This window comes from Vibrio salilacus, from assembly GCF_002811245.1.
GTDB lineage: Bacteria > Pseudomonadota > Gammaproteobacteria > Enterobacterales > Vibrionaceae > Vibrio > Vibrio salilacus.
Map to the genome: position 1 here is coordinate 1 of NZ_NIVQ01000021.1, position 46,166 is coordinate 46,166.

Annotated in this window: 40 protein-coding genes and 3 pseudogenes; 19 read left to right on the forward strand and 24 right to left on the reverse strand. The window is 43.6% G+C overall.

Annotation, left to right across the window (positions count from 1 at the left end):
* Window positions 1–470: 470 nt before the first annotated feature.
* The 5 genes from CDZ87_RS13240 to CDZ87_RS13260 form a co-directional block, all read right to left on the reverse strand.
* Complete coding sequence (locus CDZ87_RS13240) at window positions 471–722, reverse strand: hypothetical protein (protein WP_100753973.1); 252 nt, start codon at window positions 720–722, stop codon at window positions 471–473.
* Between the two features lie 8 nt (window positions 723–730).
* A complete protein-coding gene (locus CDZ87_RS13245) occupies window positions 731–2,431 on the reverse strand; it encodes an SgrR family transcriptional regulator (RefSeq protein WP_100753974.1) in 1,701 nt (566 codons plus the stop codon).
* A gap of 77 nt (window positions 2,432–2,508) precedes the next feature.
* Entirely contained in the window at window positions 2,509–2,742 is a 234-nt protein-coding gene (locus tag CDZ87_RS13250) for a DUF3389 family protein (protein WP_100753975.1), read from the reverse strand.
* Entirely contained in the window at window positions 2,739–3,191 is a 453-nt protein-coding gene (locus CDZ87_RS13255) for a hotdog fold thioesterase (RefSeq protein WP_100753976.1), read from the reverse strand. Before CDZ87_RS13255 ends, CDZ87_RS13250 begins: the two co-directional genes overlap by 4 nt.
* Before the next feature lie 104 nt (window positions 3,192–3,295).
* Window positions 3,296–4,378, reverse strand: coding sequence for a site-2 protease family protein (locus CDZ87_RS13260; protein WP_100753977.1), 1,083 nt, complete (start codon window positions 4,376–4,378; stop codon window positions 3,296–3,298).
* A 263-nt stretch (window positions 4,379–4,641) separates the two neighbouring features.
* On the opposite strand from CDZ87_RS13260, the gene CDZ87_RS13265 reads away from it, so the two are divergent.
* Window positions 4,642–5,199 (forward strand): PhnA domain-containing protein, encoded by a 558-nt coding sequence (locus tag CDZ87_RS13265; RefSeq protein WP_100753978.1) that lies wholly within the window; start codon window positions 4,642–4,644, stop codon window positions 5,197–5,199.
* Between the two features lie 153 nt (window positions 5,200–5,352).
* Here the strand turns inward: CDZ87_RS13265 and CDZ87_RS13270 are convergent, their stop codons facing one another.
* Window positions 5,353–5,544 carry a hypothetical protein gene (locus CDZ87_RS13270; RefSeq protein ID WP_038176577.1) on the reverse strand — a complete coding sequence of 64 codons (192 nt, stop codon included), beginning with the start codon at window positions 5,542–5,544 and terminating at the stop codon, window positions 5,353–5,355.
* A 291-nt stretch (window positions 5,545–5,835) separates the two neighbouring features.
* Complete coding sequence (locus tag CDZ87_RS13275; RefSeq protein WP_100753979.1) at window positions 5,836–6,792, reverse strand: TerC/Alx family metal homeostasis membrane protein; 957 nt, start codon at window positions 6,790–6,792, stop codon at window positions 5,836–5,838.
* 27 nt (window positions 6,793–6,819) lie between these two features.
* Here CDZ87_RS13275 and CDZ87_RS17045 point away from each other — a divergent pair, with 27 nt between their 5' ends.
* Window positions 6,820–6,990: a hypothetical protein gene (locus CDZ87_RS17045; protein WP_157806474.1), complete on the forward strand. Its 171-nt coding sequence runs from the start codon at window positions 6,820–6,822 to the stop codon at window positions 6,988–6,990.
* A 259-nt stretch (window positions 6,991–7,249) separates the two neighbouring features.
* On the opposite strand, the gene CDZ87_RS13280 is transcribed toward CDZ87_RS17045, so the two are convergent.
* Window positions 7,250–9,001: a bifunctional metallophosphatase/5'-nucleotidase gene (locus CDZ87_RS13280; RefSeq protein WP_100753980.1), complete on the reverse strand. Its 1,752-nt coding sequence runs from the start codon at window positions 8,999–9,001 to the stop codon at window positions 7,250–7,252.
* A gap of 230 nt (window positions 9,002–9,231) precedes the next feature.
* Between CDZ87_RS13280 and CDZ87_RS13285 the strand changes: the two genes are divergently transcribed.
* A complete protein-coding gene (locus CDZ87_RS13285; protein ID WP_100753981.1) occupies window positions 9,232–10,863 on the forward strand; it encodes an ATP-dependent endonuclease in 1,632 nt (543 codons plus the stop codon).
* Between the two features lie 101 nt (window positions 10,864–10,964).
* On the opposite strand, the gene CDZ87_RS13290 is transcribed toward CDZ87_RS13285, so the two are convergent.
* Together CDZ87_RS13290 and CDZ87_RS13295 are read right to left on the reverse strand one after the other, a co-directional pair.
* On the reverse strand, window positions 10,965–11,450 hold the full coding sequence (locus tag CDZ87_RS13290; protein WP_038176581.1) for a DUF1097 domain-containing protein: 486 nt from the start codon (window positions 11,448–11,450) through the stop codon (window positions 10,965–10,967).
* 174 nt (window positions 11,451–11,624) lie between these two features.
* Window positions 11,625–12,530: a LysR substrate-binding domain-containing protein gene (locus CDZ87_RS13295; RefSeq protein WP_100753982.1), complete on the reverse strand. Its 906-nt coding sequence runs from the start codon at window positions 12,528–12,530 to the stop codon at window positions 11,625–11,627.
* 250 nt (window positions 12,531–12,780) lie between these two features.
* On the opposite strand from CDZ87_RS13295, the gene focA reads away from it, so the two are divergent.
* Complete coding sequence (focA, locus tag CDZ87_RS13300; RefSeq protein WP_100753983.1) at window positions 12,781–14,229, forward strand: formate transporter FocA; 1,449 nt, start codon at window positions 12,781–12,783, stop codon at window positions 14,227–14,229.
* A 102-nt stretch (window positions 14,230–14,331) separates the two neighbouring features.
* Here the strand turns inward: focA and CDZ87_RS13305 are convergent, their stop codons facing one another.
* The 3 genes and pseudogenes from CDZ87_RS13305 to CDZ87_RS13315 all read right to left on the reverse strand — a co-directional run bounded on the left by CDZ87_RS13305 (window position 14,332) and on the right by CDZ87_RS13315 (window position 15,820).
* Window positions 14,332–14,901, reverse strand: coding sequence for a YceI family protein (locus CDZ87_RS13305; RefSeq protein ID WP_100753984.1), 570 nt, complete (start codon window positions 14,899–14,901; stop codon window positions 14,332–14,334).
* The gene (locus CDZ87_RS13310; protein WP_100753985.1) at window positions 14,898–15,437 is read right to left on the reverse strand and encodes a cytochrome b; all 540 of its coding nucleotides are present in this window, start codon (window positions 15,435–15,437) and stop codon (window positions 14,898–14,900) included. Before CDZ87_RS13310 ends, CDZ87_RS13305 begins: the two co-directional genes overlap by 4 nt.
* A gap of 134 nt (window positions 15,438–15,571) precedes the next feature.
* Window positions 15,572–15,820 (reverse strand): annotated as a pseudogene (locus CDZ87_RS13315) (DUF2164 domain-containing protein).
* A gap of 102 nt (window positions 15,821–15,922) precedes the next feature.
* On the opposite strand from CDZ87_RS13315, the gene CDZ87_RS13320 reads away from it, so the two are divergent.
* From CDZ87_RS13320 to dcuC, 3 genes are all read left to right on the forward strand, one after another.
* On the forward strand, window positions 15,923–16,558 hold the full coding sequence (locus tag CDZ87_RS13320) for a hypothetical protein (protein WP_100753986.1): 636 nt from the start codon (window positions 15,923–15,925) through the stop codon (window positions 16,556–16,558).
* Window positions 16,559–16,879: 321 nt separating this feature from the next.
* On the forward strand, window positions 16,880–17,713 hold the full coding sequence (locus tag CDZ87_RS13325) for an EAL domain-containing protein (protein WP_100753987.1): 834 nt from the start codon (window positions 16,880–16,882) through the stop codon (window positions 17,711–17,713).
* 283 nt (window positions 17,714–17,996) lie between these two features.
* Entirely contained in the window at window positions 17,997–19,364 is a 1,368-nt protein-coding gene (dcuC, locus tag CDZ87_RS13330) for an anaerobic C4-dicarboxylate transporter DcuC (protein WP_100753988.1), read from the forward strand.
* 32 nt (window positions 19,365–19,396) lie between these two features.
* Here dcuC and CDZ87_RS13335 read toward each other — a convergent pair.
* Window positions 19,397–19,561: pseudogene (locus CDZ87_RS13335) on the reverse strand (DNA-binding response regulator); the annotation flags it as partial.
* A gap of 80 nt (window positions 19,562–19,641) precedes the next feature.
* Entirely contained in the window at window positions 19,642–20,658 is a 1,017-nt protein-coding gene (gene galE / locus CDZ87_RS13340) for a UDP-glucose 4-epimerase GalE (protein WP_100753989.1), read from the reverse strand.
* A gap of 242 nt (window positions 20,659–20,900) precedes the next feature.
* On the opposite strand from galE, the gene CDZ87_RS13345 reads away from it, so the two are divergent.
* The 3 genes from CDZ87_RS13345 to CDZ87_RS13355 are packed head-to-tail and all read left to right on the forward strand — an operon-like array spanning window position 20,901 to window position 23,295.
* Entirely contained in the window at window positions 20,901–21,656 is a 756-nt protein-coding gene (locus CDZ87_RS13345; RefSeq protein WP_100753990.1) for a 5-oxoprolinase subunit PxpA, read from the forward strand.
* The gene (locus CDZ87_RS13350; RefSeq protein ID WP_100753991.1) at window positions 21,653–22,366 is read left to right on the forward strand and encodes a 5-oxoprolinase subunit B family protein; all 714 of its coding nucleotides are present in this window, start codon (window positions 21,653–21,655) and stop codon (window positions 22,364–22,366) included. The genes CDZ87_RS13345 and CDZ87_RS13350 overlap by 4 nt, the downstream gene beginning before the upstream one ends.
* Window positions 22,363–23,295: a 5-oxoprolinase subunit C family protein gene (locus tag CDZ87_RS13355; protein WP_100753992.1), complete on the forward strand. Its 933-nt coding sequence runs from the start codon at window positions 22,363–22,365 to the stop codon at window positions 23,293–23,295. Before CDZ87_RS13350 ends, CDZ87_RS13355 begins: the two co-directional genes overlap by 4 nt.
* Window positions 23,296–23,365: 70 nt before the next feature.
* Here the strand turns inward: CDZ87_RS13355 and CDZ87_RS13360 are convergent, their stop codons facing one another.
* From CDZ87_RS13360 to CDZ87_RS13370, 3 genes are all read right to left on the reverse strand, one after another.
* Window positions 23,366–24,805: an FAD-dependent oxidoreductase gene (locus CDZ87_RS13360; protein WP_100754009.1), complete on the reverse strand. Its 1,440-nt coding sequence runs from the start codon at window positions 24,803–24,805 to the stop codon at window positions 23,366–23,368.
* Between the two features lie 288 nt (window positions 24,806–25,093).
* Window positions 25,094–27,535 (reverse strand): ABC transporter permease, encoded by a 2,442-nt coding sequence (locus CDZ87_RS13365; protein WP_100753993.1) that lies wholly within the window; start codon window positions 27,533–27,535, stop codon window positions 25,094–25,096.
* Complete coding sequence (locus CDZ87_RS13370) at window positions 27,535–28,209, reverse strand: ABC transporter ATP-binding protein (protein ID WP_100753994.1); 675 nt, start codon at window positions 28,207–28,209, stop codon at window positions 27,535–27,537. Before CDZ87_RS13370 ends, CDZ87_RS13365 begins: the two co-directional genes overlap by 1 nt.
* Between CDZ87_RS13370 and tesA the strand changes: the two genes are divergently transcribed.
* From tesA to CDZ87_RS13390, 4 genes are all read left to right on the forward strand, one after another.
* The gene (gene tesA / locus CDZ87_RS13375) at window positions 28,208–28,807 is read left to right on the forward strand and encodes a multifunctional acyl-CoA thioesterase I/protease I/lysophospholipase L1 (RefSeq protein ID WP_100753995.1); all 600 of its coding nucleotides are present in this window, start codon (window positions 28,208–28,210) and stop codon (window positions 28,805–28,807) included. The genes CDZ87_RS13370 and tesA overlap by 2 nt on opposite strands.
* Before the next feature lie 76 nt (window positions 28,808–28,883).
* A complete protein-coding gene (gene fabV / locus CDZ87_RS13380; protein WP_100753996.1) occupies window positions 28,884–30,074 on the forward strand; it encodes an enoyl-ACP reductase FabV in 1,191 nt (396 codons plus the stop codon).
* 228 nt (window positions 30,075–30,302) lie between these two features.
* Entirely contained in the window at window positions 30,303–32,213 is a 1,911-nt protein-coding gene (locus CDZ87_RS13385) for a sensor domain-containing phosphodiesterase (protein WP_100753997.1), read from the forward strand.
* A 79-nt stretch (window positions 32,214–32,292) separates the two neighbouring features.
* Window positions 32,293–33,948, forward strand: coding sequence for an ABC-ATPase domain-containing protein (locus CDZ87_RS13390; protein WP_100753998.1), 1,656 nt, complete (start codon window positions 32,293–32,295; stop codon window positions 33,946–33,948).
* Window positions 33,949–34,006: 58 nt separating this feature from the next.
* On the opposite strand, the gene CDZ87_RS13395 is transcribed toward CDZ87_RS13390, so the two are convergent.
* Together CDZ87_RS13395 and CDZ87_RS13400 are read right to left on the reverse strand one after the other, a co-directional pair.
* Entirely contained in the window at window positions 34,007–34,621 is a 615-nt protein-coding gene (locus tag CDZ87_RS13395) for a DNA-J related domain-containing protein (protein ID WP_100753999.1), read from the reverse strand.
* A 115-nt stretch (window positions 34,622–34,736) separates the two neighbouring features.
* A pseudogene (locus CDZ87_RS13400) lies at window positions 34,737–34,823 on the reverse strand (isopenicillin N synthase family oxygenase); the annotation flags it as partial.
* 160 nt (window positions 34,824–34,983) lie between these two features.
* Between CDZ87_RS13400 and CDZ87_RS13405 the strand changes: the two are divergent.
* Window positions 34,984–35,589, forward strand: a complete 606-nt coding sequence (locus CDZ87_RS13405; protein ID WP_100754000.1) for a DUF2238 domain-containing protein — start codon at window positions 34,984–34,986, stop codon at window positions 35,587–35,589.
* On the opposite strand, the gene cutA is transcribed toward CDZ87_RS13405, so the two are convergent.
* Both cutA and helD read right to left on the reverse strand, forming a co-directional pair.
* Window positions 35,553–35,873 carry a divalent-cation tolerance protein CutA gene (cutA, locus tag CDZ87_RS13410; protein ID WP_100754001.1) on the reverse strand — a complete coding sequence of 107 codons (321 nt, stop codon included), beginning with the start codon at window positions 35,871–35,873 and terminating at the stop codon, window positions 35,553–35,555. The two genes, CDZ87_RS13405 and cutA, sit on opposite strands and share 37 nt — an antisense overlap.
* Window positions 35,874–35,884: 11 nt before the next feature.
* Window positions 35,885–37,948: a DNA helicase IV gene (gene helD / locus CDZ87_RS13415; protein WP_100754002.1), complete on the reverse strand. Its 2,064-nt coding sequence runs from the start codon at window positions 37,946–37,948 to the stop codon at window positions 35,885–35,887.
* Window positions 37,949–38,195: 247 nt separating this feature from the next.
* Between helD and yccS the strand changes: the two genes are divergently transcribed.
* The 4 genes from yccS to CDZ87_RS13435 all read left to right on the forward strand — a co-directional run bounded on the left by yccS (window position 38,196) and on the right by CDZ87_RS13435 (window position 42,402).
* Window positions 38,196–40,370 (forward strand): YccS family putative transporter, encoded by a 2,175-nt coding sequence (gene yccS / locus CDZ87_RS13420; protein ID WP_100754003.1) that lies wholly within the window; start codon window positions 38,196–38,198, stop codon window positions 40,368–40,370.
* A 118-nt stretch (window positions 40,371–40,488) separates the two neighbouring features.
* Entirely contained in the window at window positions 40,489–40,713 is a 225-nt protein-coding gene (locus CDZ87_RS13425) for a hypothetical protein (protein WP_100754004.1), read from the forward strand.
* A gap of 54 nt (window positions 40,714–40,767) precedes the next feature.
* Window positions 40,768–41,052: a hypothetical protein gene (locus CDZ87_RS13430; RefSeq protein WP_100754005.1), complete on the forward strand. Its 285-nt coding sequence runs from the start codon at window positions 40,768–40,770 to the stop codon at window positions 41,050–41,052.
* 90 nt (window positions 41,053–41,142) lie between these two features.
* Window positions 41,143–42,402 (forward strand): hydroxymethylglutaryl-CoA reductase, encoded by a 1,260-nt coding sequence (locus CDZ87_RS13435; RefSeq protein WP_100754006.1) that lies wholly within the window; start codon window positions 41,143–41,145, stop codon window positions 42,400–42,402.
* A 13-nt stretch (window positions 42,403–42,415) separates the two neighbouring features.
* Here the strand turns inward: CDZ87_RS13435 and luxQ are convergent, their stop codons facing one another.
* Both luxQ and CDZ87_RS13445 read right to left on the reverse strand, forming a co-directional pair.
* Window positions 42,416–44,962: a quorum-sensing autoinducer 2 sensor kinase/phosphatase LuxQ gene (gene luxQ / locus CDZ87_RS13440; protein WP_100754007.1), complete on the reverse strand. Its 2,547-nt coding sequence runs from the start codon at window positions 44,960–44,962 to the stop codon at window positions 42,416–42,418.
* A gap of 9 nt (window positions 44,963–44,971) precedes the next feature.
* The gene (locus CDZ87_RS13445) at window positions 44,972–46,069 is read right to left on the reverse strand and encodes an autoinducer 2-binding periplasmic protein LuxP (RefSeq protein WP_100754008.1); all 1,098 of its coding nucleotides are present in this window, start codon (window positions 46,067–46,069) and stop codon (window positions 44,972–44,974) included.
* Window positions 46,070–46,166: the final 97 nt, after the last annotated feature.

The following is a 46,166-nucleotide window of genomic DNA, read 5'->3' on the forward strand; positions in this document are numbered from 1 at the left end:
ATAAGTTCAAAAAAAATCCCTGAGCATAGCTCAGGGATTTTTGTATGAGAGACAGGCACTAACGCTGGCTTTTCTAACTCTGTTTTTAAAATGTTTTCCAGGTGGTTAAATACAAAAAACTCCAGTTAAGGAGTTTTTTCAAGCACGAATTCATCAAAAAGATTAACAAAAATGGAATGAATAAGTGGATTATTTAGCTGATGCCATCTCTTTCTTTACCATTACAGCTGCTGCAACGATGAAAGTGATGATTAGACCTAGCTCCATTATAAAACCCTTCACGTAAAGTTGGAAAAACCGAAAAGAAACTGCGGATATTCTAGCAGTTAAAAAAAACAATGATAGCCTTTAACGAGATTTTTACGTTTTTTATCGGCTCAAACCAAATGTCACCATCACTTATCCATTTTCAACAATTTCTGCTCCTATATCCTTAAAGAAGCTGGTGAGAGTTTTATGCTAAAAATACGTTATTTCACTGTCACTTTACCGCCAATAATTTTGTAGGCTGGCGCTGCGCGAATCAAGGTGTCGCGTGCAAACTCAATCCCACAGTTAGGGCAAAAACAAGCGATTTCTGTGTAGTCTTCGACAATGCGTTGTTTAAAACATTTTACTAACGCCCCTTTACCGCCTTTACGGTATTTAAACAGCTTGGATTTACATTTTGCGCAGTAAATTCCAACAGTTTCAGTCGGTTGTTTTTTATTCGGCTTAGCCAAAGTCGCTCCTATAATGCCGGTTCTGTTGGCTCTGGTTTTACCCAAACCTTGCCAAAGTCGAACCAGCCTAGCGCATTGCATTTGGCGTTTTGTAATGAACCACAATGATCTTTACTTACCCCTAACCAACAATGGAACATTGGGATAAGTTGTTTTTTCTCTACTAGTGATTGACCCAACAATTTGGCTGGAAATGGCGCATTTTCTGTTGCTTGCCACTGTTGCACGACTTGAGCCCAATAATTAAAATCTTGTTCACGGCTTGACGCTTCGATGTCACTGTAATTCAATAGCCACCCGGCCAGTGCGTCGTCTCGATTGGTGGCAATCCCCATCGGTTTAATCCAAATATCAACCTCTTCAGTGTTCTCTACTGTCAGATCATATTTAATTAACTGCACTGTTAATCCGTCTTGTTTCAATAGAGAATCGATCCCCTTGACTAAAGTTGGAAACATAGGATGTTGAGCATGATAAGCCACTGTCACTGTGCGATAAGCAGGTGGTGTCGCAACTCCTTTGCGGATATGGTGATACCAGCCCGGCTTCAGTCCAAGTGCAGGCAATACGCCGAGCTCAACGATTTTGTCTTGCGGGAGTTGCTGGTACAGGTTTAGGGAGTTTAATCGCTGACTAAAATAGTTGGCCCAATCATCTGATGCCGCCAATCCATTTTTTCTGTTCAGCAGCAATAGGGTACTGCCAGGATCAAGCGCTACCTCGTCGCTGTAATTAACAACTTCAGGTTTGATAGGTTTTGTTAAGCTTGGAAAAACCATCGATGAATAGGCTTCATCGATAACCCAAACTTCAACTCGGTCAAGTAGAGGCCTAAAGCCAAAGTAGCCGTCAAATGCTTGCAAAACCAAGCGTTTTTCGTCGTTTTGTACGACTCTATATGGTCCGGTCCCGACAGGTGATAAATCAAAGTTCTCTGCCCTACGATCTTCAGGTAGAACGATTTTGGCGCACGACTCTGCCAATAAAAGCGGTAATTTATAATCATCTAGGTTGAGATGAACATCAACAATCAAATGACCGGGAGTGTCGACTCGCTCAATATGGGAAAATAGTCGCTTATGTTTCAATTTACTAAAACAATCAACAATCATCTCTGTTGTAAGCAAGTCTCCATTATGAAAACGGACACTTGGACGAATGTAGAAACGCCACTGACGCGGATTCAACATTTCCCAGGTATGGGCCAGATCAGGTTGCAGCATTTCGCGCTCATCAAGCTGGGTTAATCCACTAAAGATCTGTTGGGCAATGTGCAGTTCAGAACGACGCATCTGAATACTTGGGTTGAGGTTAGTTAGCGGTCGATAATAGGGTAACCGCACTACCTGCTGCCCTTCTTGATGAACCACGCCAAGATAACTTTCAACCACTTGCGCTAACTTGGCGCTGTCATTATCAAGTACTTTTAGCGCTTGACCAATTTTACCCTCTTCGAGATAACGACGAGCCAGCGCCTCACTCACATCTGAGCGACTACGCTTAAAAATCAATTGAGAGAGTTTGCCGCGACCTGGCGCTGGGCGCCACTCCAGCCAACCTTCTTCTTCCATTTTATTGAGAACAATGCGTGCGTTACGACGAGTACAAAATAAAATGCCGGTGATCTCTTCTAGTTGCACACCACTGTCTTGGCCTTTGTAGTGTTCAAATAGGGTTTCAAATTGGACGCGTAAACGGGGGCTGCTCATAAAGAGGAAATCTCAATTGATATACTATGAGTTTAATTTTCCCCGTTTAGATGATGTTGATCAAGTGCTGTCGTAGATTATTGTATCTTGAGCCCAATTTGAGTGGCGAGTTCGTTTAATTGCTGTTCACTATCAAGTTTGATCGACCAAGTGGTTTCACTGCCATGGGCAGCAATGACATTGGCGCCACGTCCAATGAGAGATAATGCATCGATTTGAGCTTGCAAAGACACCATGTGTGCACCGCCAAGCTTGATAACGACCTCATGCGCAGAGGCTATCACCTTGCCACCGCTAAATGGAATAATCATACCGCCGCCGCCATTATAGATGCCGATTTTTTGTGTTTTTTGATAGCGATGGTTAGTCGACTGGTGCAGACAAGTCGTCCACGTTCATCTGTGATGTTGATTTGCCACACTTGTGTGGACACGCCTAGATGAATAGGTTTGGCAGTTCCAATTACTTTACCACTGCGCATCGAGCGGACATGGTTGGCATTGATATCAAGTCCTACGCAATAGCTGTCTTTATCGACACAGAAGTTGGCAGCTAAAGACCCCAGTGTTTCGGCCAGTACAACCGATGCTCCACCATGTAACATACCTAAAGGTTGGTGAGTAAACGAACAGACGGGCATGGTGGCCGAAATATAATCGTCACCAACGTCACTGTAGATGATGTCTAGGTGTTCAATAAGGGTATTTTTAGAGGTCTGATTGAGCGCGTCTAAGTTAATCGGTCGTTTCCAAATAGTCATCGTGTTTCTCGTTGCTCTCTTCAGTTAACAAAGATTGTAACCTAATGTTATCATTGACCCGTTGTCAAATTGCTATTAAAACGGAAAATTCAATTTTGCATTAATTAAGTGCCAAGAATTAACAGAGGTAAGCGCAAAAGTTCATCGCCAGTAGAAGCAAAGTACCAAATAATACTAATTAAGCCAGCCACAAGACCGACGTACCAGATTGCGGAAATAATTTGACCATATCTGTCTAAAGGTAATAGGTGGCTGTGGTGGCGTCCTCTCCATTCAATGACGACTTCTAACATCCCCATAATCAACAAAAAGCCAAACAGTGTTAAGCCCAATGAATAGCTCAGCACAACGCCGCCTGCCGCCGCTGCGGTGCACAAAGCAATACCAGCAATGCTGTTCATTGAGAAACTAATGCTCTTTAAAATATGACCCCCATCAAGTGGTAGGATTGGCAATAGATTAAACAGATTGAGAAAGGCATTAAATACCGCAAGACCGGCAAAGAACATCTCACCAGTGACTAAATAAGCCACCAGCAAAAGGATCGATAAGATCAAACCAAACATCGGGCCCATAATCGAAATTACTACGTCTTGCCAGCGGGTATTTATTTTCTCATCGCTCAGAGCCAATCCGCCCAGAAATGGTACTAAGTAAATTCCTTTCGTTTTCATACCAAAGTATTTCATCGCTCGCACGTGGCCATATTCGTGAAACACCAAACAAGCAATCAATGCTAAGGCAAATTGAAACGAGAATAGCCATGAATATGCCGCCAAACTGGCAGAAGCAAGTACCACTTTGATCAGTTTGGCACTTTTAAGCGCTTTCATACCCAGCGAAACCAAACCAATTAGACTGAATTTTCGCTCAGGCATTGGTGGGTTAAATGGTACTTGTTGCTCGATATCTTTACTGTTTCGCTGCCCAGATAGAATGGTTTCGCCGTTGACGGTTGCGACAAATTCTAGTGAGAACGGTTGCCATACTAAGCGCGTCTCTAAACGACAGTTCAGTTCTTTATCACCGCTTAACAATGAAAACTGATGCTCACTTTGCGCTTGGCGATCTGAATCGGCGTCAAGCTGAGAAACCAATTGGTTATCCCAATAGAGTTGTTGCCAGCCGGCAAGCGAGCCTTCTAAGCGTAATGGTTTGCCGAACAAATCGATGGAGAGTAATTGCAACTTATTGACCTACTAATTTGATATAACAACGCTGCAGATTATGCCTACCAAGTCTAAGCAGGTAAAGTAAATGGTTATATTATGACCCTGTCACCTTTGTTAACTCTATGAATCGTATTATTTTGTTTGCTTTTTAATCGACGGGTGAATAATAGGCTCTTTTATGCTGTTAATGTGTTGCAAATGAGTAAAGCCCTTTATTTTCGGAAGATAAAGTGCATAATAACCGCCGTTATTCATACCTTAAGAAATGTGAGTCCATTATGTCTTCTGAAGCAACTATGCTAGAACGCTGCCAATCAAAATGTGAACTATGTGCTGCCCAAGCACCATTAACGGCATTTGCTGTTCCTCCGCACAGCCATGTGACAGTAGATTACGCGATTATGGTTTGTGATAAATGTTTGGGCGAGATTGAAGATCCGCAAGACATTAACCATTGGCGCTGCCTTAACGATAGCATGTGGAGCCAAGTACCTGCGGTACAGGTCACGGCTTGGCGCCAACTGACTCGCTTAAACAGTGAAACTTGGGCGCAAGACGCGCTAGACATGATGTACATGGAAGAAGATCAAATGAACTGGGCAATGACGGGGATGTCTGCTGACGACAAACCATTCGATTGCAACGGCGTTGAACTTAAAAAAGGTGACGACGTAACGGTAATCAAAGACCTGCCAGTGAAAGGCACTAACCAAGTTATCAAGCAAGGTACGGTTATCCGTGGTATCAGCATCGGTAATGATCCTAAGTTGGTTTCAGGTAAAGCCAATGGCGGTCAGTCTATGTACGTGATTGCTGAGTTTACTCGTAAGAAGTAACTTCTTGCTGAGCTAAATCGAGAATTAAAAAAAGCGCTCAATTAATGGTAATGCCGTTCACTTAAGAGTGAACGGCATTTTTGTTTGCCCGGCTAAGCAGGCAAACAAAAAAGCCAGCAACAAGGCTGGCTTTCTAAAATCGTCTATTTGAATTTAACGATACAATCCAATATCTCTTTGCATATGTCCAGATAAATCGGTTGCATAATGTGCACGTGGTTCACTGTTATCAACAAATAGAATATCTAATAAGTGTGCAATCAATCCTTTGAAAGAAACCGAGTAGGTTTTTTTATCCATAGAGATAGGAGCATTGATGCTACCCATTTGCATTGCTTGTGCCATGATTGCCTCTCTATAAACTGTCGTAGTTCGTTTTGATGGGCTAATGATAGGCAATAATTTACTGGTCAAAAAATGACAAATTTTCTTTTTTTAAATTAGAAAAACTAATGCAACAACTCATTAACAGGCGTAAGTGCGCTCTATCTAGTAAATCTGCATATTCTTTCATTATCAGTCATTATTAATGAATAATAATTTTCAAATCACATGCCTTGCGTTGATTTTTTACACATTTTTTACAAGTTAATGTGTCTTGATACGCAAGGCATGATACTAAGACAATACAATTACTTATTCAGCATTAGTCGCGATTTCAGGTGTTTGCTTGCGCTGCTTGATCATCGAAGCAACAATCGCAATGGTCATTGTCGCTAATAACACCATTAAAGACCACAAGGTTGGGATCTCCCAGTCAGTACCGACCAACATCATTTTGATACCAATAAATACCATAATGAATGACAGTGCTGGCTTAAGGTAAATAAACTTATCCATCATACCTTGTAAAACAAAGTACAAGGAACGCAAGCCGAGTAGCGCGAATACGTTCGCAGCCAAAACCAGAAACGGCTCGCGTGTAACAGCAAAGATCGCAGGGATGGAATCTAAAGCAAACATCACATCCATAAACGCAATCACTGCAATCACGATGAACATAGGTGTTGCAACACGTCGCCCTTGCTCAATAACAGTGAGCGCATTACCTGAAAATGTCTCACTGACAGGGATCCAACGGCGAATTAACCGCTCCGGTAGCGGGTTTACCGACTCTTCACCTTTGTCACGCGCTAGCTGAATACCCGTCCAGATCAAAAATAGTGCGAATAGATACAGCACCCAGTGGTATTGCGCCAGCAATTGCGCGCCGACCGCAATCATGACTGCACGCAATAACAGCGCGCCAATCACCCCCCATAACAGAGCTCGCGGACGTAAATGCTCTGGCACGAGGTATTGGTGAAAGATGATCGCAAACACAAACAGGTTATCGACGCTGAGTGATTTCTCAAGCAGATAGCCTGTGGTAAAAGCAATGCTAGCATTATGTGCGCTATATTCACTGCCTGGTGCATATACATCCCAAAAAAGATAAATGCTTGCAGCAAATAAAAACGCCAATGCAAACCAGATGAGGCTCCAGATTGCCGCTTTTTTGATCGTTACTTTGCCACCACGCGTTTGCCAAATATCCAGGCTAACCAGTATTAGGGTCAGAAGTGCAAAGCTGATGTAAGTTATTGGGGTCATATGTCCTCCTAAAACGGAGGGATCGCATTGAAAAAGATGACGTGTAACGATCCCTACCGCAAACAAAAGCTCTACACAGCAAGTAAAGCCGTGCAGTATTTGAATACGTTGGTCTCGTCGAAACACACTGATAGCGCCTATCAGTGGTGTTTATACTTACCGGATAGAAGCAACGACTATCGAGATGACGATAAGTAAACCATTGGCGACTACTCCCCAAACAGCGCGGATTTTATGCCTCAATTTGGCGTTCGTCTATAATAAAAATCAAAAAAGAGCAAAAAAATGCTCTTTTTTAGTTGCTAATCAATAGTCAAATTCCGCCAAACGGTACAAAATACACTAAGGCAGTCCAGATCCCTATCCAACTAGCAATCACAGCGATGTCTATCCAATCTTTACTACACATAACTCCCCCTTGAGTGCGATATCACGCAAGCTTGGACTCATAGAAGTATTAGCAACCTTTATGCCAGCGCTGATTAATGTTAGTTATGTTAGCTCGATTGAGCGCCTCTGGCTGGTCAGTCAAAAGGTCGATTAAGCAATCTGCCATCGAGACAGTGGTCACGACCCCCTCGCCCTGCATGTACGTTATTGCTTCATAGCCTTCTTTGCCTTTCATGGTATAGGCAGATGAAGTTCCGCAATAAACTTTACTTTCTTCAACAGGTTGCCAAGTTCCGTCACGTTCTAAAAGCATCAGGTTCTTAACACGCTCACCCATTGGGGCATCACATAAATAGTCAAAGCTTAACTGATGGGTATACGGATATGAGCCATCTCCAGTACCAACGACACCATTGTTGAGTGCATTGTTAATTGCCCCTTCTAATATTTGGGCAATATAGCGTCCTTCGATATGGTAGATACCAATAGGCACGGCAAAGGGCAATAATTTTCCTGCTATATCAGCAATGGAGATGCTACCCGCACTGAGTGAGTTGCGCACCCCACCGGCATTATGAATGGCAAAATCAACTTGATGACCGAGTTTACTCATCTTATACATAAAGGACTCTGCCACTAAAGGCGCAATTTCGCTCGGCCCCTGTTCATCAGGAATACGGACATGACGCAATTTACGCTCGCAAACGGCAATAACTTGCTTTTGCAACTGTCGAACTTGGCTGGTGTATTTCTCTTCAAGCAGTGCTTGCAGATCGCGATCTTTTTTACATACCACGACATTGGGGTGATTATCGATGTAGGATCGCGCGACCTGATAAGGGGAATCATTGTGAGTTTCGCTCATATTGGCATCAATAAACAGCCGACGACCAAGCAGTAATTCATTCTTACCGTTAAAGCTAAGTAGTGTCCCATTGGCGGCAAATTCAAGATCGCAGTGACCTAGGCTCAACGCATGTAATCCCGCTTGAACGACGTACGTTTGCTTCACTTTAACGCCATAATCGTCATCTTTAACTAAACCTAGACCGCTAAAATCACCTTGCAGCCGGTGACTGTGACCGCCGACCACAACGCTAATGCCATCGACATGATTCGCCAGATCAAGGTCGGCCTCATAGCCCATATGGCTAAGAAGAATAACCTTATCGATGCCACTGGCCTGTATCGCTGCTACGGTGTTTTTCGCCGTTTCAATAGCATTGACGAATGGCGTATCCCAGTCGGGATTCGAGATGTCGGCCATTTTGTCCAGTGCCAATGAAAAAATCGCCAGCTTTTCACCATCGATAGATTTCTCTATCCATTGGGCACGATTTTTTTGCGCCTCGAAACTGACAACTTTGCTGTTGTTACCAAGCTTGATTGGTTTTGCGGCCAATTCATTTGACAGATCCCAGTTACCGGCAAGTAACGGAAATTGAATTCTATTGGCAAAATGTGCCACGGGTTCGTTGCCCATGTCCAATTCGTGATTGCCCAGTGCCATTGCATCAATATTGAGCGCATTTAACATGGTGGCATTGGCTTCGCCTTTAAAGAGCGAAAAATACAGCGTGCCTTGGAAGCAATCCCCGGCATGCAAAAAAATAAAGCCTTGCTGGTTTTGCTCTGCTTGTTGTTTTAGCTGTTTGACGCGAGTCGCGATACGGGCGAAGCCCCCCGCGCTTACAAACGGGGCAAGTTCGACACCATCGACCGTAATGGCTAGTTGAAGTGACGTAGGTTCAAAGTACGAATGTGTATCGTTAATGTGCGCTAGACGTAGTTTCGTTGTTTTATTATTTTTATCTGTCATATACCTTCTCTCTATTCCATTACATCGTACCGCATTCAATATGACAGATTCATTATATTTCACATTAATTGTGAAAACCAAATTCATACGACATTAAAAACTTTGATCTATTAGCGCTAAAGCGATTTAATCTTGATTACGACTCATATGTCATATTGTGAGCTAAATGTCTGCTATAACAAGGATTTTCTATTATGCTTAAGTGAATAACAGCGTAATGGAGCCACTCTATGAAGCTAGAACGCATTGAAATTTCCGGTTTTCGCGGCATTAAGCGCCTATCAATTGCATTCGATGAGCTCACCACATTAATTGGTGAAAACACATGGGGCAAATCTTCGTTACTCGACGCTTTATGTGTCGCCCTTCCACCTGAAGGTGTGCCCTATCAATTTGAAATGACAGACTTTCATGTTGATTATTCTATTGCCCACCCACAGTCTCAGCATCTACAAATTGTGCTCAGTTTGGTCTCGACTGAAAAACAAGAAATCCACGCTGGGCGCTATCGTAGAATTAAGCCGATTTGGGTTGATGACCCACATAATGGTTATCGAATTATTTATCGTTTGAGTGCTTCACGTGACGGGCACAATATCACTACCCGTTATAGTTTTCTTGATGCTGATGGCAATCCACTTGCTCTTCATCATTCAGAAAAGCTGGCGCAAGAACTAATGTCATTGCATCCGGTCATTCGTCTTAAGGATTCACGTCGCTTTGAGCGGCCTATTGTAAACCACAAAGATGTAAATACTCGGATTGAAAAACGTATCGATAATACCTATCGACGTTTAATGGCGATCCCAGGACACGTAAATAAAGGCGAAATGCGCAGTAGCATTAGTTCAATGAACGCATTAGTTGAGCACTATTTCTCGTTTAAGCCGAGTAGCCGAAAGAATATACGTAAACAGCGCGATGGTATTTTTTATAATGCGGCCCCCGGGTCTAAAAGTCTCGCCCAAGTTGTGGAAGAAACAAAAGATAAGCAAACCCGACTGCTTTTGATGGGGTTGCTCAATGCCTTTCTCCAAGCGAAGGGGCCGAATACCCTCCGTCGCTGCGCCCGACCTTTATTGATCGTTGAAGATCCTGAGGGCCGATTGCACCCAACCCATCTAGCTCGGGCTTGGGGGTTATTACAATTATTACCGATGCAAAAAATCCTTACGACGAATAGTGGTGATCTATTGCGCCAAGTACCTTTATCTAGTATCCGTCGTTTAGTCAGACAGTCTGACCGAACGATTACGACCTATTTATCTGACAAAAAACTCGGTCATGACGAGTTACGCCGCATTGGTTTTCATATTCGTTTTCATCGCTCAGGAGCCCTGTTCGCTCGCTGCTGGCTACTGGTGGAAGGAGAAACCGAAGTTTGGTTGTTCAACGAACTTGCCAATCAATGTGGGTATAATTTGGCAGCAGAAGGTGTTCAAATTATTGAATTTGCACAGTCTGGTCTTAAATCTTTGATTAAAGTTGCTAAGGCTTTTGGCATTGATTGGCACGTGGTGACTGATGGTGATCCAGCAGGTAAAAAATACGCGGCCACAGTCAAAAGTCAGCTCGGACATGATCAAGAAAGGCATCGCTTAACGGAGTTACCTGATCGTGATATTGAACACTTCCTTTACAACAACGGTTTTGAAGCGTTCTTTAAGCACATGCTTAAGATTCCGCTCGATCACCCAATACCAGCAAAAAAAGTCGTCGTTCGTGTCCTAAAGAAATACGCGAAACCCGATCTCGCATTGGCGATAGTTTCTCATTGCGAAGAAAAAGGGATTGAAGGTATTCCTATCTTACTGCGTTGGACTTTAAAGCGTGTAGTGACAATGGCGAATGGCAACACATAAAAAAGCGGCACCAATCTAGGTGCCGCGTATCAAAACGGTTGATACAAATTAATCGGGGGTATTCCTAACAAATGGAGCCATGTTAAGGAATGCATCACAGACTAAGGGCGAGCTTGTAAACCACCATTTGCCTGAGATTGAGTTGACCGTTGATGTAACCACACTCCGCTTGTTTTCATTAGATAACCAAAAATGCCACCTAGAATCAGCGAAGGAACCACCAGTTTCCAATTACCCTCTGCCGCAAAGGTTGCACAACAACCGATAAAGGTGCCGGGAATGTAACCGAGCCAGGATTTCTTTGCTTGAATACACATAACGAACGCAACCACTGCTGTAATCACATAACCTGCAATTTCTAATGAAGCGAATTGCGAAGCGTGGATGATCACCATCGCCCAAAAAACGCCGCTAATATTGGTCATCAAACTGATTGATAGCCCTTTTAGGCCATCATTGGGTGAGGCAAAAAAACTGGTGCATCCGAGAAAGCCAGCCCAAGAAAGTAACCCCAGTGATACCGCGATCCAACCCCATAATCCAGAAAGAATGCCAGTAGTAAGTGATATTGCAACGAGAGTGCTCATAACGTCTTGCCTTGTGTGGTTTAACACATCAAATGTACAAGGCTCTATGGTAAGGAAAATATCGCCCAACAAATAACGGTTCGATCACATTATCAAAGTAACATGAGTGTATGAATTTCACTAAATTGTGATGCAATCGATATTTCAACAGATATAGGAAATATCAGGTTAGCTCTACAACACGCTTGGTTTGCCTTTCATCATCCTAGCGCCCTCGCGTTTAATGCATTCGACCAATGGATTTTCAAGCATATCAGCACGCCAGATAAACGAGAGTGTTCTTTCCATATTAAGGTCAGGCACATTCAAAGCGATAAGCTTGCCACTATCAATAAAACGTTCAACGTCGAGATAAGGCAAACAAGTGAGATATTGCCCATTTTCGACCATGCTGCGAAGCACAGGAACATGGTCGTATTCGCGCCAAACATCGAGATCTGCAATTAGGTGATGCATTGAACTGTCAAAAATCATTCGTGTCCCACTGCCATGTTCGCGTAATACCCATTTCGCTTGTTGAAGTTGAGCCAAACTAATGGTTTTGTGCTTAGCAAACGGATGGTGTGCGGCGGCAACGACTGTTAGGTGATCTCGACACCAAACTTCTTGTTCAATTCTATTGTCGTCACAGCGCCCTTCGATAATGCCAAGATCATATTGGTAATCCAAAACACCTTGAATCACGATATCAGTACTCTCGACACAAAGTGCGACTCTCATTTCAGGGAATGAGTTATCAATAATACTGATGAGGTCAGGCACTAAATGTTCAGCAGGTGTTTGGCTCGCGCCCAGCTTAATAGTGCCGCTTAGCAAATGCTGATCATAAAACCCCATTTCTATCTGCTGCGCATCTTGCAATAAGCGTTTAGCTTTAGGCCGTAGCCACATTCCCCAGTGCGTTAAGGCCATCTGCTTGCCTTGACGTTCGAACAGAGGTCGACCAAGCATTTTCTCGAGTTGAGCCAACGACATACTGGTTGCCGATTGAGTTAACGCCAATTTATCTGCAGCTTGGCTAACACTGCCTGTATCGGCGACGGTGTCAAATACCGCAAGCTGTTTTAATGAATAACGCATCACGTTCCAATCCTTGTGAGTAAGGTGACATTGTCACAAAATAAACTTAACGATTATCAAACTGTTACTCGTCTATAAGCAAGCCGTTTCATTTTACCTAGCTCCGTTATCATATCAATATTTTTGATAAGGTTTTTAAAAATTATCAATTTTACCTTTAGCACCTGACATCGTAGTTTAAATGGGCAGTGACGGAAAGTTCACTTTTTAATCAAGGAGTTATTTATGAATTTGATAGTCGGGAGTGCGTATGTCGACAGCGCAAGCGAATAACCAGTGCTTCTCACCCTCAGAAATGATGGCAGAGGCTGAAAAATTCGCCCTAAGTAAAACGAAAAAATCTAGCACCATGACATTAGGTCTTGCCGTGATGGCTGGCGCTTTTATTGGACTCGCTTTTCTGTTTTACATCACAGTGACAACCGGAAATAACGATACAGGCTGGGGTATTAGTCGTCTTGCTGGCGGACTGGCGTTCAGTATGGGATTAATTTTAATCGTGATATGCGGTGGTGAGCTATTTACCAGCTCAGTGCTATCAAGTATTTCTTGGGCGAATAAGCAAATCAGCTTTGCCAAGATGGTTAGCATCTGGGGCAAAGTTTATGTCGGGAACTTTATCGGTGCCATGTTGTTGCTTGCGATCGTTACCGCGGCTGGTTTATACCAAATGGACCATGGCCAATGGGGATTAAACGCTCTCAATATTGCCCAACATAAGTTACACCATACAAGACTGCAAGCATTTGCTTTAGGGGTGTTATGTAACCTTTTGGTTTGTCTCGCAATATGGTTAACCTTCAGCAGTACTAACGCACTGACCAAAGCAGCAATGACCATTATGCCTGTGGCGATGTTTGTCTCTAGCGGGTTCGAACACTGCGTCGCCAATATGTTTATGGTGCCACTTGGAATCGTTATTCAAACGTTTGCACCTGACAGTTTTTGGCAACAAGTTGGCGCCAGCGCTGGGCAATATGCAGACTTGAATATTCACCAGTTCATCGTGGCAAATCTCATTCCAGTGACACTCGGCAATATTGTTGGTGGCGCCGTGCTCGTTGGCCTCGCTAACTGGAGTCTTTATCGTCGGCCACAACTTAAATCGGCAAATGTACAAGCAATCACAACAACAACTCAGATAAATACGGCTAAGGAACTTACTATGAACAATAACATTACAGCAAAAGACATTATGAACACCCAAACAGTAGTATTGAGCGCGGATACACTGGTTCCAGTTGCCATTGATACGCTACTAGACAATCAACAAGTTAGCGCGCCAGTATGTGATATTGAAGGACGTTTAGTTGGCTTTTTCTCCGCGCATGACGTTATGGTTGATCTTTGGTGCCAAGACTATATTCCACAACAACAACAAAAGGTGGTCGATATTATGTCGCGTGATGTCGTCGCAATTGATGCGCGAGATAAGCTGGTTGATATTGCCGAATTCCTATGTATCGACAAAGATCAGCTTTATCCAACGACGAGTATGGGCATTGCAACCCATCTGACAACACTCTCTCTTGAAGAACGTGCGAAAGCGATGAAAGTACACAAGCCACATATCCTGCCAGTACTAGAGAATGGTCGATTAGTCGGTGTGATTGAGCGTAAGGATGTTTTACAAGCGTTACGCCCAATCTACGGTGAGCGTATTACTGTCATTAATGAGCGACAATTAGAAACGGCGTAACAAAGCTCGTTCATTTGCTAAGGTTTTGGTTAGGAAATAAGTCGCTTGACCAAAAAAGCCCCCAACTTAGGTTGGGGGCTGTTTGTATTTGATGGGCAGAAATTACTTTTTAACACCTTCAACATGCAGTTCCATGTCTACGTAGCTTGAAGCTCCCATCACGGCGATGTTGAAATCAGCAAGCTCAAGACGTGTTGTGCCGTAGAAGCCAGCTCGTTCACCACCCCAAGGGTCTTGACCTGCACCGATAAACTCAGCATCGATAGTAATTGGTTTAGTGACACCATGTAGATTCAAGTCGCCATTTACGGCTAACTGACCATTGCCTTTGTCAACCACGCTAGTGCTGGTAAAAGTGGCTGTGTCGTATTTTGATGCATCGATAAAATCTGAGCTACGAATGTGCTTATCACGTTCAGCATGATTTGAATCAAGACTCGTTGTATCAACGTTTACCGTGACTTTTGAGGCACTGACATCGGCAGGGTCGTAAGAAAATTGACCGTCAAACTTGTTGAAACGTCCCTTGATGAAACTATAACCGAGATGACTAACTTTAAAGTTAACAGACGCGTGTGCGCCTTTGGTGTCGATCATATACTCTGCTGCGCTTGCGCCAAACGGTAACGCCATTGCCATTGCTAGTCCGGTAACGAATAAAGTCTTTTTCATTTTGAAGCTCCTATCATCTTGCGTAGCGTATTGTCTTTGTTAATAAAGTGGTGTTTCAGTGCGGCAACCGCGTGTACGCTTGCCAAAATAATCAGAGTCCATGCTGCGTAGAAATGAATTTCGCCAGATAAATCTGCCTGTCCGTCAAAAAACGCGCCAAGACCAGGAACGGTGAACCAACTAAATACTTCGATTCCCCGACCATCTTCTGTCGAGATCAGATAGCCTGAGATAAACAGGACGAAAAGAACCACGTACATCGCTAAATGCGCTAATTTTGCACCCAGAACTTCATAGCGCGTACCTTCAATTTTTGGTGACGGCGTAACCAGATTCCAAACGACTCGAGTTATCGTCAAGCCAGCTAAAAGAATCCCTATCGATTTATGCCAGTGAGGTGCAGTACGGTACCATTCACTATAATAAGAAAGGTCAACCATCCACAAACCAACACCAAACATGCTAATTACCACCAAAGCCGATATCCAATGCATAGAGCGCTTAGGCAAACTGTAGTTTTTTACATCTGATTTCATTTGCTTATCCTGAATTTCGATCAGTTTTTTCAGAGTACATCTCATCTGTAATATATAACATAGTATTTACTATTATTAACACCGTCGACAGCGGTTGGACTTGATGAACTCGTTCGAAAAATTTGAAGAAACTTTTAAAACGCACTTTTCTGCGATATTTCATCAAACTCATCAGTGATATCAAGCATCCTACGCTGTATTACCGCTTGGGCATCGGGTAAGCCTTGGTTCTAAAAGGCGCGGCCAAACTTACTGACAATGCAATCAAAAATAAAGTCGTTATCGAACTGGCCCATTTCTATATCCCATTCGTCTTCTAGGTAACGCTGTAGAGCGCGGCACATCGTTTGTTTTTGTTGTGATGTAAATTCAATCTTAGACATAAACTATTAAAGCGACGTGATTTCTCTTGATTAAGTGTAACGAATCATAACCAGCGCGTGTTAGTCTTTAACTGCTAATTGCTCATAATGGAGAGATGGATCTTGTTATTGGATGTGCTCGTACAGAGCGTTAATGAATTCCAAGCTGACTGCATGACATTGTGTGAAAAACACTACCCTACCATTCACAACAAAGGAATGACTGAACATCACTTGGGTTTGGCTTTCGCGCGTCGTCTGTCACGCACACTGAACGAATTCGGTCATGATTATGATTATAAGCCGTTAGACACATCGGGATCGATGGAATTACCGCATCATTACCGAGTCAGCTCTGAAATTGGAACCGTATGGATTCTCACCTCGCATTTGGTCAGTGCAGGCTCATCTTGCCGTAAAAAACTGTTTAGAAATGTCGCCCAATGGCAGCAAGAATATGGTTTCGCCGTTCAACCTAACGATCTGTTGCTTTTATTGACCGATCACTGGATTACACGCAGCAAGCAAAGCCGCGAACTCCTTCATTGGTGGACAGGTCAGCTTCCTGAAGAAGTGGACGAATACAAGGTACAAGGTATTACCCTGTATGAAAGTGAATCACTGTTGGCGCAAACCATGGACAAACATTTTAACCTCAGCCCTTACTTTGTCAAATTTACACACCCGCTAAAACGTGCTACGGACCAACAGTTAGTACGTAAATACATCCAACTCTATTCTGTGGTTCAACTTAGTTAGCTATCTAGCACGTTTTCTGTCTAGGCTTATAGCTTTGTTTCGTCGTTGAATCATGTGTAATGTGAGTTAATTCTCTTACGCCTGACAACTCACAATGTCTGTTACTCTATGATTAATGGTGAAAAATCATTCGCTTGTGCGACTTGTAGATAGTAAATGATGAGATCTGGATTCAAAAAAATCAACCTCTATAGCTTGCTTTCTTCCAATCCGTACATTGCTCATATAACTTGAATGATTAATGCAGATTTACTAACACTTGTTCAGTTAAACTGATTATTATATATCGACTATTCATAAGCGTTGAGGTCAACACTTGCTATGATACTCTCTACTAAACAGCAGTTCGTTGATTGCTTGGCGATGAATGATCAATCACAATATATTGCTAAGTATAAGAAGCTGGTCTTAAGCAGTGTTTACCAACCGATATTTGACTCACATGGGCAAATTATTGGTGTCGAAGCCCTAGTCCGAATTGAAGACATTGAGCGGGGAAACGTCCGACCTGATATCTTCTTTCACTCGGATAAATTCGAATTCAATGACAAAATGAATGTCGAACGCCTTAGTCGTGTGATTCATATCCGTAACTTTGCTCGCTCTAAATATCGTCACCTACAACTTTTTCTTAATGTTCTGCCTTCGTCTGGACAATACTTATCACTTGATAACATCGAATCGAGTCTACTGTCGCAACGTATCAAGGCACTCAACCTGAATAACTCTCAGTTAGTTATGGAAGTTGTTGAACTTCAAGTTCCCGATGAACGACAGCTGCAGGTAGCGATGAATAAGCTCGCTAAAAGTGGTTTTCATATTGCCATTGATGATTTCGGCGTTGAAGCATCGAATCGACAGCGTGTCGAACAACTTCAACCATCCATCATCAAAATTGACCGCTCACTCATGCTTGCCTACATGAAAGGTGAACCATTTCCATTAATGTCCGGCATCCACTTAGCGAGGCGAGTAGGCGCTAAGTTGGTTGTAGAAGGCATAGAGACTCAGCCGCAACTTGATGCGATGCATGCACTGCATATTGATATGTACCAAGGCTATTATTTAGCAACGCCAAAGCCACTTGAGGTCGTTTATAGTGATGCTCCCACTGAGTGGGCAGCACTCGGTGATCCAAGTTGTGTTTATCGCTGATTGCGACCTCACTCTTCATTTTTGTACTTTTTTTGCTCGCACGCACCTTACGTTCCACGTTAGTACTACCCTCCTGACTCTTTTATTTTATCAGTGTTATTTTTAACAGCTACAAAACTGCATTAGAACAATAGACTTATCTAATAATGACAAGATTACTGATATTTTGCTCTAGATCATGAGTTGTTCAAGTTGCCCTCGTGCTACAGGATAGATTTCTGTACATTACCAGACATATTTTGAAACACTTCCTATAAGATTATTATTATTTCAGGAGATTTCTATGTTGGAGCTCTTAATTGGGTTAGTCGTGACCATTGCGGTTGGGTACTTTATTGTAAAAGAATACAAACCGGCAGGGGTATTACTGGCGGCGGGTATCTTGCTGCTAATTCTTACTGGCTTAATGGGACATACTGTTCTGCCTGCTAAAATTAACTCGACCGGCAATATGCTAACTGACGCCTTGGAGTATGTGAAGTATATGCTGCAATATCGTGGCGGTGGTTTAGGTATGCAGATTATGTTGCTGTGTGGTTTCGCCGCTTATATGACGCATATCGGTGCGAATAACGTGGTTGTGAAACAGTTCTCTAAACCACTATCAGTTATTAAATCACCTTATGTGTTACTTGTTGCTGCTTATATCGTCGCATGTTTGATGTCATTAGCAGTAAGTTCAGCGACAGGTCTTGGTGTTTTGTTAATGGCTACCCTATTCCCTATGATGACCGCAATGGGTATATCTCGCCCTGCCGCGGTCGCCGTTTGTGCGTCACCGGCGGCGATCATTCTCTCACCAACTTCTGGTGATGTGGTTATTGCCGCGGAAAAGTCCGGGTTGAGCCTTGATGTGTTTGCTGTCCAAACCGTACTGCCAGTTTCTATCTGTGCGATTATTGTTATGGCCGCCGCCGCCTTTTTCTGGAACAAATATCTGGATAAAAAAGATAACTCACCAATGGAGCGTGTTGATGTATCAGAGATCGAAGTCAATGCACCTGGGTTCTATGCGGTGTTGCCATTTTTACCGATTTTAGGCGTATTCCTTTTTAACGGCCGTACAATTCCAGGTTTAACACTCGATATCTACACTATCGTTGTACTGTCTATTTTCATTAGCGCTATGGTTGATTATGTGGTGAAAAAGTTCGATGGACAAACTACCCTCGAAGATCTTGAATCTTGCTACGAAGGTATGGCAGATGCTTTTAAGGGGGTTGTTATGCTGTTGGTTGCTGCGGGAGTATTTGCCCAAGGTTTAATGTCGATCGGAGCGATTGATAACTTACTTCATTTGGCAGAAAGTGCTGGTGCGGGTGGTATGACGTTGATGCTAATTCTAACCGCTTTAACGGTAGCCGCGGCCATCGCGACTGGTTCAGGTAATGCCCCTTTCTACGCGTTTGTCGAGCTTGCCCCATCCCTAGCTGCCAAGATGGGAATCAACCCTGCTTTTCTTATCATTCCGATGTTACAGGCCTCTAATTTAGGCCGTACGATTTCACCAGTATCAGGAGTCGTAGTGGCAACCTCAGGCATGGGTAATATCAGCCCGTTTGAAGTAGTGAAACGTACCTCAGTCCCCGTGTTATGCGGTTTGATTACCGTCATTTTAGGCACTGTAGTCTTGGTACCTATGTACGCTTAATACAAGCAAGTAAACAGTCAAAATCATAGGGGGCGCATACGCGCCCTTTTTATTTCAACCAACTCATCAGGTTCTTTATCTTTAAGTAAATAGCCATCTGCTCCAGTTTTGACGATTGCCTCGATATCCGCGGGACTATCAGAAACCGTTAGAATGACAATTGTTGCGTCACACTCGTCAGTACGTAGTGCATTAAACAAGCGTAATTGGTTTAATTACAAACCTTCATAATAAAGCCACCGCAAATACGGTGGCTTTATTTTATCAGTCGCCCAAGTTAAATATCTGGGTAGCCCTGAGGGTTATTCGACTGCCAACGCCAGGTATCTGTTGTCATATCATCCAAGCTACGTACGGCTTTCCATCCCAATTCTTGCATCGCTTTCGATGGATCTGCCCAGCACTCTGCAATATCACCAGCCCGTCGTGCTACAACTTGATAAGGGACTTGCTGACCACTGGCCGCTTCAAACGCTTTGACCATTTCCAAAACACTAGAACCATTCCCCGTTCCAAGGTTATAGATGTGCAAACCCATTTTAGATCCAACATTTTCCAGCGCTGCAATATGACCATCAGCCAAATCAACAACATGAATATAATCACGAACGCCCGTTCCATCTGGTGTTGGGTAATCATTACCAAAAACGGATAAACACTCACGTCGCCCTACTGCAACTTGTGACACGAACGGCATCAAGTTGTTAGGAATACCTTGAGGGTCTTCACCAAGCTCACCACTCGGATGAGAACCAACGGGATTAAAGTAACGTAGTAAGGTAATACTCCAATCTGAGTGAGCATGATGAAAATCTGTTAAACACTCTTCAACCATTAACTTGCTGCGACCATAAGGGTTGGTCGCGCTAGTTGGAAAATCTTCAGTAATAGGCACAGACGCTGGATCACCATACACGGTTGCAGATGATGAAAATACTAATGATTTGACGCCTGCTTCTTGCATTGCAGCCACCAAAACTAAGGTTCCATTGACGTTGTTGTCGTAGTATTCAAGCGGCTTTTCTACCGATTCACCAACAGCCTTAAGACCTGCAAAATGTATCACGGCATCAATAGCGTAGTTTTTTAACGTCTTGGTTAGCAGTGTTTTGTCGCGAATATCACCTTTTACAAAATCAAGCCGGTGTCCAGTGACTTTTTCTATACGTTGCAACACTGCTTGCTTGCTGTTGTAAAGGTTATCAAAAATAACTGGAGTAATACCGGCACCCAGCATTTGAATGCAAGTATGGCTGCCAATGTAGCCCATTCCACCAGTGACTAAAACTTTCATATAACGCGCCTTTTTTAAAATATTTTCATCATCATACCTAAGCATAATGAGTCAATACAGAAACATTGTAAATCTTACACAAACAACAAAATAGACTTCACTTAACCTGTCTAGATCACGTCAATGACTTTTCGTTATCGCTAAGTTGAGTACCGATTAATTAAACAATGAAATTGATCACTGAATATTTTACTCAATTGAAACATGTTACTGAATAACATGCATAAGGATATGAGTAATTAATGACAAAACGTTCAATCAGTCTTAATTGTGATATGGGTGAAAGCTTTGGCCATTGGGTGATGGGCAACGACGCGCAGGTAATGCCACATATTGATATGGCCAGTATTGCTTGTGGTTTTCATGCCTCAGATCCACAGATAATGAGTAAGACCGTTCAACTTGCGCTTAGCAACGATGTTCAGATCGGCGCTCACCCGAGTTATCCCGATCGACAAGGTTTTGGTCGTCGCAGCATTCCTATGTCGGCAGACGAAGTAACCAATATGCTGATCTATCAAATCGGCGCCCTAAACGGGCTGTGCGAGAGTCACAATGCCGAACTGCGTTATGTCAAACCTCATGGCGCCTTATACAATGACATGCAAACTCATCTAACGGTGTTTGAAGCGGTACTGGATGCGGTGTCGAGTTTTGATCTGCCGCTAATGACGCTGGCCATCACCGATAACCAACCTCTGCTTGATCTTGCCGACCGATACGATGTCCCTTTGCTCTTTGAAGCCTTTGCTGACCGACGCTATCAAGTAAATGGCCAACTTGCCTCACGCAGCAATTCTGATGCGGTTTTGACAAGTCCTGACGATATATTAAGTCAAGTACAACAAATTGCACTTTACGGCAAAGTGCGCACTATCGATGGCTTCATGATTCCCTTAGAAGTCGACACCATTTGTGTTCATGGTGATAACCCGCAAAGTATCAGCGTCATCAAGCAAATTAAACAACTGTTGGCTAAGGAGGGCGCTTTGTTATGAAGCTCAACGCCTCAATCGATCCCGTTGCAGAATGCTCAATATTAATTCGTTTTGATAGTGAACCCAGTGATCACTTGTCATGGGTCATTGGTGAAATCAGTCATTATCTCAGCAATCAATTAGGCGCATGGGTGATGAATGTAACACCTTCATTCAACACCATTTTGGTTGACTACCTGCCTCATCGCATTTCGATATTTGAGTTTGTTCCGTACCTTGAACATTTGGTCACTGAAGCATTAGAAAATATGCCTGAATCTCATCAATCAGAGGTGATCACACTACCTATTTACTATGACTTATCTGTCGGCCCAGATCTGGCGCTGTACCAATCAGACGGAGTCGATATTAACCGTTTTCGTGATCTTCATAGTCAAGTTGAGTATACCGTTGGCGCAATTGGCTTCTCTGCCGGGTTTGCGTTTCTAACTGCGGTTGATCATCGAATTAGACGACCGAGAAAAGCATCGCCACGTGTCACCGTGCCTAAAGGCAGTGTCGGGATCGCGAACAATCAAACGGCAATTTATCCTAGTGAGTCGCCAGGTGGCTGGAATATCATCGGTAACTGCCCTACTCAGCTTTATCATCCAGATAAAGCAAAAGTATTACCGTTCAGTATTGGAACTAAAGTACGTTTCGAGTCGATTGATTACGACACGTTTGTTCAGCTTGGTGGCAAGGTAAACAAGGATTGGGATTGGCAATGACATCAACAAACTTTATTGAAGTAATAAAACCTGGCCAACAGACACTGATTCAAGACTTTGGACGTTTTGGTTTAGCTCATTTTGGTATTACTCAAGGTGGCCCGGTGGATGACTACGCGTACAGTTGGGCAAACCATTTACTTGGTAATACTGTCAATATGGCGGCGCTTGAAATCACTTTAGGTCAGGCAGATTTTCTTATTCATGCTTCTTGTGAGATGGCGATTGCTGGCGGCGATCTCTGCGCTCGTCTTGATGGACAACTGCTGACCAATTGGTCAACGTTTCGGGCGGTTAAGGGACAAACACTCACCTTTAGCTTACCGAAAAACGGTTTACGTGCCTATTTGGCCATCAAAGGGGGATTTAACGTGATGCCTCATCTTGGTAGTGTCGCTACCGTGACTCGTGATCAATTGGGCGGATTAGCTGGTGGAAACTCACTATCTTTGGGTGATGTACTTAATTTTACCCCACATACGATTCGCGCTCGTCCGGTTCAAACAACGTTTCGCTTTAAACCTGATTACAATTTACCACTAGAGCTGCGGTTTATCGAAGGCTACCAAGTCAATGAGTTTGATCGTGATGCGGTTGACTCGATTTATAACCAGCAGTTTGAGGTCAGCCAATTAATCAACCGCATGGGTTACCGCCTATCAGGAAGTCGGATTCAGCCGCCAAACAAAGAGTACTTATCAGAAGGCATTGCGCTAGGCGCCGTTCAAGTAACGCCTAGCGGTGAACCAATTGTGCTGCTTAATGACCGACAAACGATTGGTGGCTATCCTAAAATTGGTTGTGTCGCGCGCATCGACCTACCACGTCTTGCCCAAGCGAAACCAGGGCAAAAAGTGTCATTTGTTCGCGGCGACTTACTCGGACTTCAAGATGTATGGGGTCAATGGGCGCGATTTTTCGGCTATTAATATTGCGACGTTTGATTGTTTTCAAGGAAAACCGCCGAGTTAAGCTTAACTCGGCACCTTATATACACCTTTATTGACCGTAGTATTGCGCCAACTGAGCAGGATATGACCTCTGCTGAGCTAACTGTTCAGCACGCAATTCTACCTCTTCAGCGCTTAAGCTGTGCATGACAGGATGCAGATCTTCAATCACATCAGTGTGATATTCGAAAAGTTGCCATTGCTTAACTAGCTTTATCGCCGCTTCTAAAGCCGAAGACCCTTTAACCACCTCAACGCGGGCATAGTGATGGCCTTCAAACGTCACATCAGCCGCACGCAGCGTTTCATCTTGTCCTGGGATCTGCTGTGCACCAAATAGTGGCGTTCCATATTCGTTGGCATCAACATAACTTGGAATATATTTCGCCATATGTTCAATCGCACGTTGACTACGCTCGACCACAACAGACGAGTCCCAGCCTTTTTGAATCTTATTAAGCAGCCTCAACGGTAACTTAGGCTGAGACGACCCATGTTTATTGGCGACAAGTCCATCTTCAAATAAAGTGATGTCTTTGGTCATACCGTGCAATTGAAATACCCCACCCGGATAGGGGGTTAACTGAGCCATACCATTTGGGGTCCCACGTTGACCATGGAAAATCACCTCAGGCCACAGTTCATTGCACTGCGACCAACGCGTTACATAGGCCGCTTTGAACTCAACCAGACGCTGACGCGACTTTTTGGCTAAGTCATCAATTGACCCTGTTTCATAGCCACAAGCATTGACAAGATAATCGACCTTTAGACAACTAAGTTTGCCACTGTCGCTGCGGTATTCTATCTTCCAACCATCGTCATACTCTTCAACGCCAACGACTTGCGTATTCGTCATTAACTGACAATTAGGCATCTGTTCTAAGGCTAAGGTTGCCGATGCCGCAATACGAAAGACACTCCAGCCTGGCTCTTGCACCCCAACAATTGGAAATTGTAAGGCATCGAGATCGGTATGTTTGGCAAAAGGGATCAACCATTCGTCGATTGAATTTGGTTGAACCGGTTGCTGCTGCATGGCTAACATTTCGATCTCTTCACGAGTGTAGAATTTATAGTACTGAGACGGCTCACCCAATACTTTATTCGCAGGATCTGCCTCAACTAACTCACGATAACAGTTTTGGATAGTGACTAAACGATCTCTGAGCGCATCCGGACTGCCATCATCACTGCAGGGTACTGCAATCACGGTTGGGCGGTGGTTTATCGTTTGTGGATAGAGTCTCACAGTATCAATAGACTGTTTAAGTAATTCAACACACTGCTGAGTTGATATCTCTCGGTACAAATTTCCACCAGCATGCAAATGACAGATTGGTGGACCACAGACCAAACTTGCGCTCTTTTCCATTAGAGTGATATTCATACCGAGTTCGGCTAAGTGAACCGCGGCCGTTGCTCCTGCAATACCACCACCAATGATCGCGATTTTTGGGCTGACTGATGTCTGTTGTTCAGATTGCATTAATTTTGCTAATTCATTCATTATCAGAACATTTTACTCGTTATATCGGGCGAAAAAAATCACAATTTTTACAGGGTAAAAATGCGACGTTGAAACGTAAAAAAATTGCAAAAAAAGTCTTGACTTAGATTTGAATAATTCAGAAATGAACAACATTGTGAATAACAGAAATGCCAAGGACTTTACGGCTATTGGGCTATAACAAAATCACCTTAAGAGTCGGGCTGAGTTATCCCAAACTTTATCCACCGTTTTTGTGGATAACTGTACTTCTCAGCCCGTATGATGTTAGCTAACTGCTTTATTTATAGGGGTTAGTAGCCGTTTAATCAAACTATTAACCACTAAAGCAAGTGTGCAAAACGTGCTTATAGGTAGCGCCAACCACAGCATCCCATGCAGCTTAGGTGGTAAATCGAAACCAAACCATACAATCGCAGCAACCACCGCCTCAGAGCCTAATATGGCGATAAAACTGGCGACTAATGCCATCAAACCATACTCTGCCCAGATGGTCTGTTCTACCCGCTTTTTACTTGCCCCTAAGGTGCGATAAAGCTGAATTTCGTCTTGTCGTTGACCTAAGCTTAATCTAAGTAACGTGAATATTAATAACAAGCCTGATAGCACACCAATCCCAGCTAATAACGTAATCGACCAGACTATTTGCTCTAAGAGTTGTTGTATCTTCTCGCCCATCACTCGAATATCCATCAAACTGACCGTTGGGTGCTGCCGTGACAAAAGGTTTAACAAGTCACCTTGATTGTCTGCAAGTCTGAAACTGACCAAATATGTGGCGGGTATATTCTCAAGTACATCGGGGGAAAAAATGAAGTAAAAATTCGGCTTCATATCTCGCCACTCGACCGCGCGTATTGAATTTACCTGCGCACTCACCAATTGGCTGTTAATGACAAAATCCAGCGTATCACCAATCGCTAAACCTAAATCTTCAGCCACATCCGATTCGACAGACACACCATTATTCGCAGTCCAATCGCCTTGCAGCAATTGGTTATGCTCTGGGATGCCTGTTGCGAAGGTAAAGTTAAGCTCTCGCCTTAACGCGTCACTGGCCTCTTCACCGTTAGCCGCCTGTTTAGCATCAATGCCATTGACTTGCGTTAAACGTCCGCGAATGATCGGATAAGCCTCTGAGCGCTCAATGCTATTATCATCAAGCACCTGCAAATACGCCTGTTTTTCATAAGGTGCAATGTTGAGTGCAAATGCGTTAGGTGCATTTTCAGGTAAGGTACGTTGCCAATCGGATAACAGATCAGTTCGAACTAGCCACATGGTGGAAAGAAGCATTAATGACAGCGCAAGTGCGCCAAACTGTATGCCAGTTGCCGTCATTGAGCGATTGATTCGGCTCAGCGCCAGCTTAAATGCCGTATTGAGTGGTACTTTACCCAGTAATTTGGTTAAACCAATACTGACAATGGCTAAGGCCAAAAACAGCACAATAATGCCACCAAGTACAATCCAAACCAGTAGGTTGTCATAGTACGCCAGAATCATCGGCATAATCGGTACCATCACCAACCAATAGTGAGCTCGTTTTTGGTTATGATTCGCTTGTGGCTGCATGACATTGATTGTACTAACGTTGACCAAACCAATAAGGGGAATACCCAGTGCAGGAATCGCGATAAGCGAGCTGGTGAGTATGGACACCAGCACAGGTTTTAGTCCATAACTCGGAAGCGGACTGGGTAATAAATCAACCAAAGGAATGCGCAGTAAGTACTCTAATAATACCCCGACGCCAATACCAATCACGACAGCTGTGATAAATAGCATTGCTACTTGAATTAGCAACCAATGACTTATCCATCTTCTGCTCGCCCCTAGGCTTTTCAGCATGGCAATGGTCTTACGTCGCGTCGAAACGTAGTGCTGGCATGTCAAGACTAGCGTTGTCGCTGCCATAATCACAACAATTGCTACCGTCAGCGATAAATATTGCTGCGTACGTTGAAACACTTCATTGGTGCGACTGGCACTATTTTGATCGCGCCATCGATCGCTGGGCGTAAGTTCTACCGATTGCTTTAGTTGCTCAATCACCTGTTCATCGCCATTGATGTAAACATTAAAGCGCACACGGCTACCTAACTGGACTGCGCCCGTTTTATCTAGATCATTGCTGTGAATAAATGCAGATGGCATTTGCTGAAATGGATTGAAGCTCAATCCGGGCTCCTCGTTGATTTTTCCGCTTACGATAAAATCAGCATCACCCACAGTGACAGCATCACCAATTGAGACTTCAAGTTGAGAAAACAGTCGCTCATCTAACCACAATTCACCAGGTTGAACGCTCGACGAGGTATTTTTTCCGTCAAACAAAACCATTTCACCACGCAGCGGGTAGCGGCTGTCGACCGCTTTAACCGTGATTAACTGCATCGATTTATCACTAAACGCCATGGTGCGAAATCGTGTTTGTTGCGAAGTGATTAAGTCAAGTGATTGAGTCAGTTGATAGAACTGTGAGTCGATCGGATTCGAAGAGACAAAGACCATATCGGCGGTTAATGCCTGCTTACCCTGTTTAACAATTACCTGTTCCATACGTTCAGCTAGTGCCGTTAGTGCAAAGATACAAGCGATGATCAAGGTCAAGGCAATGCTAACGGGCCACAATTGACCATGTTTTATCTCGCTAAGACTCCAACTCACTAAGCGCTTGTTGAGTCCAATCGGGGTGGCAGCAGACATTATGACTCCTCCAACAGACCAGCTTTCATTGTGAAGGTGCGATCGCAGCGCTGGGCCAGTTTAGGATCATGAGTTACCAACACCAACGTTGTGCCATGTTGTTTATTTAGCTCAAACAGCAATTTAATGATCTTACCTGCCGTTTGTTGGTCAAGGTTCCCCGTTGGCTCATCGGCAAACAGTACACGCGGCTGGATCATAAACGCTCGTGCAAGTGCGACACGTTGCTGCTCTCCCCCTGAAAGCTGCGATGGCGAGTGATGCGTTCTACTGCCAAGCCCTACTGACTCCAATAAATCAATAGCCCGCTGCTTATCTTCTGCATCACCTTTTAACAAACAAGGAAGTGTCACATTGTCGATAGCACTTAGACTGGGTATTAACAAAAAGCTTTGGAAGACAAAACCCACTGCCTCGCTGCGAATCGCTGCACGTTGCTCGTCATTAAGTTGATGGATGGGCTTTCCTAATAGATGAATCTCACCCGTTGTCGGGGTATCTAGGCCAGCCAATAAAGTCATTAGTGTTGATTTACCCGCTCCTGAGGTGCCGACAATCGCAACACTTTCACCCTCTTTGATATCGAGATTTACATCATCAAGGATTGTTAATTGCTCTTGATTAGTAGAGACTATTTTACACAATGATTGAGCTTTAATAACGGACGTTTGCATGATGCGACTACTTTCCTTTGTCTTAATAATTTTTTGTTTAAACCCAGCCTATGGCAAAACCCTGTTAATTCTCGGTGACAGCTTAAGTGCGGGTTATCAAATGCCGATTGAAAAAGCTTGGCCCTCTCTTATTACGCATGATTTAGCGGAAAAGGGTCAAAACATTCAAGTCATTAACGCAAGTATCTCAGGAGATACGACCGGTAACGGCCTTGCAAGGTTGCCCAACTTACTCAGCCTACATCAACCAGATTACGTCTTGATTGAGCTTGGCGCAAACGATGGTTTACGCGGTTTTCCACCCAACCTAATTCAAACAAACTTGGTAAATATGATTGAGATGGTACGCAGCGCACAGGCCAAGCCAATTTTGATGCAGATCCACGTATTACCCAATTACGGTAAGCGCTACACGGAAGCCTTCTCTGCTATTTACCCACAAGTTGCTGAAAAACAAAAAATTCCACTGTTACCCTTTTTCTTAGAAGGGGTGGTTATTAAACCAGAATGGATGATGAGCGATGGGTTACACCCTAAACCAGAAGCGCAAGCTTGGATTGCAAATTTTGTTGCCAATCAATTGATTAATTACCTCTAATTGCCCTAGCTCAATAAACTTTGTAACACTTTAGGTTACCTTGTTGAAATGCCTATGCCGGTTGAAGGAATAAACAATGATTATCGAACCTGTTATCCATGGTGTTGTTGCACGCAGCGCCCATCCTCTGGGTTGCCAACAAGCAATTCTCAATCAAATTAACTATGTTAAGTCAGCTCAACCAATCAAGCATGGTCCTAAACGTGTACTGATCCTCGGCGGATCATCAGGGTTTGGTTTAGCGTCGCGTATCGCGCTTGCCTTCGGTGGTGCAGAGGCAGACACCATTAGTGTGTCATACGAGAAAGCACCGTGTTCTGATAGAACCGCCTCTGCTGGCTTTTACAACGATTACTACTTCCAGCAGTTTGCCAATCAACATGGTCGTCAGGCGATTAACATTCACGGCGATGCTTTTTCCGATCAAATCAAGACTGAAGTCATTGAAGCAATAGAGACGTACTTCGAAGGTGAAGTGGATCTGATCATTTACAGTGTCGCCAGTGGCATTCGTCCCGATCCAGAAAGTGACAAAATTTGGCGCTCTTCAATAAAACCGATGACAGAGCCAGTATCTGGCGCGACTTTAGTGCTGGAAAATGATCATTGGCAACGGGCTAATTTAAAAGTAGCGTCCGAGCAAGAAGCGCTTGAGACAATTAAAGTGATGGGTGGGGAAGATTGGGAGCGCTGGATTGATGCTTTAATTAACGCGGAATCAATAGCCGCTGGTTGCAAAACCGTCGCTTTCTCATACATCGGCCCAGAAATCACTCATCCCATTTATCTTGACGGTACCTTAGGGCGAGCGAAAGTTGATTTGCATCAAACTAGCCACTCACTCAATCTAAAATTGGCCAATTTTGATGGCGGCGCTTATGCGAGCGTTTGTAAGGCGTTAGTGACCAAAGCCAGTGTTTTTATCCCCGGACTAAGCCCTTATTTGATTGCATTGTACAAAGTAATGAAGCAGCAAGGCACGCATGAAGGCTGCATTGAACAAATGCAACGCCTATTCACAACCAAGCTCTATGGACAAGACAACGTTCCCGTTGATGGAGAACGCTTGATCCGTATTGATGATCTTGAGTTAGAAACATCGACACAGTTAAAAGTCGCTCAACTGATGGAAAGCTTAAATGCTGACAACTTTCGACACGTTGGCGATTATAACGGGTTCAAGCAAGAGTTTTTGAACCTTAACGGGTTTGGCTTTGAAAATATCGATTATTCTCAAGAGATCGATACTGATATGTTGATTAAATAAACTATCCATTAAAGAAGAAAATCTTAATTTTGAGACAATATAAATTGAACGTCCCAGAGATTCTCTCTGGGCTTCTTTTTATCATAGCGATAGGGCATTCTGCCTACTAGACAAGAGTGTGACCGTTTCACTCGTATAAAGTTTACTTGCGAATCCATCATAACGACTATGATTAATTGAAGGTGCAAAGGTTGTACCCGTGACAATTTATCGCTCATGGAATAGTTTATGTCCAAATTAAACACCAGTAATATGGCAATTCCCGCAGAAATGAGTTCTGCATGGCAAGGTATTTTAAATCTGCTCGCCGAAATTGTTGCTACACCCGCGGCTCTGATCATGCGAATTCGTCCTCAGCACATTGAAGTGTTCTCAGCAAATAACAACCACCCCCACCCCTATCACATCGGCGATCAAGAATCATTAGGATGCGGATTGTACTGTGAAACCGTTATCAAAACCAACCAAGCGCTTTTGGTTGCTAATGCAATGCACGATAAGCAGTGGTGTAATAACCCAGATATCGAACTCGGTATGATAGCCTATTGCGGCTTACCTTTATTGTGGCCCAACGGTGATGTGTTCGGTACTATTTGCCTCTTAGATGATCAAGAGAATGCGTTTAATCGAACTTATCAACAACTTCTTGCGTCGTTTCGAGATTCCATTGAAGCTCAACTAACGACTCTGTATCAAAATCAGCACCTTGAACAAATTAACTCTGAGCTCAAGTCACGCGTAAAAACCCGGACTCAAGACTTAGTTGAACTAAACTACTCACTCAATCAAGAAATAGATAAACGTATCGCTGCAGAGCGTAAAGTACATTACCAGCAACGACACGACATTGGCACGGGCTTTCTCAACCGTGCCACACTTGAATCAAAAGTTGATGAAAAAATAGACACGCTAGCTGATGATTCACAACGCAAGATCGCCGCATTACACATTGGTTTTACCAACGGACGTCACATTCAAGCAAAATATGGCTATGTGGCTTGGGAACAAATTCTGGTCACTTTTCGCCAACGGCTGATTAAGCATGATGAACGTGATGTGCTGACAGCACGCCCCTCATCAAACGATCTTGTTTTAGTGTTAGATAGTAAACAGTTCGAACATGATATCAATATCTTGTGTAGTGAGTTAGTGGCTGTAAGTCAGTCTGAGTTTTTCATCGACGATCAAACACTTCATCTACATAGCTATATCGGGGTCGCCAGTTCCGACGACACACGGTGTGGAAAAGACTTAATTAAATATGCGACTGAGGCAATGCAATCGTGTAAAGACTCTGGCCATAAATTCAGTTTCTATAACCAAGATATTGCTGATACACAAAAGAACATCAATCAACTTGAAAGCTATTTATTACAGGCGGTTCGTAACGACGACTTACTGCTCTACTTTCAACCTAAGGTCGCCCCGCTGACACGAAAATGGATAGGTGCTGAAGCATTACTCCGCTGGCGACATCCGATACTAGGGGATATTTCTAATGAAACCCTTATTCACCTCGCCGAGCAAAATGGGCTGATTTTTGAGGTTGGTAGTTTTGTATTACGCTCGGCAATTGAGAAAGCGTCTGAATGGTTAAACTCTGTCGATGACTTTACCATTAGTATTAATGTTTCAGCTGTCCAACTACAAAGCCCACAGTTTGTCAGCCAGCTTAAAGATTTACTCTCTGCTTATCAGCTTCCAGCGTCATACATTGAACTTGAAATCACTGAAAGTGGATTGATTGCTGACGAAGTTATCGCGCGTAATACACTGACATCATTAAGTAATCTTGGCGTTACGCTGTCACTAGATGACTTTGGGACCGGCTATGCCTCATTTAACTATTTAAAAAAATTCCCATTTGACGCGATTAAAATTGATAAGAGTTTCATTCAGCAACTTGAACACAGCGAGCAAGATAAAGAAATCGTTCGCTCGATCATTCATATCGCTAAAAAACTCGACTTGGCAGTCACCGTTGAAGGGATTGAGAATTCTGCGCACGAAACCTTTATATTAGCGGAAGGATGTGACATTGGCCAAGGCTACCTTTATGGGAAACCTATGCCTTGCGATGAGTTTGAATTGAGCTTTCTTAACCAAAACCATTCCACTCACCGCTACTCATATTCGTAACTCGTCGCTTAAGTCTTTACTCTGCGACGAGCGGTTCCTATAATCCTCGCCCTTATCGTCACTAAATCATGAGTTCAATATGGACCAATTAATCAATACGCTAAAAAAAATCGAAAAACAAAATTATCGTACCTACCAACAGATCAAAGGCCAGTACGACTTTAGCGATTTTACACTCCATATTGATCACGTTCAGGGCGACCCATATGCTTCAGCATCTCGCCTACGTGCGATCCGTCCTTGGTCGGTGACAGGGCTTAGTTGGTTGCAAGCGCAATCAACCGCTTATCAAGTTGGCGCCCGCGACTATATCGCTCGACGATTCGCTGAATTAGCTAAGCAAGATGCGGCCATTAGTATTGCGCTTACCGGTCAGACTGTAATAGATAGCACCGCCGTCATTTTTACACCACAAGGTATCGAAATTAGATTCCGCGTTAACCTTCCTGCTGAAGGCCGTTCCGTATTAGGCAAAAAATCAACGAACCTACTGACGTTCCATTTACCTAAATTCATTCGTCGTGCCACGATTGAACGAGAGCTTGATATTGATGACCTAAAACGCCATTGCCAAGTTGTCGAAGACCAAGCGGCACTGCGTACTCAGCTAGCTGAAAACAACCTAGTTGCGTTTATAGGTAACGGCTCCCTACTGCCACGCGTGGCAGGAAATTGCGATCTGCCGATGAAAGAAGCGGTCGCATTTGTTGCGCCTAGTTCGTTAGAAGTGACGCTAAAAACTCCCAACCAAGGAGCGATTAAAGGCTTGGGTGTCCCGAAAGGCATTACGCTGATTGTGGGCGGGGGTTTCCACGGCAAATCGACCCTACTCAGTGCCATTGAGCGTTCTATTTACGACCACATTCCAGGCGATGGCCGAGAGATGATTGTCACTGATTGCAATGCCGTAAAAATCCGCGCGGAAGATGGTCGCTGTGTCCATAACCTCAATCTGTCTAATTACATCAACCATCTGCCTATGAATAAACAGACTGACAACTTCTCTACTCAAGATGCATCTGGCTCAACTTCGCAAGCGGCTTGGTTACAAGAATCCATTGAAGCTGGCGCGAGTAGTGTTTTAATTGATGAAGATACGTCTGCGACTAACTTTATGATTCGTGATGAACGTATGCAGGCACTGGTGAGTAAAGGCGACGAACCGATTACTCCGTTGGTTGATCGCATTGGACAACTCAGAGACGAGCTGGATATTTCAACACTCATTGTTATGGGTGGCTCGGGTGATTATCTCGATGTGGCTGATACTGTGATTCAAATGAGCGACTACCAACCTTTGGATGTCACTGAAAAAGCGCAACAGGTGGTTGCACAGCATCCAAGTCAGCGCGAAAATGAATCAGAGTCTAACCTTGCCACCTTCCCGCCACGCCAATTTAACTGTCCAGCATTACAAGCACTGCTCGTTGACGGAAAATTCCGTGTGGCGGCAAAGGGTACTGATTCGCTACGGTTCGGTAAAGAGTACGCCGATCTATCAGCGTTGGAGCAAATCGAGTCAAGTAGTGAAGTGCATGCGATTGGTTGGCTGTGGTTTCAGTTTGCTCAGCAACCAGGATGGAGTCAAAACCCAGCCAAAGACTTTGCTAGTTTACTCAATGATGAGTGGTTTACGGCGATGCCCAACTACGGTGACTTAGCCAAACCTCGCGTTGTTGACGTTTTAGCTGTTTTAAATCGTATGCGTAAGTCTCAATTTAAATCTGTGCTGTAAGTCGTACGCCCATCATCCTCTCTAAAGGCACCGATGGTGCTTTTTTAAATTAGTTGATTTAACGTAAAACGTTCCACGCTTCACACAGAATTCGAAAGCGCTCACTATTTCCAGATTCTCTATCAGGATGCCATTTTAATGCCAGTTTGCGCCATGTTCGGCGTATTTCGCTTTGGCTAGAATCATAGGGTAGCTCAAACAATCGGAGCGCTTTTTCACGGTCCATATCTTTGCCATTGTGGCTACCAACAAAGTCACGGTATTTAGACCAAAAGTCGTTCAGTAGTCGCTTCACCTCACCTTCATCCGCTTCATAATTGTGCCATTGAATATAGTAATCACGCAAAGGATCTTGATGGTCCACCTCATGGCCACAGGCATGATGTGACGACATTAAAACAATGTCCATTGCCGCGACTTGCAGCCAATTGTCGGGATAAAGAGTCTCTTGTAACTGATAAAGCGCGTTCATAATAAGGAAGTTACGTTTAAACAAATCTTTTTCAGGCAAAGGATCAAGTAAGGGGATATAGCCAAGATCACCCAAGTGAGACGCCAAAGTGTGCACTTTCCATCCACTGGGCTGCTTTCGTAGTACATCTAAAATCGGCCACAACAGTGGGTTTTCCATGTACTGTTGAAACTGCGCTGTAACTTGCTGACCTTTTTCCATAAACCCACCTAACTGTTTTTATTTACTTAATGCTATTCACCTTCATTTGTCGAGTCTTGGTCATGACAATTGTCGCCTGAGCCAAAAAAAAGAGCAGTGATTGCGGCTCTGATATCTAAATAACACCTAACTCTCTTAAACGTTCCATCAGATAGCTGTCTGCAGTATATCTCTCAGACAAGACCACTTGCAGTTTAGGATGCTACTTGCAAACAAAGTCAGATACATAAAGAGTGTGCAACGTCGTTTGTTTTCAACAATTATTGTGAATAAGTAAGCCTTATGACCACACATAAATTGAACGACGTTTTATTAAATGCCATCATTAGCACACTAAAATAACTAAGGATTTGTAATAGCTGATGAAACTTCCAAAAATACTGATAGTACTATCTCTACTCTATAGTATTGTTTTTCTGTTTAGTGTTATAGAACCCGTGTCACGTGCTGTTTGGTTCGCAGAGATCATTCCCGTATTGATCATTTTAGGCCTGATTGTTTTTGCCTCAACGCGTTTTCGTTTTTCCAACACTGCCTATATATTGATGTTCATTTGGCTCGGCTTGCATACCATAGGGGCTAAATACACTTTTGCAGAGGTACCTTTTGAGTGGTTTGACGATCTGATTGGTTCACAACGCAACAATTTTGACCGTCTAGCTCACTTCTCTATCGGTCTTTACGCGTACCCGATTTGCGAATATTTACTACGCCGCCATACCATCAAGCCGACAATTGCCTTCAGTTATGCCTTGTTCGCTCTGATGGCACTGGCCGCTGGCTATGAGATCATTGAATGGTGGTATGCAGAGCTTGCAGGCGGCGATGAAGGCATCGCTTTTTTAGGATCGCAAGGCGACATTTGGGACGCACAAAAAGACATGATGATGGATACGCTAGGCGCACTTACTTCGCTAGCCCTACTTGCGTTTCAGCAACGTGTATTCTCTGCAAGCCAGGTTAGATAAGGGTTAAAGCCTTTTGTAAACGGGATTTGAACAACCTGAGGAACATCATAACTATGTAAGTCGACAATCGTTTGTTCTAACTGTGCGTAACACGATTCTTTAGTTTTGATGATCATCAGTATCTCACTGTCACTACATACTTTCCCTTGCCAAACATAATGGCTTTGAATTGGCATGGTTTGAATACACGCAGCCAAGCCAAGGTGTAAAACCTTGGCGATGATCTCGTCACAGTTTGGCTGACTATTGGTTGTGGTCAGCGTAATACAGTATTGTCCACTCATAATGATCCTTATTATTTAGCAATGATAACTGGGTAATCTTGTTCGATCAGTTCTTGCACAAAACTGGAACCTGCCCCTGTATAAGCGATCCACACTTTCTTTTTCGCCCGAGTAAGTGCTACGTAAAATAGTCGGCGCTCTTCAGCGTATGGGTAACGGTCGCTTGATTGGGTCAACGCATCACTGACATGCAACGCTTTCACTCGTGCAGGGAATTGGCCTTCGTCAACTCCGAGTACAATCACAAAATCAGCTTCTTTTCCTTTGCAAGCGTGGCATGTCATAAATTCGATTGATAACAGCGCAAACTGTTTTTGCCAATCAGTCAACAAGTCCGGACGGTGGTAATGGTTACGACCAAGAAGCAAGACACTTTGAGTCGCTTTTGCACTGCGGTTAAGCTGTTCGAGAACTTTCTCTACTCGACTTTGCGCTAACAGCGTCACCGCCTTATTCTTCTGCTCTTTATGGCTGTTGAGTGGTTTGTTTAGCTGACGCGGGTTTTGTTGAACGAATCGATTCGCCACCTCACCAATACGATTATTAAACCGATAAGTCGTGTCAAGATAATGAATAGTTGAATGGGGGAAACGCGACGCAAAATCGGTAGTGAGATCGACATCGGATCCAGCAAACTGATAAATCGACTGCCAGTCATCACCAACGGCGAATAACACACTACTTTGTGTTTGTTGGCATAGCGCTTCAATCAAGGCTAAACGCTGAGGTGAGATATCCTGATATTCGTCTATCATGATATATTGCCATGGAGAGACGAACTTACCACTTTCGACCAATTTCGTCGCTTTGGTGATCATCAAATTAAAATCTATATGCTGCTGCTCTTTAAGTTGCTGTTGCCAGGCTTGATAACATGGCCACACCAATGAGAGTTCGCTATTTAAGCGAGTGTAGTCTGGGTGTTCTACTAACTGTTGTTGGAGATCTTTTTTCGTCATACTCATGGCGGCAAGTTGAGAAAGTTGCTTTTCTAACCAAGCAATCAGTTTCGGATTCTCGACATGACTACCGAGTTCATCATCACCGGCTAAATAGGCAATCGGCCATTTATTGAGGTGTTTTTGCCAACGTTTAAAGTTAGTTGGTGTCATCCAATGTTTCTTTAGCCAATCAATGCACCAGTTAACGCGTTGATTGTCTTCAAGTGCCAACGGAGATATCGTCACAGGCTCGTTTTCTATTTGATTGAGGATGTATAAGCCTAATTGATGAAAAGTGTTCACCTTCACTTTTTCTGCGCTTAAGCCAACCTTATCATTGAGTCTTTGTTTCATCTCATTGGCCGCATCACGTCCGAAAGCGAGTAACAAGATTTGCTCAGGATGCGCTAAATGACTTTGCAATAAATACGCAACCCTAGCCGTCAATACACTGGTCTTGCCTGACCCTGCCCCAGCAAGAACAAGGTTATTATCATCGTTAAGAAGCACGGCGCGTTTTTGACTGAGGTTGAGCGGAGACGACTCTATCTGCGAAAACAGCATCTGCCAATTTTCAAGCTCCGTTTCCATCCATTGCTGATTGCGTTGATGTAACTTTACATCTTGTTGTGTCAGCCATGAATCAATGTGCGACATACGCTGCGGCATTCTTAACTGAGCATCTTCCAATGTCATCCTCATCTCACTCAAATTGTTTTTGACTTCATTTCGCCATTGTTCAAGTGTTGAGTGAGTTAAAAAAGCCGGTTGACGTTCAAACTGTGTCACCGCCTCTTCCCAGCGTGGAAGATACTTAAATAGATGCTGGCATTGACTTCTATGCCATTGTTGATAACACGCTACGGCAATGCGAGCAAACTCACGGCATTTATCCTGCGGTAAACCTTGGACCAACCAAGCTCGTTGTTGCTCCTCATCACCATGATGAGAAAAAAATAGCAACCCACCCCACAATAGCCCATGCTTAACTTGGATCTGCCCATTCCAGACATTAAACGGAATATGCTCTTCACTCGTTTCACAACCAATAATGAGGGAGTCTGACGCGATTTCTACTTGATAATATTCTTGCTGGATAAAAAACCGTGCAGTCTTGTTTGCTGATAGCTGCATTATTCGAATAAGCCTATAAATTACGTTGTCAGCATGATAACTGAAATGTTGTCAACTTTACGTGTTCAGCGACAAATTTTGTCATCGTAATGTTGAGATAAACACCCCGTAAACGAGAAAGCTTTCAAGTCAAGCTTAGCTAGGTTATTTTCTAAACAAACTCTATGGTATCTTTATTTAGATCAGCGCGTTACCATATCAGCTCTGTTAATGTACACATTCTCTGTCGGTAATAAGTACAATTTAAGTGAATTATTTAAGTCAACTACGCCACTTATGGGCCAATCAGACCATTAACTACAGCCTTCTCATCTTTGTGACCTTGCTGGGTGTGGTTATTCCTACTTGGTACCTTAATCTTAACACCTTGATCGTACCGCTTATTTTAGGTGTCATTGCCGCGGCGCTGTCCGAAAGTGACGAAAGTTTTACTGGGCGGCTCAAGTCTCAGCTATTGACCTTGATTTGTTTTGCCATTGCCGCCTTCTCGATAGAAATTCTGTTCGACACCCCATGGTTATTTGCTGTTGGCCTATTTTCCTCGACGTTCGCATTCATCATGCTCGGCGCGATCGGGCCACGCTATGCGAGTATTGCATTTGGTTCACTATTGATTGCTATCTATGCCATGCTTGGTGCCGATCAAAGCACTAACATTTGGTTTCAACCACTGATGTTACTGGCCGGTGCCACTTGGTATTACTTAGTGTCGATGATTTGGTACTTAATTGCACCTATGCAGCCCGTCCAACACAGTCTGGCACGTGTTTTTGAGCACCTCGCCAACTACCTTGACTCGAAAAGTCAGTTGTTTTATCCCGTGGCCAATTTAACCCCTCAGCCTTATCGACTTGAAGAGGCTCGACTTAACGCTGTAACCGTTAGTGCTTTAAACCAATGCAAAGCGATTTTTTTAAGCCGTTCAAAACGTGGCCACGTTGATAGTGCCAGCGACCGCTTCCTCAATACCTATTTTTTAGCTCAAGATATTCATGAACGAATTAGTTCAACTCACTATCGTTATCAAGAACTCGCCGAGCATTTTGCTCGCACCGATGTCTTGTTTCGTTTTAAACATCTCCTTGAGTCTCAAGCAAAGTCATGTCGGCAAATCGCTGAAGCTATCCGTCTAGGCAACGAGTACCAACACACTGGTGACTCGATTATCGCACTTGATGAGCTGCAAAACTCGCTGCAACACCTTCAGCAACAAAATCAACCGTCATGGCGATCATTATTGGCACAGCTCGGTTATCTGTTTAGCAACCTTGCGACAGTAGAAAAGCAACTAAGCAACGTCAACAATCCCGATATCAATAAACTTGAAGAGGGTATGTTAGATGATACTGAGGCTCATGGAATTAAAGCCATGTGGCAGCGTATTTCAGCCAATTTTAGTCGCGATTCGATGTTATTTCGTCATGCGGTTAGAATGTCAATTGCGCTCACCATCGGCTACGGCATCATCCAAATGTTTGATATTGAACGTGGATACTGGATATTGTTGACGACATTATTCGTTTGTCAACCTAACTACAGTGCCACAAGACAAAAACTGGTTGCCCGTGTTATTGGTACCTTTGCTGGCCTACTTGTTGGGGCGCCGCTGTTAGCGATACTGCCTTCTCAAGAAAGCCAGCTAGTTTTAATTGTGATTTCAGGGGTCGCCTTTTTCGCATTTCGCTTAGCAAACTACGGCTACGCTACAGGCTTCATCACTGTATTGGTGTTGTTTTGTTTTAGTCAGTTAGGTGAAGGCTTTGACGTTATCTTGCCACGTATTACTGATACCTTAATCGGCTGTGTCCTTGCCGTAGTTGCCGTTACCACCATTTTTCCCGACTGGCAGTCTAAGCGTTTGCATAAGGTCATGGCCGACGCCATTGCCGCTAATCAATCTTATTTAGCTCATATCATTGGTCAATATCGAATTGGTAAAAATGACAGTCTTAGTTATCGGATTGCTCGACGCAATGCTCATAACCAAGACGCCAATCTTACTTTAGCGATCAGCTCTATGCTCGCCGAACCAGGACGCTATGTTTCGGCTATTGATGAAAGTTACCGCTTTCTTACGCTAAACCACGCATTGCTAAGTTATATATCGGCCCTAGGCGCACATAGGACCCAAATTGTTGATGACACTACTCACAAACTGATCTTGGATGCACACAGGGTTATCCATCAACACTTGGATATTCTATTTAAGCAGTTAAATCAACATAGTGAAGAATGCAATACTTCAAACATCAGTGACCCTGTCACTGAGACTCGTTTGGCACAATGGCGTGATGATGATGACAGTTCCGTGCGTATGGTGTTGCAGCAGCTTCACCTAATCTATCGCATGCTTCCTGAGCTACACTCATTAGCCAGTAAGTTTGCCGTTCGCGTCAAACCGAGTACTCAACAACCTAAATGACACCAATAGACACGGTTGTTACTTAACAGTTTTCGGACATAATCTAAACAGAATCCCAACACCACTCAATTCGTTTTCGTTTAGTCTATTTATTAACAATATTGACAGGAACAAGATAATGAATGGAGATGTCTCTTACCTGTATAAGAATGTAACACGACCATTTAACGAGCGTACAGACATAACACCGCAACAGTTTGAATTGATGAAATCTCAGCTCAAGACACTGAGCCCACAACAACTAAGAGCATTACAAGGTGTGATTAATCGTACACTCAACGGCACACAAAGCTCGCTCATCAGTGACGAAGAGATGCAAATGATTTCGAGTCTGTTTTCTTAGCACAACTTGCTCATTATGCAAACTGATCTTAAACTATAAACAGAGAGGTGTTGTATGTCAGTATCATCTATTCAATCAGGTTATCAGATTGTTGATATGTCATCGAAGATGGCGGAAGATGCTGCGGCTGAAATTCAGCGTCAGCAGCAAATGCAATCAATGCCGAAAGACAACAGCTACCAATTTAATCAAGTAGAATTCAAAGCGCCACTCCCCTCTGCTTCTGAAATAGAGTCACTAACAAAGCTTTCTAGTGCTGAACGCTATAGTCAAATCGGAACTAACGTGATTCAACGTGATCAAGAGATGATTGGCTCCCTGCTCGATATCCACATTTAATCCGCGTAAATTGTTGCCGAATTTTAAGCAGTGGTTGAGTTCACGCCAAGTTCGGTTAGAATGCTGGCAAACTTATCGTGTTAACTTGTAATGCCGAAACTAAATATCTCACACCTATCGCAACATCCACTCTTAACCGCAAACGATAATGCCCTAACATTAGAACAAAAGCTCAGTCCTAAATTTCATCGTCCAACGCAGCGGTTAACACCAAGCCCCTATATTTCCGATAAGGCCATGACAAAACGTTGGCAGAAGCTTGATTCCTGCACAGACTCATCTCTGTTGCTTGATCAGCAAACAAAGCTTCACGCACAAAGCTACAACAAAAACATTGAGCACTTTATCGGTACGGTCAAAGTACCCGTTGGCATTGCAGGGCCACTACGCGTCAATGGCTTATATGCAAACAGTGATTATTTGGTACCACTTGCCACGACCGAAGCGGCGTTAGTAGCCTCGTATAACCGTGGCGCGCAGTTGATCACCGCAGCAGGAGGCGCCAGTGCCATGCTGATCAACGAAGGTGTGACGCGTACTCCTGCATTCTTATTTGATAGTCTAATTGATGCCGGGCAGTTTGTGGCTTGGGTGGTTGGGCAATATGATGCCTTTAAACAGTTGGCTCAATCAACCACTTCGCACGGCAAGCTTCAAGACATCAATGTTAATATCGAAGGCAATCAGGTTTACTTGATTTTTGAATACCACACTGGTGATGCGTCAGGGCAAAACATGGTCACCATTGCGACTAATGAAGTGTTTCAATACATTCTCGCTCACTCGCCAATCGTCCCGCGAGAAGCATTTTTAGATGGTAATCTATCAGGCGATAAAAAAGCCAACGCCTATACATTGCGGCATGTCCGTGGCAGAAAAGTGACGGCTGAAGTGCAACTTTCGAAGCCGTTGGTCGCAAAATACCTACATACGACACCAGAAAAGATGGTGCGCTTTGGTCAGGTGACGACGACAGGCGCGGCGCTAAGCGGCAGTATTGGCGTCAATGCCCATTATGCCAATGCCCTCGCTGCACTATATATCGCTTGTGGTCAAGATGCCGCTTGTGTTTCTGAGTCGGCAATAGGAATGACGCGTATGGAAATGGCGTCAAGCGGCGATCTTTATGCCAGCGTCACCTTGCCGAATTTAATGCTAGGTACGGTTGGCGGTGGAACTGGACTTCCCAGTCAAAAAGCGTGTTTAGATATTCTGGGCTTATATGGTAGTGGCAATGCGCAGGCTCTGGCCGAAGTGGCCGCGTCACTATGTCTTGCCGGAGAGCTTTCCATCGTTGGTGCGTTTTGCGCCGGTCATTTTTCTCGCGCTCACCAAAAGCTCGCAAGGTAACATCGGCTGTGAATTAATGATCGGTATGGCAATAGCGCTGTTTAAAATGGATCAGCGCTTTGTTAAGAGCCAGTTCTTTGATCGGTTTCACTATTACATAATCTGCCCCCGCACGGAGAAACTCTTGTTTGGTTTCTTCCATTCCATCAGCAGTACAAGCGTAGATAGGAATAGCGAGATTGAGCTCATCACGAATGATTTCTGTTGCCGCAATGCCGCCTAAACTTGGCAACTGGTTATCCATCAGGATTAAGTCGACATTAGGCTCTTGCTGTAAATAGTCGATAGCGCTTAGTCCATCCTGAACCCAGGTCACTTTCATGCGATATTTTTCACAAAATGCTTTAGCGATAAAGGCATTAGTATGATTATCCTCGACCAATAAAACATTGACCGTTTGGTCAAATAACAAGTGAGGTTCAATAATTAAGCTATTTGATACTTCAATCAAGTCGCTATGGCTGGTGAGTTTTAGTGGCACGGTTACAATGAAATGAGTTCCTTTATTAACTGCACTGGTTAATGAAATTTGGCCACCAAGAATGGTCACTAAACTATGCACAATCGCTAACCCCAGACCACTACCACCATATTCTCGTATTGTCGTTGACTCTGCTTGAACAAATGGTTCAAAGATATCATCTAAGCGATTTTTCTCGATACCGATTCCCGAATCTTTCACCTCAATGCTTAAGTCGCACTGCTGCTGAGAAGTGTCAGCACTGATCATGACTTCAATCTTACCTTGATGGGTAAATTTCACTGCATTACTGACCAAATTAAAAATAATTTGGTTAAGTCGAACTTGGTCACTATGCACATAAAGATCGGAAAGATTTTTATGGGCAACGATGAATTCGACCCTTTTGTCATGACACAGTGGTTGAAATATTTTTTCAACGGCAACCGTTAACTCTAACAACTTAAAGGTTGAATGTTCTATATGAAACTTACCTTGCTCAATCTTAGAAAAATCTAAGATGTCGTTGAGTACAGCCAGAAGATGCTCGCCACTGTTGCACAATACATCCATATGCTCTTTGTCTTGAGCGTTAATCATTCGGCTTTTAAGTAACTGCGAAACCCCCAAGATTCCGTTGAGTGGTGTTCTTAATTCATGACTCATCTTCGCTAAGAAATCCGCGCGAACACGAGCGGTTTCTTCAGCTTGTAGGCGCGCTGCTTTACTTTGTTTTTGAGCCTCAACAAAGCTTGTTATATCTTGTCCCTGAGCCATCACCTGCTCGACCTTGCCATCACGGAGAATAGGAGAAATATTCCAACGGTAGGTAGACCCATTGATGGTGGTGTTAACACCAGTCAGGGGCGCGCCCTGAGAACACTTGTGAATGTGAGATTTAAGTTTAACGATAAGTTGCTCAGTGGCAGATTCTGTGTGAAAACTACCTTCACTCGCACGATTGAAACGCACTAACTCACCATTAATACTCCAAAGCGTAATTGGCGTAAGAGAATAATTAAACAGATCCGAGAATTGCTGCTCTTGCTCATTAAGTCGTTTAAGTGCGTGATGAAATGAGTGGCCAAGTTGATCAAACTCTTTGATTTTTGCCCCATGAAAACGGGTAAGCTCACGCTGCTCGATAATCGACTCCGTGTATTTAATTAACTTATTTAATTCATGAGAAATGCGTTTTGCCAGCCAAACTCTTGTTATGAAAGCGATCGCAAACAACAATAAAATTGTCGCAACCACCCATAAATAGTGACTACGCACAAAATCAACCACATTGATGTTATCTTGAATGGTGTAGATAGATAAAAATGTCGGAACGCCATCAACCACGATATCAGTTCGAGAGACCATGTAACGACTTGCAGTCAGCGAATTTGAGTATTGCTCCAACCATTCGATATGCTGCATGTCTTTATTTTTCGTGCTGGTGGCGATCACCTGAGTTCCGACCGCAAGTAGAATCACATCAGCATTCCCTCCTTGAAGCAGGGAGTTGATCAGCTCAAAGTTATTGTTGAGTACCACACCAATAAATAATATGCCAACTACTTCACCACTTTCTTGATCGATGACAGGGGCACGACGCAGCATCACGTAGCGCATTCCTTGACTTGATGATACCTGCGAGATGTACCAACCGGAACCTATTGTCATTCCAGTCGAGAATGTCTCGAGCGATTGGGGCGAGATACCATAAAAACCAACATTGGCATCATCCCAAACCAATTCTGAATCGCGCACAACAAAACGAAAGTCAGGAGAAAGACCAGATGAGACCTGATCGATCCCGTTAAAAAACCGATTCAGTGAAACATTCTCGTCGTTGGCTAACGCTTTGAGTAGGTAAGTGTTACGACCATGGCTTTCTTGCTGGATCACTAATGACTTCAAACGATGAGTAAAGATTTTTTGGACTAGACTTTGTGTCTGCTGTTTACTACGCGCGATTTCTTGCGAGACAATTTCTTGATTGACCTGATAATTTTGCACTGCGATGACCACAATCAACACGGCAATCATAAGAAAGACTGAACGTGTCAGTAATTCTGCTAAGTGGCGTTTTCGCTGGTGTCTATTAATCATGATATACCGTTATTGATCCGAATAACGAAACGCCCGTTGCTTCAACTGTTCTATCTTACTGTGACTGTCTTCGCTGGTGACTAACTCAAACTCTCCTGAATAGACTTGTGGAACCTCTTTACCTTCGAGATCCCATTTTATCGCTTCAGCCATCGCGATCCCCGTATCATCATTCATACGCATTGCGGTCACTTGTAAGGCTCCAGTTTTGATTGCGTCTAGCTCTGCTGTACCTCCTCCCCAACCGTTGACGAGTACCTCTTCTCTGCCGAGTTCTTTTATTGCATCAACAGCGCCAAGCGCGACGTCAGTTGAACACGCGTAAAGAAAACTCAGCGCGTTGTCTTTGTCCAATGCTAACTTAGCAGCTTCATAACCAGACTGACGGGTTGCTTTAGTGTAGAACGAAGAAGATAGCTGGTAGCGGTTGTCATAACTCATCGCTTCGATAAACGTATCACCACGTGCATCACTGACATACCCTTCAGAAAAATAGAGTACCGAATATTTGCTTCCCTCTGGCGCTTCCCTCTTATAATAATCGTACAGAAGTTTTGTTCCTATTACATGGTCAAAGCCAACGTAAATAAAAGGTTGGCGTCCTTCCCATGCTCTGACTGGCGTGGTGATATTTTGTAAAATTAGTTTAGTTTTGGTCGCGCTGATTACATGTTCAATAAACTTACGATGCCGAGTCGTGTCCAAAGTAAAGATAAGGTAATCCGTGTTATTTTGAACCGCATCAAGTAACGACCGACTTTGCTGTCTAGCATCGATATTTGGACGGGTAAACACTTGATTAATACTATAACGGATGCCGAGCTTATCAAGGCGAACCTCAAACGCTTTGATATTGCGAACCCAATAGTCAGAGACTTGCTGGCCGGGGTAAACCACCGAGATAGTGATTGGTTTCTCCTGTTTGCCAATTAATGGTGTTGGCAGCTTACGAACTTCCTCACCAAGACGCTCGGTTAAGATTTTTTGCTTAGGATGAGCATTAAGATAATCATCATATTGCCAGTAACCATTAAGAATGTGAGTCGTATGGGCAAAAGAAGCAGAAGAACAGAAAACAAACAGCGACAAGAGATATTTTTTAGACATATTGAATTCTCATTAACGAACTAAACTAACGTGGAATGTATAATACCAATTTAATTAAATTTCTGATCTAATGGTACCTCTATTCGGAGGTACTATA

Bases quoted from the DNA above. Each gene is read 5' to 3' on its own strand.
- CDZ87_RS13245 (WP_100753974.1), bottom strand. From the start codon at position 2,431: ATGAGCAGCCCCCGTTTACGCGTCCAATTTGAAACCCTATTTGAACAC.
- CDZ87_RS13250 (WP_100753975.1), bottom strand. From the start codon at position 2,742: ATGATTATTCCATTTAGCGGTGGCAAGGTGATAGCCTCTGCGCATGAG.
- CDZ87_RS13255 (WP_100753976.1), bottom strand. From the start codon at position 3,191: ATGACTATTTGGAAACGACCGATTAACTTAGACGCGCTCAATCAGACC.
- CDZ87_RS13265 (WP_100753978.1), top strand. From the start codon at position 4,642: ATGTCTTCTGAAGCAACTATGCTAGAACGCTGCCAATCAAAATGTGAA.
- CDZ87_RS13270 (WP_038176577.1), bottom strand. From the start codon at position 5,544: ATGGCACAAGCAATGCAAATGGGTAGCATCAATGCTCCTATCTCTATG.
- CDZ87_RS13275 (WP_100753979.1), bottom strand. From the start codon at position 6,792: ATGACCCCAATAACTTACATCAGCTTTGCACTTCTGACCCTAATACTG.
- CDZ87_RS13280 (WP_100753980.1), bottom strand. From the start codon at position 9,001: ATGACAGATAAAAATAATAAAACAACGAAACTACGTCTAGCGCACATT.
- CDZ87_RS13285 (WP_100753981.1), top strand. From the start codon at position 9,232: ATGAAGCTAGAACGCATTGAAATTTCCGGTTTTCGCGGCATTAAGCGC.
- CDZ87_RS13290 (WP_038176581.1), bottom strand. From the start codon at position 11,450: ATGAGCACTCTCGTTGCAATATCACTTACTACTGGCATTCTTTCTGGA.
- CDZ87_RS13295 (WP_100753982.1), bottom strand. From the start codon at position 12,530: ATGCGTTATTCATTAAAACAGCTTGCGGTATTTGACACCGTCGCCGAT.
- focA (WP_100753983.1), top strand. From the start codon at position 12,781: ATGTCGACAGCGCAAGCGAATAACCAGTGCTTCTCACCCTCAGAAATG.
- CDZ87_RS13305 (WP_100753984.1), bottom strand. From the start codon at position 14,901: ATGAAAAAGACTTTATTCGTTACCGGACTAGCAATGGCAATGGCGTTA.
- CDZ87_RS13310 (WP_100753985.1), bottom strand. From the start codon at position 15,437: ATGAAATCAGATGTAAAAAACTACAGTTTGCCTAAGCGCTCTATGCAT.
- CDZ87_RS13325 (WP_100753987.1), top strand. From the start codon at position 16,880: ATGATACTCTCTACTAAACAGCAGTTCGTTGATTGCTTGGCGATGAAT.
- dcuC (WP_100753988.1), top strand. From the start codon at position 17,997: ATGTTGGAGCTCTTAATTGGGTTAGTCGTGACCATTGCGGTTGGGTAC.
- galE (WP_100753989.1), bottom strand. From the start codon at position 20,658: ATGAAAGTTTTAGTCACTGGTGGAATGGGCTACATTGGCAGCCATACT.
- CDZ87_RS13345 (WP_100753990.1), top strand. From the start codon at position 20,901: ATGACAAAACGTTCAATCAGTCTTAATTGTGATATGGGTGAAAGCTTT.
- CDZ87_RS13350 (WP_100753991.1), top strand. From the start codon at position 21,653: ATGAAGCTCAACGCCTCAATCGATCCCGTTGCAGAATGCTCAATATTA.
- CDZ87_RS13355 (WP_100753992.1), top strand. From the start codon at position 22,363: ATGACATCAACAAACTTTATTGAAGTAATAAAACCTGGCCAACAGACA.
- CDZ87_RS13360 (WP_100754009.1), bottom strand. From the start codon at position 24,805: ATGCAATCTGAACAACAGACATCAGTCAGCCCAAAAATCGCGATCATT.
- CDZ87_RS13365 (WP_100753993.1), bottom strand. From the start codon at position 27,535: ATGTCTGCTGCCACCCCGATTGGACTCAACAAGCGCTTAGTGAGTTGG.
- tesA (WP_100753995.1), top strand. From the start codon at position 28,208: ATGATGCGACTACTTTCCTTTGTCTTAATAATTTTTTGTTTAAACCCA.
- CDZ87_RS13370 (WP_100753994.1), bottom strand. From the start codon at position 28,209: ATGCAAACGTCCGTTATTAAAGCTCAATCATTGTGTAAAATAGTCTCT.
- fabV (WP_100753996.1), top strand. From the start codon at position 28,884: ATGATTATCGAACCTGTTATCCATGGTGTTGTTGCACGCAGCGCCCAT.
- CDZ87_RS13385 (WP_100753997.1), top strand. From the start codon at position 30,303: ATGTCCAAATTAAACACCAGTAATATGGCAATTCCCGCAGAAATGAGT.
- CDZ87_RS13390 (WP_100753998.1), top strand. From the start codon at position 32,293: ATGGACCAATTAATCAATACGCTAAAAAAAATCGAAAAACAAAATTAT.
- CDZ87_RS13395 (WP_100753999.1), bottom strand. From the start codon at position 34,621: ATGGAAAAAGGTCAGCAAGTTACAGCGCAGTTTCAACAGTACATGGAA.
- CDZ87_RS13405 (WP_100754000.1), top strand. From the start codon at position 34,984: ATGAAACTTCCAAAAATACTGATAGTACTATCTCTACTCTATAGTATT.
- cutA (WP_100754001.1), bottom strand. From the start codon at position 35,873: ATGAGTGGACAATACTGTATTACGCTGACCACAACCAATAGTCAGCCA.
- helD (WP_100754002.1), bottom strand. From the start codon at position 37,948: ATGCAGCTATCAGCAAACAAGACTGCACGGTTTTTTATCCAGCAAGAA.
- CDZ87_RS13425 (WP_100754004.1), top strand. From the start codon at position 40,489: ATGAATGGAGATGTCTCTTACCTGTATAAGAATGTAACACGACCATTT.
- CDZ87_RS13430 (WP_100754005.1), top strand. From the start codon at position 40,768: ATGTCAGTATCATCTATTCAATCAGGTTATCAGATTGTTGATATGTCA.
- CDZ87_RS13435 (WP_100754006.1), top strand. From the start codon at position 41,143: ATGCCGAAACTAAATATCTCACACCTATCGCAACATCCACTCTTAACC.
- luxQ (WP_100754007.1), bottom strand. From the start codon at position 44,962: ATGATTAATAGACACCAGCGAAAACGCCACTTAGCAGAATTACTGACA.
- CDZ87_RS13445 (WP_100754008.1), bottom strand. From the start codon at position 46,069: ATGTCTAAAAAATATCTCTTGTCGCTGTTTGTTTTCTGTTCTTCTGCT.